This window comes from Campylobacter hyointestinalis subsp. lawsonii, from assembly GCF_013372165.1.
Taxonomy (GTDB): domain Bacteria; phylum Campylobacterota; class Campylobacteria; order Campylobacterales; family Campylobacteraceae; genus Campylobacter; species Campylobacter lawsonii.
On record NZ_CP053828.1, the window covers coordinates 344877 to 402547 of the forward strand.

44 protein-coding genes, 1 tRNA gene, 3 rRNA genes and 4 pseudogenes (2 of these 52 cut by a window edge) are annotated in these 57671 nt (G+C 34.2%); 25 read left to right on the plus strand and 27 right to left on the minus strand.

Annotated elements, in window-relative coordinates; translation table 11 throughout:
• The 3 genes and pseudogenes from CHLWT_RS01860 to CHLWT_RS01865 all read left to right on the plus strand — a co-directional run.
• A protein-coding gene (locus CHLWT_RS01860; protein WP_151062170.1) for a tetratricopeptide repeat protein crosses the window boundary here: on the plus strand, positions 1–347 show its 3' portion. 181 nt of this gene lie to the left of the window's left edge; only the last 347 of its 528 coding nucleotides appear in the window; the start codon falls outside the window, past its left edge; it ends in the stop codon at positions 345–347.
• Between the two features lie 111 nt (positions 348–458).
• Positions 459–539, plus strand: a pseudogene (locus tag CHLWT_RS09655) (hypothetical protein); the annotation flags it as partial.
• A gap of 67 nt (positions 540–606) precedes the next feature.
• Positions 607–1458 carry a cache domain-containing protein gene (locus CHLWT_RS01865; protein ID WP_170253219.1) on the plus strand — a complete coding sequence of 284 codons (852 nt, stop codon included), beginning with the start codon at positions 607–609 and terminating at the stop codon, positions 1456–1458.
• On the opposite strand, the gene CHLWT_RS09375 is transcribed toward CHLWT_RS01865, so the two are convergent.
• The 5 genes from CHLWT_RS09375 to phsA form a co-directional block, all read right to left on the minus strand.
• Complete coding sequence (locus CHLWT_RS09375) at positions 1433–2581, minus strand: sensor histidine kinase (protein ID WP_244948784.1); 1149 nt, start codon at positions 2579–2581, stop codon at positions 1433–1435. The genes CHLWT_RS01865 and CHLWT_RS09375 overlap by 26 nt on opposite strands.
• A complete protein-coding gene (locus CHLWT_RS01875; RefSeq protein ID WP_059432046.1) occupies positions 2574–3233 on the minus strand; it encodes a response regulator transcription factor in 660 nt (219 codons plus the stop codon). Before CHLWT_RS01875 ends, CHLWT_RS09375 begins: the two co-directional genes overlap by 8 nt.
• A 62-nt stretch (positions 3234–3295) precedes the next feature.
• On the minus strand, positions 3296–4255 hold the full coding sequence (nrfD, locus tag CHLWT_RS01880) for an NrfD/PsrC family molybdoenzyme membrane anchor subunit (RefSeq protein ID WP_063998653.1): 960 nt from the start codon (positions 4253–4255) through the stop codon (positions 3296–3298).
• Complete coding sequence (locus CHLWT_RS01885) at positions 4248–4814, minus strand: 4Fe-4S dicluster domain-containing protein (protein ID WP_059427473.1); 567 nt, start codon at positions 4812–4814, stop codon at positions 4248–4250. Before CHLWT_RS01885 ends, nrfD begins: the two co-directional genes overlap by 8 nt.
• A gap of 9 nt (positions 4815–4823) precedes the next feature.
• On the minus strand, positions 4824–7100 hold the full coding sequence (phsA, locus tag CHLWT_RS01890; RefSeq protein WP_112000589.1) for a thiosulfate reductase PhsA: 2277 nt from the start codon (positions 7098–7100) through the stop codon (positions 4824–4826).
• A gap of 320 nt (positions 7101–7420) precedes the next feature.
• Here phsA and yedE point away from each other — a divergent pair, with 320 nt between their 5' ends.
• Together yedE and yedF are read left to right on the plus strand one after the other, a co-directional pair.
• Entirely contained in the window at positions 7421–8638 is a 1218-nt protein-coding gene (gene yedE / locus CHLWT_RS01895; protein WP_112000588.1) for a selenium metabolism membrane protein YedE/FdhT, read from the plus strand.
• Positions 8638–8877: a sulfurtransferase-like selenium metabolism protein YedF gene (gene yedF / locus CHLWT_RS01900; protein ID WP_111970814.1), complete on the plus strand. Its 240-nt coding sequence runs from the start codon at positions 8638–8640 to the stop codon at positions 8875–8877. Before yedE ends, yedF begins: the two co-directional genes overlap by 1 nt.
• Before the next feature lie 92 nt (positions 8878–8969).
• Here yedF and murI read toward each other — a convergent pair whose 3' ends face one another.
• Both murI and CHLWT_RS01910 read right to left on the minus strand, forming a co-directional pair.
• Positions 8970–9731 (minus strand): glutamate racemase, encoded by a 762-nt coding sequence (gene murI / locus CHLWT_RS01905; protein ID WP_112000587.1) that lies wholly within the window; start codon positions 9729–9731, stop codon positions 8970–8972.
• A gap of 3 nt (positions 9732–9734) precedes the next feature.
• Entirely contained in the window at positions 9735–11537 is a 1803-nt protein-coding gene (locus tag CHLWT_RS01910) for a menaquinone biosynthesis decarboxylase (RefSeq protein ID WP_112000586.1), read from the minus strand.
• Positions 11538–12259: 722 nt separating this feature from the next.
• On the opposite strand from CHLWT_RS01910, the gene CHLWT_RS01915 reads away from it, so the two are divergent.
• From CHLWT_RS01915 to rrf, 4 genes are all read left to right on the plus strand, one after another.
• Positions 12260–13998 (plus strand): 16S ribosomal RNA (locus CHLWT_RS01915).
• Between the two features lie 221 nt (positions 13999–14219).
• Positions 14220–14295 (plus strand) — tRNA-Ala (locus CHLWT_RS01920).
• A gap of 600 nt (positions 14296–14895) precedes the next feature.
• Positions 14896–17804 (plus strand): 23S ribosomal RNA (locus tag CHLWT_RS01925).
• Positions 17805–17955: 151 nt separating this feature from the next.
• Positions 17956–18073 (plus strand): 5S ribosomal RNA (gene rrf / locus CHLWT_RS01930).
• Together the 16S, 23S and 5S rRNA genes with 1 tRNA gene alongside form the textbook arrangement of a ribosomal RNA operon.
• Before the next feature lie 806 nt (positions 18074–18879).
• On the opposite strand, the gene CHLWT_RS01935 is transcribed toward rrf, so the two are convergent.
• On the minus strand, positions 18880–19074 hold the full coding sequence (locus CHLWT_RS01935) for a hypothetical protein (RefSeq protein WP_111971399.1): 195 nt from the start codon (positions 19072–19074) through the stop codon (positions 18880–18882).
• Between the two features lie 1066 nt (positions 19075–20140).
• On the opposite strand from CHLWT_RS01935, the gene CHLWT_RS01940 reads away from it, so the two are divergent.
• Positions 20141–21388, plus strand: coding sequence for a type II toxin-antitoxin system HipA family toxin (locus CHLWT_RS01940; protein ID WP_112000476.1), 1248 nt, complete (start codon positions 20141–20143; stop codon positions 21386–21388).
• Positions 21389–21493: 105 nt separating this feature from the next.
• Here the strand turns inward: CHLWT_RS01940 and CHLWT_RS09380 are convergent, their stop codons facing one another.
• Positions 21494–23926, minus strand: a complete 2433-nt coding sequence (locus CHLWT_RS09380) for an autotransporter outer membrane beta-barrel domain-containing protein (RefSeq protein ID WP_244948785.1) — start codon at positions 23924–23926, stop codon at positions 21494–21496.
• Positions 23927–24043: 117 nt separating this feature from the next.
• Between CHLWT_RS09380 and CHLWT_RS01950 the strand changes: the two genes are divergently transcribed.
• Complete coding sequence (locus CHLWT_RS01950) at positions 24044–26656, plus strand: autotransporter domain-containing protein (protein ID WP_170253224.1); 2613 nt, start codon at positions 24044–24046, stop codon at positions 26654–26656.
• A gap of 232 nt (positions 26657–26888) precedes the next feature.
• Here CHLWT_RS01950 and CHLWT_RS01955 read toward each other — a convergent pair whose 3' ends face one another.
• From CHLWT_RS01955 to CHLWT_RS02010, 12 genes are all read right to left on the minus strand, one after another.
• On the minus strand, positions 26889–28181 hold the full coding sequence (locus CHLWT_RS01955) for an MFS transporter (protein WP_112000474.1): 1293 nt from the start codon (positions 28179–28181) through the stop codon (positions 26889–26891).
• A gap of 53 nt (positions 28182–28234) precedes the next feature.
• Complete coding sequence (locus tag CHLWT_RS01960; protein WP_170253223.1) at positions 28235–28678, minus strand: nucleotidyltransferase domain-containing protein; 444 nt, start codon at positions 28676–28678, stop codon at positions 28235–28237.
• Positions 28662–29429 (minus strand): phosphate ABC transporter ATP-binding protein PstB, encoded by a 768-nt coding sequence (pstB, locus tag CHLWT_RS01965; RefSeq protein WP_111996322.1) that lies wholly within the window; start codon positions 29427–29429, stop codon positions 28662–28664. Before pstB ends, CHLWT_RS01960 begins: the two co-directional genes overlap by 17 nt.
• A gap of 9 nt (positions 29430–29438) precedes the next feature.
• Positions 29439–30263, minus strand: coding sequence for a phosphate ABC transporter permease PstA (pstA, locus tag CHLWT_RS01970; RefSeq protein ID WP_111949201.1), 825 nt, complete (start codon positions 30261–30263; stop codon positions 29439–29441).
• A complete protein-coding gene (pstC, locus tag CHLWT_RS01975) occupies positions 30260–31135 on the minus strand; it encodes a phosphate ABC transporter permease subunit PstC (protein WP_112000473.1) in 876 nt (291 codons plus the stop codon). Before pstC ends, pstA begins: the two co-directional genes overlap by 4 nt.
• A 2-nt stretch (positions 31136–31137) precedes the next feature.
• Positions 31138–32148, minus strand: coding sequence for a phosphate ABC transporter substrate-binding protein PstS (pstS, locus tag CHLWT_RS01980; RefSeq protein ID WP_112000472.1), 1011 nt, complete (start codon positions 32146–32148; stop codon positions 31138–31140).
• A gap of 105 nt (positions 32149–32253) precedes the next feature.
• Positions 32254–33030, minus strand: coding sequence for a 3'(2'),5'-bisphosphate nucleotidase CysQ family protein (locus CHLWT_RS01985; RefSeq protein WP_112000471.1), 777 nt, complete (start codon positions 33028–33030; stop codon positions 32254–32256).
• Positions 33030–34304: a citrate synthase gene (locus tag CHLWT_RS01990; protein WP_111949193.1), complete on the minus strand. Its 1275-nt coding sequence runs from the start codon at positions 34302–34304 to the stop codon at positions 33030–33032. The genes CHLWT_RS01985 and CHLWT_RS01990 overlap by 1 nt, the downstream gene beginning before the upstream one ends.
• Positions 34305–34380: 76 nt before the next feature.
• Positions 34381–35550 carry a cation:proton antiporter gene (locus tag CHLWT_RS01995; protein ID WP_063998643.1) on the minus strand — a complete coding sequence of 390 codons (1170 nt, stop codon included), beginning with the start codon at positions 35548–35550 and terminating at the stop codon, positions 34381–34383.
• Complete coding sequence (locus CHLWT_RS02000) at positions 35531–36373, minus strand: biotin synthase (protein WP_244948786.1); 843 nt, start codon at positions 36371–36373, stop codon at positions 35531–35533. Before CHLWT_RS02000 ends, CHLWT_RS01995 begins: the two co-directional genes overlap by 20 nt.
• On the minus strand, positions 36366–38450 hold the full coding sequence (gene topA / locus CHLWT_RS02005; RefSeq protein ID WP_112000470.1) for a type I DNA topoisomerase: 2085 nt from the start codon (positions 38448–38450) through the stop codon (positions 36366–36368). Before topA ends, CHLWT_RS02000 begins: the two co-directional genes overlap by 8 nt.
• Positions 38451–38591: 141 nt before the next feature.
• Entirely contained in the window at positions 38592–39656 is a 1065-nt protein-coding gene (locus CHLWT_RS02010; RefSeq protein WP_112000469.1) for an NAD(P)-dependent alcohol dehydrogenase, read from the minus strand.
• A gap of 237 nt (positions 39657–39893) precedes the next feature.
• Between CHLWT_RS02010 and CHLWT_RS02015 the strand changes: the two genes are divergently transcribed.
• The 14 genes and pseudogenes from CHLWT_RS02015 (at position 39894) to CHLWT_RS02080 (ending at position 54536) form a co-directional block, all read left to right on the plus strand.
• Entirely contained in the window at positions 39894–41078 is a 1185-nt protein-coding gene (locus CHLWT_RS02015; RefSeq protein WP_112000468.1) for a molybdopterin molybdotransferase MoeA, read from the plus strand.
• 214 nt (positions 41079–41292) lie between these two features.
• A complete protein-coding gene (galE, locus tag CHLWT_RS02020) occupies positions 41293–42285 on the plus strand; it encodes a UDP-glucose 4-epimerase GalE (RefSeq protein ID WP_112000467.1) in 993 nt (330 codons plus the stop codon).
• Positions 42286–42335: 50 nt separating this feature from the next.
• Positions 42336–43859 carry an oligosaccharide flippase family protein gene (locus tag CHLWT_RS02025; protein WP_112000466.1) on the plus strand — a complete coding sequence of 508 codons (1524 nt, stop codon included), beginning with the start codon at positions 42336–42338 and terminating at the stop codon, positions 43857–43859.
• Positions 43856–44899: a glycosyltransferase gene (locus CHLWT_RS02030; RefSeq protein ID WP_112000465.1), complete on the plus strand. Its 1044-nt coding sequence runs from the start codon at positions 43856–43858 to the stop codon at positions 44897–44899. The genes CHLWT_RS02025 and CHLWT_RS02030 overlap by 4 nt, the downstream gene beginning before the upstream one ends.
• The gene (locus CHLWT_RS02035; protein ID WP_112000464.1) at positions 44896–45939 is read left to right on the plus strand and encodes a glycosyltransferase; all 1044 of its coding nucleotides are present in this window, start codon (positions 44896–44898) and stop codon (positions 45937–45939) included. Before CHLWT_RS02030 ends, CHLWT_RS02035 begins: the two co-directional genes overlap by 4 nt.
• Positions 45936–47057 (plus strand): N-acetylgalactosamine-N,N'-diacetylbacillosaminyl-diphospho-undecaprenol 4-alpha-N-acetylgalactosaminyltransferase, encoded by a 1122-nt coding sequence (pglJ, locus tag CHLWT_RS02040; protein ID WP_112000463.1) that lies wholly within the window; start codon positions 45936–45938, stop codon positions 47055–47057. The genes CHLWT_RS02035 and pglJ overlap by 4 nt, the downstream gene beginning before the upstream one ends.
• A complete protein-coding gene (locus CHLWT_RS02045; protein WP_112000462.1) occupies positions 47041–49320 on the plus strand; it encodes an STT3 domain-containing protein in 2280 nt (759 codons plus the stop codon). The genes pglJ and CHLWT_RS02045 overlap by 17 nt, the downstream gene beginning before the upstream one ends.
• Before the next feature lie 191 nt (positions 49321–49511).
• Positions 49512–50627 (plus strand): N,N'-diacetylbacillosaminyl-diphospho-undecaprenol alpha-1,3-N-acetylgalactosaminyltransferase, encoded by a 1116-nt coding sequence (gene pglA, locus CHLWT_RS02050; RefSeq protein WP_112000461.1) that lies wholly within the window; start codon positions 49512–49514, stop codon positions 50625–50627.
• Positions 50620–51225, plus strand: a complete 606-nt coding sequence (pglC, locus tag CHLWT_RS02055; RefSeq protein WP_063998624.1) for an undecaprenyl phosphate N,N'-diacetylbacillosamine 1-phosphate transferase — start codon at positions 50620–50622, stop codon at positions 51223–51225. The genes pglA and pglC overlap by 8 nt, the downstream gene beginning before the upstream one ends.
• Positions 51225–51800 (plus strand): UDP-N-acetylbacillosamine N-acetyltransferase, encoded by a 576-nt coding sequence (pglD, locus tag CHLWT_RS02060; RefSeq protein ID WP_112000460.1) that lies wholly within the window; start codon positions 51225–51227, stop codon positions 51798–51800. Before pglC ends, pglD begins: the two co-directional genes overlap by 1 nt.
• Positions 51801–51849: 49 nt before the next feature.
• Positions 51850–52680, plus strand: coding sequence for a UTP--glucose-1-phosphate uridylyltransferase GalU (gene galU / locus CHLWT_RS02065; protein WP_112000459.1), 831 nt, complete (start codon positions 51850–51852; stop codon positions 52678–52680).
• Positions 52667–53878 carry a glucose-6-phosphate isomerase gene (locus CHLWT_RS02070; protein WP_112000458.1) on the plus strand — a complete coding sequence of 404 codons (1212 nt, stop codon included), beginning with the start codon at positions 52667–52669 and terminating at the stop codon, positions 53876–53878. The genes galU and CHLWT_RS02070 overlap by 14 nt, the downstream gene beginning before the upstream one ends.
• A 27-nt stretch (positions 53879–53905) precedes the next feature.
• A pseudogene (locus tag CHLWT_RS02075) lies at positions 53906–54044 on the plus strand (transposase); the annotation flags it as partial.
• Positions 54045–54095: 51 nt separating this feature from the next.
• Positions 54096–54536, plus strand: a complete 441-nt coding sequence (locus CHLWT_RS02080) for a DUF411 domain-containing protein (protein ID WP_111969341.1) — start codon at positions 54096–54098, stop codon at positions 54534–54536.
• Positions 54537–54693: 157 nt separating this feature from the next.
• Here CHLWT_RS02080 and CHLWT_RS02085 read toward each other — a convergent pair.
• The 6 genes and pseudogenes from CHLWT_RS02085 to CHLWT_RS09660 all read right to left on the minus strand — a co-directional run.
• A pseudogene (locus CHLWT_RS02085) lies at positions 54694–54810 on the minus strand (flagellin); the annotation flags it as partial.
• 359 nt (positions 54811–55169) lie between these two features.
• On the minus strand, positions 55170–55469 hold the full coding sequence (locus CHLWT_RS09385) for a DUF3800 domain-containing protein (RefSeq protein ID WP_342354105.1): 300 nt from the start codon (positions 55467–55469) through the stop codon (positions 55170–55172).
• A complete protein-coding gene (locus tag CHLWT_RS09390; protein WP_244948788.1) occupies positions 55438–55728 on the minus strand; it encodes a hypothetical protein in 291 nt (96 codons plus the stop codon). The genes CHLWT_RS09385 and CHLWT_RS09390 overlap by 32 nt, the downstream gene beginning before the upstream one ends.
• A gap of 61 nt (positions 55729–55789) precedes the next feature.
• Positions 55790–55906 carry a DUF3800 domain-containing protein gene (locus CHLWT_RS09395; protein ID WP_244948789.1) on the minus strand — a complete coding sequence of 39 codons (117 nt, stop codon included), beginning with the start codon at positions 55904–55906 and terminating at the stop codon, positions 55790–55792.
• Between the two features lie 41 nt (positions 55907–55947).
• On the minus strand, positions 55948–57198 hold the full coding sequence (locus tag CHLWT_RS02095) for an HAD family hydrolase (protein WP_111971518.1): 1251 nt from the start codon (positions 57196–57198) through the stop codon (positions 55948–55950).
• 312 nt (positions 57199–57510) lie between these two features.
• Positions 57511–57671, minus strand: a pseudogene (locus tag CHLWT_RS09660) (flagellin); its annotated part runs 136 nt beyond the window's last position; the annotation flags it as partial.

Consider the following 57671-nt stretch of genomic DNA (forward strand, 5'->3'; position numbering starts at 1 on the left):
TTGGCCTCTTATACGCAGAAGGCATAGGCGTCGAACAAAACGACCAAAAAGCTGCCGAGCTATTTACAAAAGCTTGTGATGGTGGAGATCTACAAGGTTGCAGATTTCTTGGCGCCTCATACGCAGATGGCACAGGCGTAAAACAAAACTACCAAAAAGCAGCTGAGCTATCTAAAAAATCTTGTGATGGTGGGTATCCAGGTGGTTGCTTAATGCTTGGCATCTTATACGCACAAGGCAAAGGTCTAAGACAAGATTACGCTATGGCTAAGGAGTATTATGGCAAGGCGTGTGATTTTGGCTTACAAGCTGGTTGTGATGGATATAAAAGATTAAATAATAGATAGCTTATAATGATCTAAGTATATATCCCACGGCTTATCTACTTAGATCTTTCTCATCAAGCCTTGAGAGAAATGGGGTGATTAAATTTATATCATTTGCTTTTATATCAAATTTTTGCTTTGGAAATTTTAGTACGTTTAGGAAATGACGTAGATATGCCAAGAAACCTTGCAAAGAGCGTTACTGTTGAGTAATAAATCGTGTTTAGGCTTTTTAAATTTAGTAAAATAGTGATAGTATCTAAAAATTTGGAAGATGAATTTGAATAAAGTTTTTAAACTTTTCTTGCTTTTTATATTTGTCTGCTTACTCATCTTATGCGGATTTTATTATAAATATCTGCAAACTCAAAAAGATCAAAATATCAAAAAATATTTTGATCTAAATGCTGAGCTTATGATAAACGCACTTGAGAATGAGCGTTTAAACGCACTTGCTATATCTATACTTCTTTCTAAAAACAGTGATATAAGAACCTGTTATGAGAGCGGAGATCATAATTATTGTATGAATAGCGCAAAGGAATTTGCTAGTATCTTAAGTCAAGTTCCTAACTATAAAAATATCCGTATCCATATGCACGATGCTAATACAAAAAGCCTTGCAAGGAGCTTTGACGAGACTAAATTTGGTGATAATCTAAGTGGGTTTAGATATATGCTAAATGACGTCAAAAAAAATATGCAGCCCATAGCCGGTATCGAAGTTGGAAGATGCGGTATGTTTATACGCGGAATTTCTCCTGTATTTTTAGATAATAAATTTGTTGGAAGTATCGAAGTATTGTTGGATTTTTCCCGTCTTGAAAATATAGCTTGGTCGCAAGGACTAAATATATTCATCCTTTTAAATAAAAGCTTTGATAGTGATTGTATAACAAATATAGATAAGAGCTTGCTAAAGAAATACTACATACTAAATCAAAATATCGCAAATATAAATTTACTTCCGAATTTACGTAGGTTTGATTTTGAAAATTTAAATTTTATGAAATCCGGACAAGATTATTTTTACTCAAAGCCTATTGTTGATATATTAAATAATAAAGTCGGTTACGTAGTGCTACACTATAGCGATAATGCCGCTTCTAGACTAGGTTTGACTGAGTATTGAGTTTGTCTATGAGCTTTTCTTTAAAAGCTGGGATTTTGTATGTAAAAGTGCTACCTTTACCAAGCACTGAGCTTACGTTATAAATGATATTATATTTATTGCATATATTAGCGACGATGTTAAGTCCTAGTCCAAATCCGCCTACAGATAGATCTTCTCTAGCATATCTTTGCCAGATCGCTTTTGTATCTTTTATCCCTTTACCATAATCCTTTACGCTAAAAACTACAAAACCGTCTTCTTTTGTCAAATATATCTCTATATCGTTACCACTTTTTGAGTATTTTATAGCGTTTGATATGTTGTTATCACTTAGTCTAGTAAGCTCTATTTCGCTCATAAATATCTCTAAATTTGGCTCTATTTTGGATATTATTTTTATATCTTTTGAGTTTGCTATAGTTGTTAAAAACCTTACTCTTTGCTCTAAAAAATATGAAAAATTTATCGGCTTTTTCGGGAAATTTTCATAAGAATGTTTTATGAAGAACTCGACATCTTCGTAAGTCATTTTTATCTGTTTTAAAGCTGATTTGATGCGATGAGTGTTTTTATTGCGAATTTCAAGCATATCTAAATTTAAGGTTGCTACGCCAAGTGGAGTTTTTAACTCGTGCATAGCGTCGTTGAAAAACGAATTCATCATCTTTTTTTGTCTTTGATGAATTTTAAGCGTGCTTTGATATATGAAATAAATCGATATAAAAACAAGTATTATAGTGCCTATAAAAATAAGTGTACTGATAAGCCCTATCTTGTACCAATTTTGCTGTTTAGCTACTACTAAAAAGTATGTTTTTTGATCTTGCAATATAGCTGTTTTATAGTATATAAAGCCATTTTGTACTAAAACTTGAAAGTTTAAGTTCGGTGGATTTTTGCTGAGTTTTGACGTGATGATGTTCTCGTTGCTATCATAAAGTGCAAATTCATATATCAAGCTATTTTGATTGTCTAAATTTGACAAATTTTTGCTTAAAACCGCGCTCTTTTTTGCAAGCATCGCTATGTCTTTGTTTTGTTCACTTTTTATGTTTAATTTGATAGTCCAAAAACCTTGCGCTATAAAAAGAAGCATCAAGATCACAGTGGCTAGAAGCGGTATTTTTACTTGATCAAACATTTATTTTATAACCAAGCCCTCTATGTGATACTATAAAATCATCGCTTGTTTTATAGCGAATATTTCGTATATGTACTCTTATACCTGCGTCATCTATATCTTTATCGTCCCAAATTTCGTATTTTATCTCGTCAATAGTTGAAAATGATCCTACTTTGCTAAGCAAAAAATCTATCAAATTTATCTCTTTTTGGCTTAAATTTATAATCGCATCGTCTTTTTTTAGCTGTTTTAATGCCGTATCGTAGTCAAATTTAGTCGCTACTTTGATGATATTTTTATCATTTTTTGCGTAATATTTTCTCATAAGCTCATTTACGCGAAATTTAAGCTCTGCTAGATTAAACGGTTTTTTTAGATACTCGTTACAGCCGAGTTCGTAACCAGTAGTGATATCTTCTATATTTGTCAAAGACGTCATTATCATTATGGGGGTTTGTAAATTTAGACTTTTTGCATATTTTATAACATCAAATCCGGAAATTTCCGGAACTTTGATGTCTAATATCAGCAAATGATATCTGTTTGCGGCTATTTTATCGCATGCTTCTACGCCATCATTTGCTGCGTCTACCACGTATCCTAAGCTTTGTAGATACTCTTTTATGCTTATTTGGTACTCAAAATCATCTTCTAAAAGTAAAATCTTCAAAGTAGTCTCCAATTTGGCGAATTAAAATATATTCGCCAAATTTTACTGAAAAATACTAAATCTCACATAAGTGCTTGTCCAGCATACACTATATAATACCTTAGCACCACGACTCCTATCAAAACTACTACTGAGTTTATGATGATATAAAGCGGCTTATAAGCATGGTTTTTAAGAGCAGTTGCGGCTATAATGACTGGGATAAAAAGCCCGATACTTACGACTCCTATCCAAAATATCTTACCGTATAGAGCGTCACTGAGTGCCATATTTGCAAACTCTGCTGATCCACCTAGATATAATCCTAAAAATAGTATTATAAGAAGCGGTATTTCAAATAAAATAGCTCTTAGATCAAGCACTAGAAGATATTTTATACTATCTTTATTTAGTGAGCCTTTGAAAAACATCATTCCGATAAGTATATTTGCTGCGATTCCACTAGAAAAACCAGATACTAAAAAGAGTATCGGCAAAATAGGAGTGTTCCATAGCGGAATTTTTTCTATAGCGCCAAGCAAAAATCCAGTATACATAGCAACGCATATAGCTAAGAAAAAAAGTATATATTCGATATTTTTTGATATTTTTGCAAAAGAACGGATAAATTTAGTAAGAGGTCTTAGAAAAGCTAAAAACTTCCATTCGTTTATCTCTTTTTCAAATATCATCATTGTAAATAAAAATGCAAACGGAGTATAAAGTAAAAGACAGATAACACCTATACTCATCACTGATTTTATATTGTAAGCTATCAAAAGCCAGTAAAAGCTTAGCGGTTTGCCAAGATCGATTATCAAAAGTCCGAGTCCAAGGCATATCGCGATAGGTCCTATTAAGGCTCCTGCTTTTACCATTGCGTCCCAGATAGAGTTTGTATTGTCTTCGTGTTTATTCCATTTGACAAGCAAGGAAACTATGATGCTTCCAGCACTTAGTCCAGCTAAAAAAAGATAAACCGCGATCGGCCACGGCCAGTAGATCGTCTCGTATTGCGCGATGCTTCCCCACATATTATTCATAGCGTCCTCCTTTTGTGTTTTTTATAAATCCAAGGCTAGGTTTTGTATTTAAATGAGCTTTTGGATACTGGACATTTTTTCTAGCTATGAGTTTGCTAACTTCACTTTCTTCGTCTCTTGCATCTCCAAATACAAGTGCGTCTGTTGGACAGACGGTTACACAGGCTGGCTTTTTGCCCTCCATTAGTCTGTTTTCATAGCAAAACGTACATTTGCCTATGGCTTTTGTGATAGGATCTACAAATCTTGCGTCATAAGGACAGGCTAAAATGCAGTATTTACAGCTAACACAAAGTCGCTCATCTATGAGTGTTATGCCATTTTCTGTTTTAAAACTAGCTCCTGTAGGACATACGCTCACGCACGGGCTATCTTCGCACATCACACAGCTTTGTCTTACAAAGTCTGTTTTGAGTTTTGGAAAAACGCCGCTCATATTTGCTCTAACTTGAAGTCTAAAAACGCCGCTAGGGACGTTATTTTCATTTCTGCATGCAACTGAGCAAGCCTGGCAGCCTATACATAAATTTTCGTCATGAACCATTACGAATTTTTTCATTTTTTACTCCTAAGCTTTGATTATATCTACGCCGACGTTTGTGACCATGGTCCCGCATATAACGCCATCATCTGGATTTAAGATAACGCTTTGGTTAGTTCCTACGCCGTTTATATTATCTAAATCTGGCGTTGCGTGACCAAATCCGTGATAGATAAACAGTGTGTCTTCTCTAATGCCCTCAGTTACCATCAAAACTGCTTTTACTTCCGCAAATTTGTTTTTCAAAATGACGTTATCACCATTTTTTAAGCCTTTGCTCCCTGCTGTTTTTGGATTTATCCATACAGGAGAATAACTCATCAGATCATTTAGTATAGGCAGACTTTGAGTATGTCCGTTTGTATGGATAGGTGTTTTTCCGCTCATCAAACAGAGCTCGTGCCCGCCATATACGTCCATATTATTTGCATTTAGGCAACCTTCTCCTGGAAATTTAGCTTCGATATTGGGTAAAAATAGTTCTATCTTGCTGCTTGGAGTTTTAAATTTGACTTGTGAGCTCATAAGCCCATCTTCATCAACAAATTTAGCGGCGTTAGGATAAGCTTCTACAAATTTTTTGACGAATTTAGCTTCTCTATAATATACTTGTGGAACTTTCCAGCTAACGTATCCGTTTTTTATGAGATCTGCTACTAATTTGTCGTTTCCTTTTGCTTGAGCCATTCTGTATTCGCTTATGTTGTTCCAAGTATAGTCTTTGTCTATTTTCATAATGCGAGCCAACTCTCTAAATATCTCGTAGCCGCTTTTTGTACCTGCTATTGGCTCTACTGCTTTATTTCTCATATAATATCCAGGAGCTGTGCCGGATTTATTTTGTATGCTCTCATCTCTTTCTAGATACGTAGCTTCAGGCAAAACGACGTCTGCTAAATTTGAAAAATCGTTTAGATATATATCTATAGAAACGACAAAATCTAGCTCATTTATAGCTTTTATCGTTTCGTTTGTACCAGCTACGTTTATGAGATGATTAAATCTCGTATTTACCCAACCTTTTACCGGATATGGTTTTTGAGATAAGATCGCAGGAGTTATGTCCATCAAAACACCGTGTTTTCGTGAGATAAACTCGTGCTTATGACCTTCCTCGCCACAACCATCTATCCTTTGTCCTTTTGGTATTTTAAATCCAGCATCTGGATTTGCTAATGTAGGAAATAGCTCTTCTCCGCAGAGTTTATTAAATGTTTTTGCGTCTTTTGAGAAGTAAATTCCGCCACGTTTTTCGAAATTTCCCATTAGTGCGTTTGCTATAGCAATGGCTCTTGTTCTTTGGTATTCGGCTCTTGTAGTCGTGGTTTTGTGTCCCCAGTCGATTATGACTTGTGGTGCTTTTTGCCAAATTTCATCGGCTATTCTTTCGACGTCTTTTGCTTTTATACCAGTTATATTTTCTTGCCATTTAGGAGAAGTTTGCTTGACTGATTTTGCTACTTCTTCAAAGCCTATTGTGTATTTATCTATAAAATCTTTATCGTATTTAGAGTCTCTTATCCATACGTGGATGAGCGCCATTAAGAATGCTAGATCGGTTCCTGGTTTTACTGGTAACCATTCGTCCGCTTTAGAAGCCATCACGCTAAATCTAGGCTCCAAAACTAGTAGTTTAGTATCTTCTCTATTTGCAAATTTTGCGACTTTTTTCGTGTCTGAGATCACTAAACCCTCAAAAAGATTATGCCCGAAATTTACTATGTATTTTGAATTTGCAAAGTCTCTACTAAGTCCGCTTCCATAAGTATGGCTTAAGACCATATTGTATGTTATCGGGCAGCAAGACCAGTGAGAAAATATATTTGGACTGCCATAAGCACAGGCGAAATTCATCATTTGAGTATGACTTTCTCCTGATTTAGAAGTAAATACTACGCTTTGGGGACCGTATTTATCTTTTATCTCGCCAAGCTTTTTAGCGCATAAGTTCAAAGCTTCGTCCCATGACGCTTCTCTCCATCTGTTTTCACCTCTTTTACCGACTCTAATGAGAGGTTTTACTATACGTTTTGGGTCATAAAGTTGATTTACTCCAGCTCCGCCACGCGCGCAAACAGATGTCTTGTTGGCGCCAAATTTTGGATTGCCTTGAATGAATCTGCATTTATCATTTACTACTTCTGCTTCAATAGGACAGCGAGTAGAGCACATCTCGCATACGCTTGGAACAAATTTAGAGTTTGATTTTGAAAATGTCAAATTCGCACCTAAATTCGCCTCAAACGCTGCTAACGTTCCAACGGCGGCACTCGTTTTTAAAAATGATCTTCTAGAAATTGCCATCGCCTCTCCTTTGCTTAAAATATTATGTAATTGTAGAATTCGTGCGTAAAATTAACGTAAAACTATGATAAATTTGATATTTTGTTCATCATAGCTTTCATCTATGATGACACTTTAATCATAATAATAAGCAGATATGCGGATAAAATAAACTCGATAGTGAGATAAAAATATAGAAATTTAGTCCAAACTAAGGCTAAATTTACATCCTTTGCTTTCATATCAAATTTAATTATTTAAGTAATATTAAATTTATTTTTTATTACAATTACAACCTTAAAGTTGTCAGTTTGGCAAATAACAAATTTAAAGGTTAATCGATGATTTCTGCGTTAAATCAATTCAAACAAAAATATCTTGTGTATTTTTGGGACACTGCAAAGTCTATGATAGCACTTGGCATCATAGCTTCTATTTACTTTGGGTTTTTTGGTACTGGTTGGCAAGTAACTGGTGAGATGACGCGCTGGGGCGGCGAGTTTTTGGAGCTTTTTGGGCTTGATACTAGCAAATACAGCTATTATAAAATGACAAATCTCTCGGGCAGTCCGCTTACTCGCTATGAAGGGCTTGTGCTTATAGGTATGTTTATTGGCGCGTTGGTGGCGGCTCTTTTTGCAAATAAGGTTAAATTCCGCCTGCCAGCTAGCCGCATACGCATCTTTCAAGCTATAGTTGGAGGTCTTCTTTCAGGTTTTGGTGCTAGACTTGCTTTTGGTTGTAATTTGCTTGATTTTTTCACCGGACTTCCGTATTTTTCTTTGCATACTTGGGAATTTGCTGTGTTTATGGTGCTTGGTATTTGGTGTGCCACAAAGGTCGGTAAGCTAAAAATTTTTATGCCAAAAGCTACTCTTGAAAAGTGTGGTATAAATGGTAAAGGCATCGAGCATGACAAAGGACGCGCAAAACGCCATTTTAGATATGGCGTGGTGGTTTTGATTGCCACGCTTGTTTGGCTTGTTTATCTTTTTATCGTTACAGAGCCGTTTAAATTAGGCGTAAAATCTAGCTTTTTGCCGCTTGGGCTTATTTTTGGGCTTATTTTTGGTTTTGTTATATCGCGTGGTCAAGTATGCTTTACATCATGCTTTCGCGATTTGTTTTTGTTTGGTCGTGATAATGCCGCAAAGGGAGCATTTTATGGCATGCTTATTGCGACATTTATAATTTTTGTGCTTATGCTAAATGGCTACTCGGCTTTTGTTAGGAGTTTCTCTGTCGCTGTGGCTTTGGGTGCGTTTTTATTTGGTTTTGGTATCGTGTTTGCAGGAGGTTGCGAATGCGGATGGACTTATAGGGCAGCTGAGGGACAGATGCATTTTATGATAGTTGGCGTATCAAATTTCGCCGGAACTGCTATTTTAGCGATTATTTACGACCAAATTCCAGATTGGATCAAATCTGGTCCGAAGATTCAATTTTTAAATGAGTTTGGTGCTTTGCCAGGACTTACATTAAATGTTGGACTTTTATTGCTTTGCGTTGCGCTGATTTTTGCTTATAAAAAACGATTTTTTGCCAAAGGAGGCTACTAATGAAAGCTAATTATGAAATAACTTATAGCCTTGATATCCAAGGCGAGGCTTGTCCTATGCCAGCCATTGCTACCTTAGAGGCATTGCCACAGCTAAAAAAGGGCGAGGTTTTAGAGGTGCTTTGTGATTGCCCTCAAGCGATAAACTCTATCCCCGTTGATGCAAAAAACCGCGGTTTTGAGGTTTTAGCCATAGAACAAGATGGCCCAACTCTTAGATTTATCATAAGAAAACCATAAATCAATATGAATAAATTTGGGTTAGTTTTAGCCCAAATTTTTAAATTTATAAGTGTAGTTTTTTGCTATTTTTGCATATTTGTAATGCAAATTTAGTTTATTTCTCTCATTATATCAAGTCTTTTTAGATAAGGTTCTATCTCTTTTATGTCTAAATTTTTCGTTGAAGATATGTATCTTATAGAGTTTTTATCGCCAAATTTGCTAATTCCTCCTAGTCTGCGTATCATTTGATTTATCGTACCATTTATGCCGTCTATTATGCCGATTTTATCTGGTAAAATAGCTCTAAAACTATCTTTAAAATAGTTAAAATGAGTGCATCCAAGCACTAGTAAATCTATGTTTGATAAATCAAATTTGTATATTTCATCTTTTAAATATTTCAAAATCTCTTCACTATTAAATTCCATATTTTGGGCAAATTCTACGAGTTTTGGCAAGGCTAAGAGATGCGTTTTGCTTTCTAAATTTACTTTATGGATTAGGTCTGATAATTTATTTCCGTTTATGGTAGCGGGCGTAGCTACTACAAGTATGTCACCACCGGCGTTTGCTCCTAGTTTTATAGCAGGTTCCATTCCTATTATAGGCACTGAAAAACTACTTCTAAGCTCAGTTATAGCAGCACTTGTAGCTGTATTGCAAGCTATGACTATCATATCTATATTAAATTTAGTCAAAAACATAGTGCAGTTTAAACAAAGGCGGATTATCTCATCTTTGCTTTTTGTGCCATAAGGTGCATTTTCGTTATCGGCAAAATATATAAATTCTACGCCACTAAAGCGCTTCAAAGCTTCATTTAAAAGGCTAAGACCACCAAAGCCCGAGTCAAAAATCGCTATTTTCATCATCTATCCAAATATCTCAAATTTTTCAAACAGCTCTTCATCGCGTTCTAAAACGCCTTTTTTGATAAGATTTTCTATGACTTCTCTTGAACAGTTCGTCTCTTTTGGCCATTCGCGAGTGTATCCATCAAGCTCAAATTTGCTAGTAGCTTCTATGCAAACAAGCTCGTTTCGTATGAAAATATCGCGCTTTGCATCTATATTGTTTGTTATTCTCCAAACAAGCATATATAGATTTTCAAGCCTTGAGCTAATATCTACAAAAATCAGTATTTTAAAGTGTTCATCAAATGGTTTAAGCTCATCAAATACCTGTTTTACTAGCCTATCTTTATCAAATTTAATAAAACAAATAGGGTTTTTCGTATCTAAAAAATACTGCTTTAACTCTAAAATATTTTTATTTATACTTTTAAATTTAACTAGCAACTCATCATCGCTTATTAAATTTGGTGCGCTTGATGAGTTATCATTACTTGCGTCGATACCTAGTTTGCCACCAAAACAAGCATTTGAACTAGCGTGGTCAAGCTGGTCGCAAATACCACTAGTTATCAGCATACTTTGTGGTGAAAAACGGTTTAAAATATATTTAGTAAGATTTTCGTAGTCATCAAGACGAGGCGCGTTTGATGGCACAAAAATGGCGTGTTTTACAAAACTCATCTGTCCAACTCCCCAAAACGCGTGCATAAGCTGCGTAGCGTGAGCTGGATAAAGCGCATTAAATTTAGCTAAAATCAGATTATGAAAAACCCCATTTTCAGGCATTTTATAATCGATCAAATCAGGCACACTAGTCTGTAAAAGTGGCAAAAATATCCGCTCAGTTGCATATCCCATAAATTTATCTTCAAGTGGCGGTTTTCCGACGACTGTTGCGTGAAAGATAGGATTTTTCTTATGAGTTATTTTTGTAACTTCCATAACCGGAAATGGTTCTACTGGCGTGTAAAATCCTGTATGGTCGCCAAATTTTCCTTCGTCTTTTAGTCTATTTGTATCTACAAATCCCTCTATAACATAGTCTGCGTCATATGGAATAAAAATATCGTTTGTGAGAGATTTAACTAGTTTTGCCGGAGTTTTTCTGATGAATCCATAAAGCATCAGCTCAAAAATATTTTTTGGAAGTGGAGCTTGACCACACCATATATATAGCGGATCGCCCCCAATCGCTACGCTTACTGGCATTTTAATACCCGCTTTTTTATATTTATGAAAGAAATGAGCAGCGTCTTTGTGAATTTGCCAGTGCATTCCAAGCTCGTTTTTGCTATGGACTTGCAAGCGGTACATACCTAAATTTTGCGTATTTGAGTCTAGATCTTTTGTATAAACTTGACCCATCGTGACAAACGCTCCGCCATCTTCTTCCCAAGTTTTAAGTATCGGCAGATCATATAAATTTGGCTCTTTAAATTCGCACTCTTGAGAAACGCCTTTAGTTTTTAAACGTTTTGGAAATACCGATCTTAAGCTTAAAAGATAGGTGAAAAAATCTATTTTTTCTTTAAATGTAGAAGGTTTCGTCGGTTTTAGTAGTTTTTCTATCTCTTTTGCTATTTCGTTGCTATCTTTTTTAAGTATTAAATTTAAAGCTTTAAAGCTTCCAAAAGTATTTGTTAAAACAGGGGCAAATTTTTTTCCGTTTTTATCAGTAGGATTTGTGAAAAGTAGAGCTTTTGAGTTATTTTTTTTAACTTCTACATAGCTTAGATGAGCTATCTCAAGATCTATATCGCAAGGCTTGTCTATTATCTTTAAAAGACCATTTTTATCTAATAAATCAATATATTTTTGCATATTTTTTCCAAAATTTTATTTTGGATAATATCAAAAAAGAAATTTGAACTAGTTTAAATCGAGATCTAAACTCATCTCATTCGGTATTAAATTTGGCAGAGTCGTATTTTTAGTGCTATACGACTCTTGCAAAACAAAATACCGCAAAAGTTACTTTGTTTTTATACCTATCCATTTATTAAAATCTCTCACAAAACATCCTTTATTTGAAAATAATTTTCAAATAGTAACCAAATTTGACTTAAATTTATATTATAAAATGATATCTATTATCATAAAAGATAAAAGAAAGTATAGCCTTGTATTAATACTTTATATTAATAAATATTTAAATTTGATATCCCCCCCCACCACAAAAAACAAAAAACTTCTCAATTGTTAAGCATATTTAATCTATATTTAAGCTTAACTCTTATATAATTCCAACTCACGAAATGAGAAACACCTTTTAACTCTTCTAGTTAGAAATCATTTTTTTTATTTTCGATGTTTTTTAAATTTATAAATGTTAAACTATCTTTTATAGTCAATCTTTGAAATCTAAACAAGTGATCGATTGAGCCAAGCAATTTTAATTATTAATTGCTAATTTAATAGTTACAAATAATTAAGTTTTTAGATTAAAACTTCAACATAAAATCCTTAATTTAGATTGCGTAAGCAATCTTTGTCTTTAGGGATTGGTTCTTAGCGGCAGCTTTGCTGACGCGTTAAAGAACATAAAAATGGAGAGTTTGATCCTGGCTCAGAGTGAACGCTGGCGGCGTGCCTAATACATGCAAGTCGAACGGACAAGTAAGAGCTTGCTCTTATGAGTTAGTGGCGCACGGGTGAGTAATGTATAGTTAATCTGCCCTATGCTGGAGGACAACAGTTAGAAATGACTGCTAATACTCCATACTCCTTCTTAACACAAGTTAAGTCGGGAAAGTAGCTCTTAATAATGCATATAAAATGGATTTTAAAACAAAAAGCTAAAAAGATAACAATGAGCTTTTTTGAAGCTTTACATAAGTAAGGCAAGAAAAAGTGAAGCAGTTAGCTTTTAAAGATTTTTGTAAAAATTCTAAATTATAAAATAGTTTTTAAATTAAAAATATTTTCTTTAAAAGAGATTAATAAAAGTAATTTTAAAACTTTTTTATATGTATTATTAAGAGCTCTCGGCATAGGATGAGACTATATTGTATCAGCTAGTTGGTGAGGTAATGGCTCACCAAGGCTATGACGCATAACTGGTCTGAGAGGATGATCAGTCACACTGGAACTGAGACACGGTCCAGACTCCTACGGGAGGCAGCAGTAGGGAATATTGCTCAATGGGGGAAACCCTGAAGCAGCAACGCCGCGTGGAGGATGACACTTTTCGGAGCGTAAACTCCTTTTGTTAGGGAAGAATAATGACGGTACCTAACGAATAAGCACCGGCTAACTCCGTGCCAGCAGCCGCGGTAATACGGAGGGTGCAAGCGTTACTCGGAATCACTGGGCGTAAAGGACGCGTAGGCGGATTATCAAGTCTTTTGTGAAATCTAATGGCTTAACCATTAAACTGCTTGAGAAACTGATAATCTAGAGTGAGGGAGAGGCAGATGGAACTGGTGGTGTAGGGGTAAAATCCGTAGAGATCACCAAGAATACCCATTGCGAAGGCGATCTGCTAGAACTCAACTGACGCTAATGCGTGAAAGCGTGGGGAGCAAACAGGATTAGATACCCTGGTAGTCCACGCCCTAAACGATGTATACTCGTTGTTGCTCTGCTAGTCAGGGCAGTAATTCAGCTAACGCATTAAGTATACCGCCTGGGGAGTACGGTCGCAAGATTAAAACTCAAAGGAATAGACGGGGACCCGCACAAGCGGTGGAGCATGTGGTTTAATTCGAGGATACGCGAAGAACCTTACCTGGGCTTGATATCCTAAGAACCTCTTAGAGATAAGAGGGTGCTAGCTTGCTAGAACTTAGAGACAGGTGCTGCACGGCTGTCGTCAGCTCGTGTCGTGAGATGTTCGGTTAAGTCCGGCAACGAGCGCAACCCACGTATTTAGTTGCTAACAGTTTGGCTGAGCACTCTAAATATACTGCCTTCGTAAGGAGGAGGAAGGTGTGGACGACGTCAAGTCATCATGGCCCTTATGCCCAGGGCGACACACGTGCTACAATGGCATATACAATGAGACGCAATATCGCGAGGTGGAGCAAATCTATAAAATATGTCCCAGTTCGGATTGTTCTCTGCAACTCGAGAGCATGAAGCCGGAATCGCTAGTAATCGTAGATCAGCCATGCTACGGTGAATACGTTCCCGGGTCTTGTACTCACCGCCCGTCACACCATGGGAGTTGATTTCACTCGAAGCCCAAATACCAAACTGGTTATGGTCCACAGTGGAATCAGCGACTGGGGTGAAGTCGTAACAAGGTAACCGTAGGAGAACCTGCGGTTGGATCACCTCCTTTCTAGAGTACAATACTAGTAAGTCTCACAACTACTAGTAAAAGAAATATAGCTCAATCAAGCTTGTTTAGGTTTGAGGGATTGACAAGTTGCAAATACCTTAGTTTATGATTTATGAAAAAGCAAAGCTTTTGAATAAATCTTTGTAACTTTAGGTGGGTGCAGGGAGCGTAGCTCCCGCTCGCAAAGACTAGCTTTGCTGGTCTGCGAAGTAAAAAAAGATGGGGAATTAGCTCAGCTGGGAGAGCGCCTGCTTTGCACGCAGGAGGTCAGCGGTTCGATCCCGCTATTCTCCACCATAGTTTAAATTTAAAAGATAGCAATAATATAAATTTATTAATCAAAGTCTAATCAGAGAGTTTATTTTAAACTTTCTGATTAGACTTTAGTCTAAAGTTATTTAAAATACCATTGTTAAAAATCACAATCAAGTTTTAATATTTAAAACAATTTTACAGGACTTGTTAGAGCTTTGAATTTAGTTTAATTTCAAATATTCTATATCAAACAGTGTTATCCCAATAATATAAAAGATATAGTTTATAAATATTAACTTCACAAGCTATTAAGCTTTAAAACTTACTTAATAGTAGTTAATACTTTCCGTCTTATTAAATTTAAATTTAAATACTATAAATCTAATAGCCATATCTTTAATAAAAGAAAAGAGTAGTAAAAATCTTTTTTATTTTATAGATTAGCTATCTATTTTTATCTTTAACAAGGAAGTGATGCAAATTAGAATAATAATCTAAACAAAAATATAAAATTCGTAACGATAGTTTTTAATTAGTTTAATAGCAATCATATAGTAACCCTACTTGTAGGGACTTTAGTTTGTTTAAACTTTTTTAAAATTTGTCGTAAATCTGAGTAAAGCTCAGATACGAACTAAAAAAAGGTAAGCTACTAAGAGCAAATGGTGGATGCCTTGGCTAGTAGAGGCGATGAAAGACGTGCTAGGCTGCGATAAGTCTCGGGGAGCCGTCAAGGGGCTTTGATCCGGGAATTTCTGAATGGGGCAACCCAGTATATAGTGATATATACTACCGCAATGCGGAGCGAACGTTGGGAATTGAAACATCTTAGTACCAACAGGAAAAGAAATCAAACGAGATTACGCTAGTAGCGGCGAGCGAAAGCGTAAGAGGGCAAACCACTAGCTTGCTAGTGGGGTTGTAGGACTGCAATATAGACTTAAACAATCTAATAGAATAAGCTGGAAAGCTTAAGCATAGAGGGTGATACTCCCGTATATGAAAGTGCGTTTATACTTAGCAGTATCCTGAGTAGGGCGGGACACGTGTAATCCTGTCTGAAGCTGGGTAGACCACTATCCAACCCTAAATACTACTACTAGACCGATAGTGCACAAGTACCGTGAGGGAAAGGTGAAAAGAACTGAGGTGATCAGAGTGAAATAGAACCTGAAACCATTTGCTTACAATCATTCAGAGCCCTATGATTTATCAGGGTGATGGACTGCCTTTTGCATAATGAGCCTGCGAGTTGTGGTGTCTGGCAAGGTTAAGGAAACCCGGAGCCGTAGCGAAAGCGAGTCTTAATAGGGCGTATAGTCAGATGCTGCAGACCCGAAACGATGTGATCTATCCATGAGCAGGTTGAAACCGGTGTAAGAGCCGGTGGAGGACCGAACAGACGGCCGTTGAAAAGGCTCCTGATGACTTGTGGATAGGGGTGAAAGGCCAATCAAACATCGTGATAGCTGGTTCTCTCCGAAATATATTTAGGTATAGCGTTGTGTAGTAACTTTGTGAGGTAGAGCACTGAATGGGCTAGGGCATACACCAATGTACCAAACCCTATCAAACTCCGAATGCGCAAAGTGTAATCACAGCAGTCAGGCGGCGAGTGATAAAATCCGTCGTCAAGAGGGGAACAACCCAGACTAACAGCTAAGGTCCCTAAATCTCATTTAAGTGGAAAACGATGTGAAGTTACTTTAACAACCAGGAGGTTGGCTTAGAAGCAGCCATCCTTTAAAGAAAGCGTAATAGCTCACTGGTCTAGTGATTTCGCGCGGAAAATATAACGGGGCTAAAATGAGTACCGAAGCTTTAGACTTAGTTTTTAACTAAGTGGTAGGAGAGCGTTCTATTCAGCGTTGAAGGTATACCGGTAAGGAGTGCTGGAGCGGATAGAAGTGAGCATGCAGGCATGAGTAGCGATAAAAGGGGTGAGAATCCCCTTCGCCGTAAACCCAAGGTTTCCTACGCGATGCTCGTCATCGTAGGGTTAGTCGGGTCCTAAGCAAAGTCCAAAAGGGGTATGCGATGGAAAATCGGTTAATATTCCGATACCAATATTAGTGTGCGATGGAAGGACGCTTAAAGTTAGTGGAGCTAGCGGATGGAAGTGCTAGTCTAAGGATGTAGATTAAGTGGTAGGCAAATCCGCCACTTTTTATTCGAGATCTTAAAGGCTCTCCAAAGTCTTCGGATAGCGGGGAGAATCCATAATACTATCGAGCCAAGAAAAGTTTCTAAGTTTAGCTAATATTGCCCGTACCGTAAACCGACACAGGTGGGTGGGATGAGTATTCTAAGGCGCGTGGAAGAACTCTCTTTAAGGAACTCTGCAAAATAGCACCGTATCTTCGGTATAAGGTGTGCCTAACTTTGTATTAAGATTCACTCCCAAAGCAAAGAAGGTTACAACAAAGAGTCCCTCCCGACTGTTTACCATAAACACAGCACTCTGCTAACACGTAAGTGGATGTATAGGGTGTGACGCCTGCCCGGTGCTCGAAGGTTAATTGATGGGGTTAGCATTAGCGAAGCTCTTGATCGAAGCCCGAGTAAACGGCGGCCGTAACTATAACGGTCCTAAGGTAGCGAAATTCCTTGTCGGTTAAATACCGACCTGCATGAATGGCGTAACGAGATGGGAGCTGTCTCAAAGAGGGATCCAGTGAAATTGTAGTGGAGGTGAAAATTCCTCCTACCCGCGGCAAGACGGAAAGACCCCGTGGACCTTTACTACAGCTTGACACTGCTATTTGGATAAAGATGCGCAGGATAGGTGGGAGGCTTTGATCCATAGACTCCGGTTTATGGTGAGCCATTGTTGAGATACCACTCTTCTTTATTTGAGTAGCTAACTAGCTTGCGTTATCCGCAAGTAGGACAATGTCTGGTGGGTAGTTTGACTGGGGCGGTCGCCTCCCAAAATGTAACGGAGGCTTACAAAGGTTGGCTCAGAACGGTTGGAAATCGTTCGTAGAGTATAAAGGCATAAGCCAGCTTAACTGCAAGACATACACGTCAAGCAGAGACGAAAGTCGGTCTTAGTGATCCGGTGGTTCTGTGTGGAAGGGCCATCGCTCAAAGGATAAAAGGTACCCCGGGGATAACAGGCTGATCTCCCCCAAGAGCTCACATCGACGGGGAGGTTTGGCACCTCGATGTCGGCTCATCGCATCCTGGGGCTGGAGCAGGTCCCAAGGGTATGGCTGTTCGCCATTTAAAGCGGTACGCGAGCTGGGTTCAGAACGTCGTGAGACAGTTCGGTCCCTATCTGCCGTGGGCGTAAGAAGATTGAGGAGAGTTGACCCTAGTACGAGAGGACCGGGTTGAACCAGCCACTGGTGTATCAGTTGTTCTGCCAAGAGCATCGCTGAGTAGCTAAGCTGGGATGTGATAAGAGCTGAAAGCATCTAAGCTCGAAGCCAACTCCAAGATGAATCTTCTTTTAAGAGCTCTAGTAGACTACTAGTTTGATAGGCTGGGTGTGTAAGTGATGAGAGTCATTTAGCTGACCAGTACTAATAGCTCGTTTGCTTATCTTTATAAGCATCACTTCCTTGTTAAGGATAAAATATAATCCTTTTAGGTTTTTAAAATATTTTTAGATATTAAATTTAGTGATTTTTAACTTTAATACCTTAGCAGTGTTAAATAAGATATTACTCTTATTTAGATAATGTTTTATTTAACACTGCCCGTGGCTATACAGATGAGGAAACGCCTTGCTCCATCTCGAACCAAGAAGCTAAGCTCATCATGGCTGATGATACTCTCTCTTACTGAGATGTGGAAAAGTAGGTCGCTGCGGGCTTTGTTAAAATATTTTTGAATATTCTTTTTTTATCTTAATCTTGTTTTACAGAATAATTTATAAATCAATCTTTTTTAAAACATTAAACAATTTATAATTATTGTAATTTTAAAAAGATTTTTTCATATTTATATTTATTTATATTTATTTATATTTATTTATATTTATTTATATTTATTTATATTTATTTATATTTATTTATATTTATTTATATTTATTTATATTTATTTATATTCCCAAATTTAATGTTTATATGCTTTTAAATTTATCTTTATTATCTTTATTATCTTTATTATCTTTATTATCTTTATTATCTTTATTATCTTTATTATCTTTATTATCTTTATTATCTTTATTATCTACCCCGGGCTTTTGAATTTTAACTTTATACTCTTTATAGGAGATTTGGTTATAAATAATTAGTGTGATGATATGATATGGTGATTAATATATCATTACGAAAATTTATAATGGCTCTATTGTTTGGGTATAGTTTTAGTAAAACAAATACTGTAGATAATTGAATAAACATAGCTTTACTATAGATATCTGCTATAAAACAAACTAACTCCATAAATAATACGTAAAATATGTAAATTTATATACTTTTTTAGCTTATTATAAATCAAACAGCTAGATTATAATTTAGCTGTAAATGCAATGGTATTAATCATTGTTTATATGTATTAATATTGTTCTAAGCGTTGTTTCCATAAGCTCTTCTTTAGTAGCAGTATTTAAATTTAGCGTAAGTCAAACTAGCAAGTAAGGCTATTAAACCAAATGATCTCATCTAAGATATCGCTTTAATAATGCTTATAATTTGGCTCTTTAGCAAATTCACTCACAAAATCTAAACTATTTAAGCTTTGGTTTAAAGCTCTAAAATCCACTACTCCATTAACGCTATTTTTATCCATTAGATTTTTAGTTTCGCTTAGTGCTTTTGTGGCTAAATTTATGTTACATTTACGACACAATGTAAATTGTGCAATACTCAATAAAGGCGTTTTTAACGTTTATGTTGATAAAAAAAGATTTATTTATCAGCTTATGATACAATTTCATAAAACAAGAGGGATTTGGTGGTGCTTAAAGCAAATGATAGACTAGCATTTAGCTTTTGTAGCTTTTTGATTTGGATTTTGGATTATTAGTTTCAAACTCTTGATTTAATTTATTTTAGATTTATGTAGTAAGAGTATCAAGCTGTATATATCATATTTAGATGACATTTATTTTTAGATCGCTATCATATAATCTGCTATATTACATTAAAAAGGGATTAAGATGATTAATAGCCCTAAATTTAAATACTGCTACTAAAGAAGAGATTAGCATAGTATCATAGAGTATAGATTAAATTTAACAGCATAGAAGAAAAAGGCAGATATGAAGCTATAAAAGCTGATCTTAGCGATATCAAATTTAAAAACAAAATCAAATAATAAAACAAAAGAACTCAGATAGAGCCTAAGAACAATAAAAATAAAGAGATGAATAAAGCAAAGTTAAAATTATGTTTAAGTAGCTTTAAAAATACATCATAAACCAAACTATGTAAATTCAAATTTATAACCTTGAATTTTTTAATTAAAAATTTAGAATTCAATGCAAATTTAAATTACAAAGGATTTATGTATTGCTTAGCAAACTCTTAAAACTCATATAAGGGTTTTACCAGAATTAATTATACCTAATAAAATACATATTTCACTATATCTATGGATTATTCACTTTAATAGTAACTTAATATAATATATAATTAGCTGTTTATTATATTTTAAAATTAGGTTAATTTTCATAAGACCTTTCTTATAAAAAAGAAAAATGAAAATGGGTGAGTAATCTGCTACCATTAGAAAGCAAAATATTGCTAATTTTATGATACAATTACTTATAAACCAGAAAACAAAAATCTAAATTTTGCGATAGCTATATATATATAAATTTAACGCATTTATAGCCATTATTATTTTGTGTATATTTATCGTTTGGGCATTTAAAACAGAGATAAAACACTTTATATTATTTAATCTTTTTTGCTAAAACAAAATGAAAGGTAAGATGAAAGATTTATTTGAAATTTATGATAATGAAACCAAAATTGGCGAAATGAAAGTATATGCAGTAGGTAAAAACGAAACATATTATTTTTCATATGACAAACAATGGTTAAAAAATGGATTTGAAATAGACCCAAATTTACCTTTAAAGGATATGGAATTTATCTCAAAAGATCTTTGGGGTATCTTTTGCGATATTAGTCCTGATAGATGGGGAAGGCTCATCCAAAAAAGAAAAGCAAGAAGCGAACTTACAAGTAGCGAATATTTGATTTGGGTTAGTGATTATTTTAGAGTAGGGTCTATTAGAATCAAAAGAGATGGAGAATTTGTATCTTCAAAAACTGATATTCCAAAATTAACAAATATAAATGAACTTTGCCAATCAGCTAGTAGAGTAGAAGAAGGCGAAAGTTTAGATAGCGATATAAAAAATTTATTAGCTCCAAGCGGGAGTCTAGGTGGAGCTAGACCAAAGGCTAGCATTATTAAAGATAACAAACTTTATATCGCCAAATTTCCATCAATCAAAGATGAATATAAGCAAATTTCAAAATGCGAACAAACTATGTTAGAAGTGGCAAAAATAGCAAAAATCAATGTTTGTAAAACACAACTTTATGAAACGATAAAAGGAACTGCTTTATTAGTTGAAAGATTTGATAGGATAGGAAATGAGAGAATACCATATAAATCAGCAATGACACTTTTAGGGGTTAAAGAGAGTGAAACAAGTGATGAAAAAAGCTATGTTGATTTGGCTTTTATATTAGATAGTAAAAATAAAAAAGAGCTATTTCGTAGAATGGTTTTTAATGGTTTATTTGGTAATACAGATGATCATTTAAAAAATCACGGCGTTTTATATGACAGAGAGACAAAAAGTTGGAATTTAAGTCCAGCATTTGACATTACGCCTGATATGATAATATACTCAAAGCAAAGCCACGCTTTAAATTTTATTGATTTTGCAAATTTGCCTTCTATTGAATTATTTAATGGGATAAAAGAATTTTTTGAGATAAATGAAAGTGAATTTAAAGAAATTTTATCTGATATGTTGATCGCAAGAGATGAATTTGAAAAAATAGCTAAGAAAAACGGAATAAATAGCGATAACTTAAAAATGTTAAAAAATAATTACGAACACGAAGATTTTGAAAAAATTAGAAATTTATATAGAAATAAAGTTTATGAAAATACTAATGATAAAGGACCAGTAAAAAATACTAGCGAATTTAGCTTATGATAAATAAACTTTTTGTCAAGCAAATCAAAAGCATAATAAAATAAGCTTTTGGTTGCTATGACAAAAAGTCAATCCTTTTTTGCGATAGAGTAGAAATTATAATAATTAAAATTTATATTTAACCTCTATATTTCCGTTTAAATAGGTTTCATTTTTAGAATCTACTTTGCCGGCTAAAATTTGTTTAGCTCCAACTCCAGCGTCCAAACTTAGTCTATCATTTAAGGCGATATTTCCACCTATGATTAGTTGCCCATAAGTCTTTTTCTTATCACTTCCTTTAATAGAAAATGCAGCATTTGAGCCGATAAAGCTTGCTGTATAGTCATCTCCATCGTTGATTATATATTGCTCTATTTTTGGTGAGATGAATAAGTATGAGTTTTCACTGAAGTATTTTCTACTCTCTAAGCCAAGCTCTAAGCTAACTGAATTGTTGGTATTAGATCTTACCTTTCTTGATAAAGCACCTGTCTCTGTGTAATTAGGCGTATAGCTATAGTAGTAATTCGCCCCTACAAAAGGTTTTAAAAATAGATCGCTACTTACGCTAAAGACCTTGCCAATATTTGAGCTAAATCCAACAAATTTTCTATTAAAATTTGCACTATTTACATTTCCAGCTAGGCTTATATCTTGTTTTGTATCACCTATTTGTCCGTAAATTTTAGAGTTTATCTCATAAGAGTCAAATCTATAAGAGCTATAAAGACCTATTTGGTAGTTATTTACTTTTTGCTCGTTTAGCTTATCTTTGATATTTGAGTTTGCATAAGTTGCATAGACGCCAACTAGCAAATTATCGTTAAATTCTCTATCGATACCAACGCTAATACCATATAGCCCGCCACTATTTCCATCTATGATATTTACACCGCCAAATGTATTTGCCCACACGCTATTATCGTAGTTACTTATACCATAGTAGTCATAGATAGCGTCACTTGCTATATTTGTGCTGTTTGCCAAAAGGCTAGATTTAAGCACATTAGCAAATCTTACTTCGCTATAAGGGTTATTTATACTTGCTACTCTCTTGCTTATACTCATATCATTTGATATATTAATAGCACTATTTATACTACTTCCATTATTTAAGATATTTATGCTGTCTCTAGAGCTATCTCTGACATCTTTAAAGAACTTGCTATGTGTGATTGCTTTTATGCCGACTGAAGGGTCGATATCTGAAGCAATTAAGCTATTAAATATATTTTGCGATTCATTTATATTTCCTGATGCTTGCATAGAATCGGCTGCTTTATTTAGTCTTGTTGCCCCATCAAGTGTATTTGCGCCGTTGCCAAGAAGTAGATTATAGGTGTTTGAGTGCTTGGTTTTTAGGCTAGATGCTTTTTCAAATATAAATTTAGAAGTTGGAGTGAGCTCAATTCCTAACGCATCCATTTTCTCTTTTGTGCTTAGTTTGCTCTCATCGCCACCATTTTCATCTATCTTAGCAATAATATCGTTTTTATTCTCAATTTGCTCTTTTATGTCTTCTAAGCCATCTTTAATAGCTTGATTTAATGCAGCATTAAAATCTAAATCGTAGAATTTAACTACATTTTCTAGATACTCTTTTTCAATTTCAAGTATGGCTTTTATGCTATTGACTTTGTCAGTAACACCGCCACTGATGATAAGATACTCTTTATTTCCATTTTTTTCTACGCTTAATTTATAATCTACTAGGTCTTTTAAATCCATAGGTGGAAGGTAGCTACCGTTTGTCATTGATGAGAGTTTATCTGCTGTATCTTTCTTAAAAACTTGATCAATTCTCTTAAAAAGGCTAGCTCCGGCTGTGTTTTTGGTAGCTATATCTTTATTAAAACTTTCTGCGCTCATAAATACAAATCTATTTAGTGTTAGATTATCAACATTTAACCGATGGTTGCCTAAATCTTTATTTAACACAAAAAATTTAGAATCTGTGATATTTACATTTTTACCAACATTAAAATTTAAATTTCCACTAGTAGAAGCACCATAAAATTTAGTATTACTAGCATTTAAATTCCCTGTTATATTTAAGCTGGCATTATAGTTGTCATTTTGCAAACTGTTTATAATCATAACTGAAGAGTTTAAGGAATTTGGTTGCGACTCATCGCTATTGCTTATACGCACATTTGCATTTACCCGATTTGCATTTTTGTAATACTCTAAATTCATATCTTTTAAACTAACTTCAGAAGCAGTTAGATTAGCATTATACATTCTAGACTCTGTATCTGTACGATCCTCATCTAGTATGTTTTCTATGGCTAGCTTTTGGCTGCCTGTATTGATATATAGAGATGTGTTCTCTTTGCTGATGTTATCTACGACAAAATCATTTACATTGCTACCTATGATTAAGTCTTTATTTTTATAAGTATCTTTGATAGTGATGGTTGCAGTGTTGCCATTTGTTTTTAGATCAAAGTACTCGTCCAAACCGCCTGAATTTGGAGTTATGTAATTTTTAGCACTGGCATTGCTTACTAATCCTAAACTGATTATCGTACTTGATGCAATTAGCGATAGTTTCATAAAATCTCCTAAAATAAATTTTTGCGCCAGAATTATTGCTAAATTTTATTTAATAATTAATTAAATTTTAATATGGGGGGGTATAATGGCTCAAATATTTTTTACAAGGAGAAAATGATGCAAATTTCGCGTGCGGTATGTGCTACATTATTTGGCGTTTCGCTTAGTGTTAGCTCTACTTTTGGTTACTCAGTCGATGAAAAGGTTGATGAGATAAATAAAAATTTAAGAGCTTACAACTATTTTTATTTACCATTTAAAGATAAGTCAGCTGATATAGCACAAAAACTAGGCAATATAAATGGCGATATAAAAAATGTTACCGCCGATCAGTTAAATACTAACGGTAAATATGAAGAGCTTGGCGATATTTTTAAATTTGCTCTAGGCGGCTCCACAGTAGCAGGGCTTGGAGTAGGGCCTGGAGTAAGGATTGGCGAATACAATGAAGACGACCTTGACTACGACCAAAACCTTAACTTTAACCTTTACGAAGGCCTAATAGATACCGGTGGCTGGGCAGAAAGAGTAGATGCGCTTACATTTACTACAGACAAAGGTAGAAATGTAAGTATAAGTCATGATAACAATAGTATTGAGATTAAGTTTGATAACGGCGAGAGGAATACAATTCGTTTAGATCAAGATGGAAATCTATATGCAACCTCTTCTGGTTCATCTGTTAACAACAACACAATCTTTCAAAGCGGTTTAAGCAAAAATGATTTAGCTACAATAGCAAAGTTAGTAGAAAGTAATGTAAAAAATAGTGTAGAGTTGTTTAAAACTACAACGTTTTTTGATGGTTTGGCAATGTTGATTATGGAAAAAGATGAGAGTGAGTATAAAGATAATGCGAACTTTAAAGCTATGTTTAATGAGATTAAAAAACTTGGCAACTCAAATGATGTCTTAAAATCTTTGGAATTATTTAATAAAGCAAATGCAAAAGATTTAGAGCTAATAAAAGATAGTATCTCTAGACTAGAAGAGATAAAAACAACTACATCAGGCGACAAGAGTGCAAAAATAAAAGAATTTAATGAATTTTTGGTAAAAAACAACTTCGAATTTGGGGTGGAAGAAGATGAAGGTTCATATCGCATAGACGGCTATGTATCTAAAATAAATGACAATATAAGCGATGATGATTTAAATAAATTCTTAAATATGCTAAAAGCAGAGCAAAAAAACTCAGAAAAGTCCATAAAAAATATAAATGACTATATGGCTAGTCATAACCTTAAAGCTATACTTGATAAAGTTTTTGAAAATAAAGCGATAGATAGTGCAAATGCGGAAAATAAAGCTACTGAAACCGAGGCGATAGCAAGCGCAAATCAAGCTACAACTAAGGTAAATGATATAAAAATCCAAGTGGCAAATACACAAAAAGAGCTAGAACAGGCAAAACTTAATGTGAATAAAATAAACGCAGACCCAAATGCAACACAAGAGCAAAAAGAACAAGCCCTAGCTGAGCAAACAGAGCTTGAAAATCTCATAAAAAATCAACAAGCAGAACTCAATCAAGCTAAACAAGATCGAAATAAAGCCATAGAAGCAAAGATAGAAGCTATCAAAAACAATCAAGCTAACAACCTAGGACAAACTGAAAAATCAGTCACCTCAGCATTAGCAAGTATAGTCGCAAGAGATGATATAGCAGATCTTTTATCAGGCGATAAAGATAGTATTATTAGTGCTGTAAAAGACGCTGTAAATTCTATAAACACAGCTTCTGAAACTATAAATAGCAAGGTAAATACTGATATTATAAAATTCTCAGCCGATATAGCTACAAATACGCGTCTAGCAAAACTATCAAACCCATTTAATGAAGACCTAGCACTAGCTTACGCAATAGCAAATTTAAAAGACGATGCGTTTGCTGATAATGGAGATAGTCTATCAAGCGTGGTTAGGGCATACACAGATAGATTTAACTACGACAATGGACTTTGGGCGACACTTGTCGGCTCAAAAAGTAGCGTAAAAAACGGCGTAGATAGCAAACTATACGGCTTTAACATAGGCTATGATAAGACTTTTGATAACACAATCATAGGCTCATATCTAACATATGCACAAACAAGGGCAAAAAATAGTATAATAAACAACGAGGCTGATAATTATCAGCTTGGAATTTATTCAAGAAGCTTTGTGCAAAATAGTGAGATAGACGCAAAATTATCATTTGGCGTTGGTAAAAATGAGCTAAAAAGGATTCAAAATCAAAGCGAACAATCAGGTAAATATGACACAAATTTCTTTGCAGCAGAAGCGACTTATGGCTATATCTTTGATTTAGGCAATGAATTTTATGCTAAACCGCTAACTGGTTTAACTTATAGCTATGTTTCAAGCAAGGCATTTGATGAGAGTGGTAAATTTGCGATAAATTGGGGCAAAACTACGCAAAAATCTCTAAGCCTTAAAGCAGGTGTAGAGTTAAGAAATTACATAGCTGATGGTAGCTATATCTATATCACACCAGCTTACGAGCAAGAAATTTATAAAAATAATAACGACCTTCGTCTAAATTATGTAGGCTCAAACTACGATATAATCATAGGCTCTGGCAAGAAAAAACATGGCTATGCTGTGGTGCAAACTGGTGCTGATTTTTCTATCACTCAAAATTTATCAACAAACATAAACTTTGGTGCAAAAGCAAGAAGTGGCGAAAAATACTACAACGGCACACTTGGACTTAGATACAAATTCTAATCATCTAAACCCCTACAAATCAGGGGTTTAGCCTCAGATTTTTTATTGTCGTCAAATTTAATAAATTTTTCTAAGTTGTTAAATATAAATTTATTCTTTTAAACGTAAAAAATTACTCTTTTTTACCGCTTTAATTTTTTTAATCCATATGTTTTTTGCAATGTTTAAAATGAATTTTTAATATTAGTTCATTTGAGAGACTGGCTCTAATTTATTTTTTATTGCATTAGGCTCATTTGTCTAAGATATCTAGCAGTTGTTTTTCGCTGATGATAGAAGAGTTGTATTTGACTACAAAGAAATTTTGATTTTTATATCGCTCTATCACGCCAGCAGTATTGTCAAGTTTGCTAAAATCAGCGCTCTCAAGATATAAATTCTTAAAGATTTTTGGGTCGCTAAGCAGACTTAAAAGCACTAACCAAAGTATGGATAAAATAGCGTAAAAAATCGCCAAAGTAGTTATATCAAATTTATGTAAAAAATATCCACCCAAAACTCCGCCTAAAAAACTACCAAAATATCCAAAAGCATTAAAAACGCCTAAAGCTGAGCCTTTTTGGCTACTTAGGGCAAATTTACTAGCACAGCTTTGCATAATGGGTTCGTGCAAGTTAAATCCGATAAAAAACAGAACAACACCAACTATAAAAAACGCACTATTTTTGCTAAAAGCAAACGCCAAATACGCGACTATAAACAAGACTACACCTATAAGCAAAAGCTTTTTACTATGACCTTTTGCATCGCCTAAAAATCCTGCCATTCCCATAGAAACAAAGCCAAATAAAGTAGCTAAAGCATAAACTATCCATAAATTTTTGCTATCAAAGCCCATTTCGCCAACTAAAACGATAGGGATAGCCACAAATGCGGCACTCATAAGCATTTTTTGCATTAAATTTGTGATATTCATAATAAAAAGATTTTTTTGTTTAAGAAGCTTTAAAAAGCCTATTTTAGGCTCAAAATGGACTACTTTTATCTCACTAGGCACAACTGCGTAGAGCAAAACTATACAAAAAACACAAAGCAAAGCTGAGAGATAAAATAGGCTAGAAAGCCCAAATTTAGAGCTTAAGATAGGGCTTAAAACCATAGATAGTCCAAAAGATATACCTATCATACCGCCCATTATCGCCATAGCGTGGCCTCTTTTCTCCTCGCTGACAAAGTCGCTTATCATAGCAGTCGCAACTGCGCCGATAGCTCCACTACCTTGGATAAGACGCCCTAAAAGCATAGTATAAATATCATCTGCACTAGCACAAACAAGCGATCCTATGATGAAAACAATAAGCCCAAAACTCATTGTAATTTTTCTGCCAAACTTATCGCTAAGAGCACCAAAAGGTACTTGCAAAATCATCTGAGTGATAGCATAAATGCCGACTAAAAGTCCGACTAAAAACTCATTTGCACCTTTTAAATTTAAAGCATAAAGACTAAGTACTGGCAATACTATAAAAAGCCCAAAAAATCTTGAAGCGGTTATAAAACTAAGCGGTAAAACTGTTTTTATCATATCTTTCCTTGCGTAAAAGTTATGATTTTAGCATAAATTTAATTTTTTTTAAATTAAATCGGGTAATTTTTCTCTATTAAAATGAGCCATTTTATAGAATTAAAAATCAAACTATCAAATTTATTTGTTTTTTTTAACCAAATATAGCGTTTGCCATTTTTGGTATAAATTTTCTGAGCGTTTCTAAAGACAGAGCTATAAAATTCATCATTATTTCTTAGCTTTTGCTTGATATTTGACTTCGTATCGACAAAAAGATCTATCTCGATGTTATGTTTTTTTTCAAATTCTCTAAGCTCACTTCTAAGCTTTACTAGCTCATCGCTAAAATTTGGTTTTAGTTTCTTTTTAACCAAAAATAGATCCATATCGCTAGATGCTGTTGGGTTGCCTTTGGCATAACTACCAAATAGCCAAACTTCCAAAGGCTTTAGCTGTTTGAACTTTTCTATTAGCTCTTTTTGCGTACTTGATGGGATATTAACCAAATTTGCCACCGACATACTCTTTTAAAAGTTGTTCTTTTGGAGCATTAAAAATTTGCTCAGTTTCGCCGTATTCTATCATATCGCCTAAATACATAAATGCGGTATAATCACTAACTCTAGTGGCTTGAGCCATATTGTGGGTGACTATAACAACTGTGTATCTATCTTTTAAACTATGTATTAGCTCTTCTATGGCTATAGTAGATATCGGATCAAGCGCACTTGTAGGCTCATCAAAAAGCAAAACTTCTGGACTTACTGCTATAGCTCTTGCTATACAAAGCCTTTGTCTTTGACCACCACTTAAAGAAGTGGCATCATCGCCTAGCCTATCTTTTACCTCATCCCAAATATTTGCACCTCTTAGAGACTCTTCGACTTTTTTTGCTAGTAGTTTTTTATCTTTTACGCCACTTAGTTTTAGCCCATAAGCTACATTGTCTTTTATACTCATAGGAAAAGCAGTTGGCTGCTGAAATATCATACCGACTTTAATCCTAAGATCTATAAGATCTATCTTTGGATCAAGTATATTTTTGCCCTCAAACATTATCTTACCTTCATAAGTATTTCCTGGATAAAGATCGTGTATGCGGTTAATAGAGCGTAAAAGCGTGGATTTTCCACATCCACTAGGTCCTATCAGAGCCGTAACTTTGTTTTTAACAACCGGTAAATTTATATTATTTAGGCTTGGTTTGCTCGATTTTGCATACCAAAATGAAAAATTTTTTATATCTATAGCCAAATTTTTACTCATTTTATTCCTTTATTTACGTATTAAAATGCGTCCTAAAATATTGACGCCTAAAACAAAAATAGCTAGTATCAAAGCTCCAGCCCACGCGACTGCATTTAAATTTTCATCAGGCATAGAACTAAAATCAAATATGCTAACGCTAAGAGAAGGAATGGCTTCATTCATATTAAAATTGAAAAAATCACTATTTGAACTTGTAAAAAGTAATGGAGCAGTCTCACCAGCGACTCTTGCGACAGATAAAATCACTCCGGTTAAAAGTCCGTTTTTTGCAGCTCTAAAAACTACACTCGTGATACATTTGTATTTTGAAGCACCAAGTGCAAAACTAGCCTCTCTTAATGCTTTTGGCACAAGACTAAGCATATCATCAGTAGTCTTTAATACAACAGGGATCATCATAATAGCAAGCGCAAAACTTCCAGCCCAGCCACTATATGAGTTTAAAGGCTTGACCAAAATAGCATAAGCAAAAGCACCTATAACTATACTTGGGGTGCTCATCATAATATCGCTGATATTTCTTACTAAATTTGATATATTTTTATTTAATCCATATTCACTTAGATAAACTCCTGCCATAATACCAAAAGGTACGCCAACAAGCGATGCTATAATAACTAGCTCAAGCTGTCCTAAAAGAGCATTTGCAAGTCCGCCAAATGAAGTAGGAATGGTAAATAAAGTCAGGCTAAAACCAGAAAAACCCTTATAGATAACAGTAAGAATAATCCAAAATAAAAATATAAGCCCAAATATCGCAAAAGCCGTGCTAAGATAGCAGATGAGCTTATCTATCAAAACTCTTTTAGCTATGTAATTTACAGATCTCATCTCTTGCCTCTTTTCAAAAATACAAATTTAGCCAAAGCAATACTTGCAAAACTGATTAAAAATAGTATCAATGCTAGATAAAAAAGACTACTTTCATAAAGCTCATTTTCCATTGCCTCACCAAACTGAGATGCTAAAGTCACCGGTATGGAAGTCGCTGGGCTAGCTAGATTATCTGGTATCTTTTGGATCGCACCTAAAAGATAGATAGCTGCCATAGTCTCACCAAAAGCTCTACCAAGAGCAAGTATGATAGAGCCTATAATTCCTAGCTTTGCATACGGAAATATCACATGCTTTATTACATCAAATTTAGTAGCACCTAAGGCGTAAGCCGACTCCTTTAAAATCTCTGGAGTCGTATTCATAGCGTCTCTTGAAACAGAGGCTATAAAAGGCAAAATCATCACGCCTAAAACTAGCCCGCCAGTAAGAAGTCCAAATCCGCTTCCTCCAAAAATCACCCGAACAAGCGGAACAAAATATATAAATCCCCACATTCCATAGACGATACTAGGAATCGCCGCTAATAACTCTATGCTCACACCAAAAAAACCTCTGATTTTATGAGGTGCGATCTGCGTAAGAAATATAGCCGTACCTATAGCTACTGGCGTGGCTAAAATCATAGCTATAAAAGTTGAAACCACACTTCCATAAATACTAGCAAGTCCGCCAAATTCATTTGTATTTACGTCCCATTTTAGGCTAAATATAAACCCAAATCCAAACTCCTTCATAGCAGGTATCGCCTTATAAAGGAGAGCCAAAAATAGCGAGACTAGCAAAATCATCACTATAATCACAGATGCTTTTGCACCGCTAGAAAATATGGCTTCAACGACTCTGTCTTTTATAGCTATCTTTTTCATATTTATTCTTTTATTTTATTAATTTTCCAATATTCTTTTATCATAGCCACAGTTTCATTTGGAAGTGGCTCATAGCCGAGTTTTTTCGCAGCAGCTTTGGCACTCTCATCACTAAATGCCCACTCAAAAAATTTAACTACCTTTTTATTGTTTTCAGTTTTATCATTAGGTAGTAAAATAAAAGTAGCTGCTACGATAGGATAGCTCCCTTTTCCAGCAGAATATGCCAAAATATCATAAAAGTTTTCTTTTATACTAAAGTTTGAATTTGCCGCTGCTTTTGCGAAATTTTCAGGAGTAGCTTTGGCCCAATCGCCGTCTTTTGTTTGTAAAGTAGCCACGTTTAGTCCGCTTGAAAGTTTATAAGCATACTCAATGTAGCCTATAGAATAAGGAATTTGCTTTATAGAGCTTGCAACAAGTGGATTGCCATTTGCCGGTACGACTTTAGCACCCCAATTTATAGTTTTATTAGCGCCGTATTTTGTTGCCCAGCTTTCATTTGCTTTTGAAAGATAGCTAGTAAAATTAAAAGTCGTTCCACTAGAATCACTTCTAACAACAGGCGTTATCGTTTCATTTGGAAGTTTTAAATTTGGATTGTCTTTTGCTATGATTTCGTCGTTCCATTTTGTTATCTCGCCTGAAAATATACCAGCAACAGCGGCGCTTGATAGCTTGAGTTCGCCATCTTTTATGCCTTCTATATTATAAGCTAAAACAACGCTACCGATGATAGCAGGGAATTGTAATAGACCTTTTTCTTTTAGCTCATCTGTTTTAAGCGGTGAATCACTTCCGCCAAAGTCACCATTTCTATCTGTTATCGCACTTATGCCTTTACCACTTCCACCACCATTATAAGTTACTTCGTTTTTTGTAGTTTTATAGTAAAGTTTGCTCCACTCTTTGTAGATAGGAAGTGGAAAAGTAGCACCTTGACCCATTAATTTATCGGCTGCACTTAGTCCTAAAGTACCAACCAAAACCGCACAAATTGCTTTTTTTAACATATTGTCTCCTTTGATTTGTAGTGCAATTTTAACTACACTTAGAAACAAAATGGAAACATAAATGGTTTTTGGTTTGAAGTTAAATGAATCTAAATTTAAAAAATCTTAACTAGTGATATTTTGGATAAATTTAAGGTAGGAATTTAAATTTGGCACAAGGTTTTTATTTACTGCTAAAAAATAACCATTTTTAAGATTTTCATTATCATATCTGAGCTCTTTATGGTTTTCTATAGAGACGACTTTGCCACCGCTTTGAGAAAGCAAAAAATCACCAGCTGCAATATCCCAGATAGATGAGTTGCAAAATCTTGGATAAATGCTAGCCTTGCCCTCTACTAAACGACAAAATTTCATAGCAGAACCGCATTTTACAATATCAAATTTAAACATATCGGCAAATGTCTGAGTATTTTGCGAATAACTATGACTTCCAGATATCAAAGAGTTATTTGGTATCAAATTTTCACCGATTAAAAAGCCGTTTTTATAGACTTTAGAGTTACCAGAGCTATAAAACATCTCGTTGCTAAAAGGTATATATATCACGCCTAAGACCGGTCTTCCAAATTCTATAAGAGCTATACAAACGCAAAATTCACCATTTTTGCTTATAAACTCTTTTGTGCCATCAAGTGGATCTATAAGCCAAAATTTCGAACTCTTATCCCTTTTTTCATACTCTAAAATTCGCTCTTCAGAGCAGATATCTATGCCTGTTTTTTCTAAATATGAAAATATAGCATCATTTGCAGCAAGATCAGCACTAGTAAGAGGCGATCTATCATTTTTAAAAGTTAAGTTGTAGTTGCCATAATGCTTTAAAATCGCATCTCCAGCCGCCTTAGCAGCTAGAAGTGCGATATCAGTAAGCTCTTTCATTAATCTTTAGGAGGGCAAGTAGGTCCAACGTAGAGTTGTCTTGGACGAACTATTTTTATACTATCTTGAGATTTTAGCTCCATCCATTGGCTAAGCCAGCCAGGAACTCTACCCATAACGAAGATAGCTGCGAACATCTCATTTGGAATTCCTAAAGCTTTTAAGATAAGTCCGCTATGGAAATCAACATTTGGATATAAATTTCTTGATACAAAATAATCATCATTTAACGCTATTTCTTCTATCCTACTTGCAACTTTTATAAGATTATTGTCTATTCCTATCTCATTTATAAGTTTATCTCTTAATCCTTTTAGCACTTTAGCACGTGGATCAAAGTTTTTATAAACTCTATGTCCAAAGCCCATTAGGCGGAATGGATCGTTTTTGTCTTTTGCTTTTTTAATAAACTCATCAACCCTATCTGGAGTTCCTATCATCTCAAGTTGTCTTATAACACCTTCATTCGCACCGCCATGAGCATGACCCCAAAGCGCACCTATACCAGCACTTATACAAGAATACGGATGAGCGTGAGTAGAGCCCACAGTTCTAACAGTAGTAGTAGAGGCATTTTGCTCATGGTCAGCATGCAGCATCAAAACAGTATCAAAAGCCTTTACTTCGATAGGTCTTAGATCGACTTTATTATGTGGAAACGCTCTTAACATATATAAGAAGTTCTCAGTAAATCCACGATCCAAATCCGGATAAATCACAGGAAAGCCACGAGTATAACGATAATGAAACGCTATAAAAGTAGGAATTTTAGCCACTAAACGCTTCGCAAGTTCCATATAGTCTTTCATATCATCAAAGTTCATATCTCTTTTATAGTAAGCACTCATAGTAGCGACGCTTGCTTGAAGAACTGCCATAGGATGTGCTTTATCAGGGAAACAATCAAAGAGCTTTAGCATTTTTTCATTTAAAAAGCTTCTTTCTTTTAGTTCGCGTCTAAATGACTCTAGCTCTTCTGGGCTTGGAAGATGTTTATTTAGCAAAAGATAAACAACATCAAGATAAAGTTTATTTTCTGCTAACCACGCTATATCATATCCGCGGTGCATCAATTCACCTTTTTCACCATCTATAAACGTGATAGCTGATCTACACATAGCAGTGCTAGTATAGCCCCTATCAAACGTAAACATACCAGTATCTTTATAAAGCGTAGAGATATCAATAACGCTAGGTCCTTTAGTTCCATCTAATATAGGAAACTCATAACTCTTGCCATTTCTATTATCAGTAAGTGTTACGGTATTGCTCATTTCAATCCTTTAACTTGAATTTTCGTTTAATTCTATCCAAATTTTATTTAAAGAAGCTCATTATCACACACTAAAGTTATCCTTTAAGCCTACTTTTAAGAAAGAATATAAATTTTATCATTGTCAAAGCTACTATCGCCTCAAATAAACTTGCCAAAATAAATGAAAAATACAGCTCTTGACTGATATTTCCAGCATTATATGCTATCGTTGCAGTGGCGATAAGAAGAGTGAGTGGCATAGATAAAGAAAGCCCAAAAAGCAAAGAATCAAAGCTTCCTAAACGTTTTAAAAATATCACACTAGAAGCAACTCTTATAATAGTCATAAATACAAGCATCAAAAATGCGTTGCTTAGAACACCGGGCATAAACAGAGATTTTAAATCCACAGTCGAGCCTATATAGACAAAAAACGTAGGCACTAAAAAACCAAAACCAAAGCTACCAAGCTTATGAGGAAGATCTTTTTTATGGTCAAAAAACGTCGCTATAAAGCTACCTGCGATGAATGCCCCAAAAGCTATTTCTAAATTTAAATAGATCATCGCAGCAACAGTCGCAAAGAAAAGCGCCATAGAAAGTCTTATGTCTTTTTCATCTTTATCATAATGAGGCATAAGTAGCACTTTTAAATTTGGATACCACCAAAAAAGCACTTCAAGCCCCTTAAATCCAAGCACACAAAGCACCATAAAAAGGATAAAATAATATATGCTATTATAAAATTGTGCGTTATCCCCAAACTCTACGTAAGCACCAACCATAGTTATTATAACTATGCTTATGACTTCGCCTATACTTCCTGTTATCATAGCTAAATTTAACCAAGGCTCGTTTTTGCCATACTCTTTAAAAAGAGTAGATAAAATCCCAACAGACATAAGCGGTACTACTATTACGACCAAAAATGCTGGAGATATCAATATACTAAGAAGTCCTGCTAAGATATAAAGTATAGCTATATAAGAAAGAACTAGCTTTATAACACTTTTTTCGATTTTAAAAAATGATTTTAAGTCTATCTCTGTTCCTGCTAAAAACATTAGATAAAAAAATCCCACCTCTGCTACTATTCGAAACAGTTCGCTTTGTGGGATAAAACCAAAAAAGCCAAAAAGAATTCCTAAAATGATCTCTATAGGAGCGATAGGTATTTTAGAGATTTTCGAAAAATATGGCGATATAAAGATTATAAACGCCAAAACCAGCAAAATAGAGAGTTCGTTAGTGGCACTGTGTTGCAAACTCAAAGCCTCGTTTTTTTAACTCTGCTATGTCTTTACTAGCAATCTCGCCACTAGTAGTAAGATAATCGCCCACGACAATGGCACTAGCTCCATTTTCTAATATCTCATATTGTCTATCGCCAAGGATTACCTCTCTACCGCCAGCTACCATTATGCGGGTATTTGGCAAGGCTTTGGCTGTATCTTTAAGCAGTCTTAGAGCTTCATCGGCACTAAGTTTTGGCTCTTTGATTTTCAAAGCGGGATTTGGGATAAAGAAATTTACCGGACTTGTAAAAGGATTTAGCTCTTTTAATGAGTTTCTAAAACTTATCCTATCTTCATTGCTCTCACCAAGACCATAAATCCCGCCACAGCAAAGCTCAAGCCCCGCTCTTTTGGCATTTAAATTTGTCTGAAATCTCTCATCCCAGCTATGAGTGGAGCAGATTTTAGGGAAGTATTCACGGCTTGTTTCAAGATTGTGATTATAGCTGAAAATTCCAGCATTTTTTAGCTCTTTTAAACTCTCATAACTAGCACTTCCATTACAAGCTATCAGCAGCAGTTCGGGTACCTCTTTTTGCAAAACTCTAGCCACTTCACATATAAACTCTAGCTTTTTATCATCAAGTCCCCTACCGCTAGTAACCAAGCAAAAGCCAAGAGCTTTATTAGCCTTAGCCATTTTGGCCTCTTTTAAAATTTGCTCTATGCTCTTTTGTTTATATCTATTTATATCAGCTTTTACATGAGCGCTTTGAGTACAATACGCGCAATCCTCAGGGCAGTTGCCACTACTAACATTACATATCGCACAGAGCATTACTACTTTATTCATCATCACTTACCTCTTTTTTAAATTTACACTGGGGACACTCTTTGAAATTGCCTTTTTTTAGCTCTTTTAAGACCATAGGCTTACCGCAGTTAGGGCAGTTTTCTCCAGTCGGTTTGTATCTGCTTATAAAGTTACATTTTGGGTAGTTTAAACAGCCATAGAATTTACCTTTTTTGCTAATTCTCTCGACCAATTCTCCGCCACAATCAGGGCATTGAACGCCGATTTTAGACGGCTCTTTTTTTTCAAATTTATTAGAGTTAGCTAGGTTTCTGCTATATTTACATTTTGGAAAATTCAAACAAGCTATAAACTCGCCAAATCTACCTTTTCTTTTGACTAGTTCTCCACCGCAATCAGGGCATTTCTCACCTATAGGCTCGGCTACTTTTTGGCTTTTTATATTTGTTTTTCCTTCATCGATCTGTTTGATAAAAGGGCGATAAAAGTTAGATAAAACCTCTTGCCAATCAGCTTTATTTTCGGCTATATCATCAAGTTTTTCTTCCATTTTAGAAGTAAATTCACTATCTACAATATCTTTAAAATTCTCTTCTAATACTGAAGTTATAGTAAATGCGATATCATTTGGGATTAATTGCTTTTTTTCTATTTTTACGTAATCACGGCTTGTCAAAAGCGAAATAGTAGGCGCATAAGTAGATGGTCTTCCTATACCTAAGCTCTCTAGTTTTTTTACAAGTCCGGCCTCAGAGTAGCGACTAGGTGGTTCGGTAAAATGACTTTGTGATTTTATATTTTGCAGCTCTAGCCTATCTGAAACATTTAAATTTGGCAAGATCTTATCTTTATCAAGATCGCCATAAACTTTATAAAATCCATCAAATATGACTTTTCTACCAGATATTTTATACACTGCACTTGCACTTTTAACAAATACGCTTTGAAGCATAGATACGCTAGGACTCATCTGAGACGATAAAAATCTATTATAAATGAGAGTATAAAGTTTTAGCAGATCTTTTTCCAAAAACTTAGCCGCAATCTCTGGAGTAAAGCTCAAATTTGTAGGGCGAATAGCCTCATGAGCTTCTTGCGCTCCTTTGCTTTTAGTAGCGTAAATTTGAGCTTTTGATGGTAAGTATTTATCTCCAAATTCGCTCTTTATGAGCTTTCTTGCAGACTCAACTGCTTCTTTGGCCAAATTTAAGCTATCTGTTCTCATATATGTGATAGCTCCCATAAATCCGTTATTTGTCTGCACGCCTTCATATAAAGTTTGTGCTAGCATCATAGTCTTTTTAGGACTAAAGCCCAAACGATTTGACGCGCTTTGTTGCAAAGTAGAAGTCATAAATGGCGGTTGTGGGCTAGTTTTTCTCTCTTTGCTTTCGATATTATCTACACTAAATTCTTCAAATTTAAGACGCTCTACTATAAAATTTGCACGCTCAGAGTTTGTAATAGTAAGTTTTTCTATCTTTTGATTTTCAAATTGTATAAGTTCAGCTTCAATGTCTTTTTTAAATTTAGTATCAATGCTAAAATACTCAATAGGTTTAAATTCTCTAATCTCACGCTCACGATCAACTAGGATTTTAAGAGCTGAGCTTTGGACGCGTCCTGCACTAAGACCACGCTGAATTTTTGCGTTTAAAAGCGGACTTAGCTTGTAGCCGACTATCCTATCTAAAAGCCTTCTAGCTTGTTGAGCATTTACGCTGTTCATATCAAGCGTTCTTGGGCTTTTAAGTGCATTTTGTATGGCTGATTTAGTTATCTCGTGAAAAACGATACGCGGCATCGACTCAGGCTTCTTTCCGATCGCCATAGCGATATGGTATGCTATGGCTTCACCTTCTCTATCCTCATCGGTCGCTAGATAGATGGTATCAGCACTCTTAGCAAGCTCTTTTATCTCTTTGACTATTGCAGAGTGGTCGCTACTAATCCTATACTCAGGAGAAAATTTATCATCTTCTATTTTGATACCAAAACTCGACTTTGGAAGGTCTCTTATGTGACCTTTACTAGCTATGACTTTATACTCATTGCCTAAAAAATTCTTTATAGTTTTTGCTTTTGCCGGGGATTCTACGATTATCAATTTGCTCATTTTAAACCCTAAATTTATTTGGCGTAATTCTATCAAAAAAATATTAAAAATGCCAAAAATCAACGTAGCAAATTCAAAAAACAACCGCACTAGGGCAATAGTCTAGTTTATATCAACACAGATGATTATAAATGCCATTTATCAAGCCTTCATATCGATCACATAGCGAAACTCTCCAGAGCCATTTGTAAGCCTCTCATAGACTTCATCGATTTGCGATGGCGATACTATTATAGTTTCAGGGTAAATTTCATTTTCAAGCGAAAAATCCATCATCTCTTGCGTCTCTTTAATCCCACCAATGAGTGAGCCATATACCTTTTTACCAGCTTTATGCACTAGCTCAGTAACGCTTATGCTAGGCGCTACCTCATAAGGCGGAAGTCCCACAATAGCTAATTCTCCGCCATATTTAAGCAGATCTATATAAGCTCCCACTTCATACTTAGTCGGTATAGTAGATATGATAAGATCAAATCTCTCATTAACCAAATTTTTATCATTTGTAGTATAGAAATTACTAACCCCAAGCTCTATAGCTTGAGATTTTTTCTTATCATTTCTAGCAAATACGCTAACACTAGCCCCCATCTTAACAGCATATTTCACAGCCATCATCCCAAGACCACCAAATCCAGCCACACCGACTTTATCACCGGCTTTTATCTTAGAAAATTTAAGTGGCGAATATGTAGTTATCCCAGCACACAAAAGTGGCGCTACCTTATCTAATGGCGCATTTTTCGCCACTTTGATAGCAAATTTCTCACTCACAACTATATTATTAGAGTATCCACCATATGTATTCTCACCACCATGAAAGCAATCGCTAGAATTATAAGTATATATAGTCTTACCACGCTCACAAAACTGCTCCATACTAGCCTTACACGCATCGCACTCTCCGCAGCTATTTACCATACATCCTACCCCAGCATAATCCCCAACTTTAAATTTACTCACATTTTTACCCACAGCGACCACTTGTCCGGCTATCTCATGACCAGGAACGCATGGATAAATAGTCCCGCCCCACTCATCTCTAGCCGTGTGAATATCGCTATGGCATATCCCGCTATACAAAATTTCAATCAAAATATCCCCATCACCCAAGCTATGGCGAGTGAATTCAAAAGAGCTAAATTTAGAATCCTTTGATAGCAACGCATATCCCTTAGCAGGGATTTTGTCTGTGAAAATACTCATCTTATATCCTTTAATTGATTTTGGTAAATTTTATCTAAATTTATTAATGTTTTAGTTAAACATTACAAAAAAATCTTAAATTTAATTATTTAATAAATATTAAAATTTATTCTGATTTAAAAATATTAAATTAATAGTTAAAACCTATCAAAAAATAGGTTTTAAAGAAGATAGGCAAAATTTGCTTTTTAACTTAGCTTGTGATACAATCCCAAAAAATGATACTTGGGAATAAAAATGAAAAGCTATGATGAAAGTTTAAATGATCTATTAACCACGGCAGTGGCGTGGGATAGGATCGAGCGTATTCCACTTAGCGCAGCTAGAGATAGAATAGCTTGTGAAGATATCGTTGCTAAGCGTGACTATCCGGAATTTCCTACATCGGCTATGGATGGATACGCTATCAAATTTGAAGATCTAAAATTAAAAAAACTAAAGATTTTAGGTTCGCTTCCAGCGGGCTCGCAAAGCAAAAATATAAATTTAAAAAATGGAGAATGTCTAAAAACATTCACAGGAGCTCTTCTTTGCGATGGTAGCGATACGATAATCCCGATCGAAAATGTAAATGTAGAAGGCGAAAATATAGAGATATTACAAGGCGTCACAAAAGGTTTTGCCGTGCGTCTAGTAGGAGAAAGCTACAAAAAAAATGATATTCTTATTAAAAAAGGCACAAAACTTGGCTACTCAGAGCTTGGGCTTTTAGCCGAACTTGGGATTAGCTACGTAAATGTATATCTGCGTCCAAAAGTTGCTGTTCTTAGTACCGGTAGTGAGATAGTAGATATCGGTGAGAGACCTAAAAATAGTGCTCAAATTCATAGCTCAAACCATATCGCCATCGCAAATATGGTAGCTTGTATGAATTGCGAAGTCATTACATTGCCTATTATAAAAGACGATCATGACTTGATAAAACAAGCCGTTATAAACACTTTAAAAAGTGTGGATTTCATCATCACGACAGGCGGAGTGAGTGTTGGGGATTTTGATTTTATGCGTGATATTGTAAAAGAATTTGAATTAGTAGTAAATAAGGCTACTATTAAGCCAGGTCGTCATATAAAAGTGGCAAAACTAGGCGAAAAATACATATTTGCACTTCCTGGATTTCCGTATTCGGCTATGGTTACTTGCGCTCTTTATTTCAGAGAGTTTATAGACAAACTGCTTGGAGTGAAAGAAAACTACAAATTTAAAGCGATTTTAGCAGAGGATTATCATAAAAAATCGCCTTTTGAAGAGTTTAGCGCAGCAAGTGTGACAAATGAAAACGGAGTTATAAAGATATCTACAAGGGCTAAAAAATCAGGCTCATCGGCGATAGTTACAAATTTAAACAACAAAGCCGTATTATTACGAGCTAAAACTAGCTTAAAAAAAGGCGAGGTAGTAGAATACATAACTATGGTTTAAATAGATAAAATTTGGACTAAATTTAAATATAGAAGAGCAGATATGGCAACAAATAGCGATTTTATAAATAAATTTATTATTGATTTTTGTAATTCTTGATAAGTATGGCAAAAACAGCAACAAAGCAAAATCTTAAAACGTGAATTATTTTAGGCTATTTAAGTCTAAACTAGCTATAATAACTGCTAAATTTAAAGAAAGACAAAGGATAAAAATGAATATCTTGATAACCGGAGGAGCTGGATATATCGGCTCTCACGTTTTAAAAGCTCTGTTAGAAGAGGGCGGGCATAATATAACTGTTATAGATAATTTTTACACAGGTAGCAAAGAGGCGTTAATAACGCTTGAAAAGGTTGGGAAATTTGAGTTTATAAAATGCGATTTAGCTGATACTTCTAGCCTTAGGGAGATTTTTAGAGAGCGTAATTTTGAAGCGATCATACATTTTGCAGCGTATATAGAAGTATTTGAAAGCACTCAAAAACCACTGAAATATTATCTAAATAACACGGCAAACGCCGCAAATTTAATAAATTTAGCTATTGAATATGGCGTGAGTAAATTTATATTTAGCTCGACTGCTGCTACTTATGGGGAGCCAAAAAATGGCGTAGTTGATGAACAAAGTGAGCAAAATCCGATAAATCCATATGGCAGAAGTAAGCTTATGACAGAGTGGATCTTAAAAGACGCTGCACTTGCAAATAGGGATTTTAAATTTGGTATTTTGCGTTATTTTAACGTAGCTGGAGCGAGTTCTGATGGGCTTATCGGTCAAAACTATCCAAATGCTACTCACTTAGTCAAGGTTGCTGTGCAAACTATTGTTGGAAAAAGAGAAAGTATGAGTATTTTTGGGAATGATTATGCTACAAAAGATGGAACTTGCATAAGGGATTATATCCATATAGAAGATCTTGCAAGTGCTCATTTGGCGGTACTTGAGTATCTAAAAACAAATGATAGTGATATATTTAATGTTGGCTATGGCAAAGGATTTAGCGTAAAAGAGGTCATTCAAACAGCTAAAAAAGTCAGCGGAGTGGATTTTAAAGTATTAAACGCCCCGCGCCGTGAGGGCGATCCGGCTATGCTTATATCAGACGCTAGTAAGCTTAGAAATAAAACTAGTTGGAAGCCAACTCGCGAGAATTTGGAGCTCATCATTAGCTCAGCTTTAGAGTGGGAGAAAAAACTTAAATAAGTTTTTCATAAAAATCGTTTGAGTTTATAAATTTAAAAATTAGGTTTGCAATGGCTTTAAATCTTATATCAAGTATCGTAGTTTTCAGTCTTCAGATGCTTATAAATTTCTTTTTAACTCCTTTTATCTTAAAGGTTTTAGGAGATGAAGCGTATGGATTTTTAGGTCTTGCAAACTCATTTGTAAATTACGGCTATATCTTAACTTTGATTATAAACTCAGTCGCAGGACGCTTTGTGGCGTATGAATACCACAGAGGAAACCTCTTACGAGCAAACAAATACTACTCATCTGTTCTTTCTGTAAATTTCATATTTTGTATTTTTATCTGCGTGGTTTGTTCTGCTTTTATACTAAATTTAAAAGAGTTTATAAACGTTTCAGAAGCCCTAGTAGATGATGTCAAGCTCACTATGGCGTTTTATTTTATAAATTTTTGTTTAGGACTTTTTAACGCGGTTTTAACTATAAGTGCTTTTGTGAAAAACAAGCTTTATATGATTTCGCTTAGAAATGCCATTTCGACTGCGATTTTCGCGTTTGTTTTGGTGGCGCTATTTTATATTTTTAAGCCGATGATCTACTACACTGCGGTTTCTGCACTGTTAGCGTCGATTTTTGTATTTATTAGCGCGATTTATATAACAAAAAAACTACAAACCGGGCTTAAGTTTAGGCTGAAGTATTTTAGGCTAAATTTGATTAAAAAGCTCATAAACTCAGGAGCTTGGAATAGCTTTAATATGCTAAGTCATACTTTGATAAATGGCATTGACTTGCTACTTTGCAATATCTTTATAAACGCATCTTCTATGGGAATTCTCTCTGTATCAAAAGCTGCTATTTTGATAGCTGAGTCATTTATAGGTACTGTTGGCGCGACTTTTATGCCTAAATTTATAGAGCTATACTCAAAACAAAGTATAAATGATCTCATAAACGAAGTGAAGTTTTGCTTAAAAACGTTGGCTTTTATAAGTATCTCTCCAGTAGCTGTATTTGTGGTGCTTGGAAGTGAATTTTATACCCTTTGGCTACCTTTTAAAACTGCTTATGAGATAAGTTTTATTTATAATCTTTCTCTCATCGCTTTAATACCTGTGATTTTTATAGCATCTATGCAGCCTCTTCTTAGTTTAAACACGGTTACAAATAGGCTTAAACGCCCTGCCATCGCAAATCTTATTATGTCTTTTAGTGTTGTTACTTTTCAGCTGATTTTTATAAAAGATTTCGGGCTTTATTCTATCGCGATTTGCGCAAGTAGTGGATATTTGGCTAGAATAATTTTATTTGATATACCAAATGCCGCAGTAAATTTAAATCAAAAAATAAGTCTATTTTATCCGGTATTTTTAAGAAATGTTTCTGTTTTTGGGCTTATTTTAGCTTGTTTATATGTGATGCATAGCTTTTTTGTGGTAACTACTTGGAGTAAATTTGTAATTTATGGATTTTTTATGCTTTTGGTCGGATATGCTTTGAGTCTGTTTTTTATATTTGACAAATTTGAGATGTCTGTTTTGATGAGAAAATTTAGCCTAGTACTTAACAAAAATAGGAGAAGCCTATGAAGGTTTTATTTGTCATCTCGACTCTTAGAGCAGGTGGCGCTGAGAGAGTCGCTAGCACTTTAGCTCATAAATTTAGTCAATGTTTTGACGTAACTCTTTTAAAATTTGATAACGACAAGCCGTTTTATGAGCTAGGAGATGAAGTAAAGCTAAAAGAGCCGGGTTTAAGCGTAAGCGACAAGGGAATTTGGGGAAATTTAAAAAAGAGATTTGGCAAGATATTTTGGATAAGAAAATTTATAAAAGATGAAAAATTTGATCTAGTTGTGTCGTTTATGGATAGTACGAATTTACTTGTGATACCAGCAAATTTGGGTTTAAAAAGCAGACTTATCATAACTGAGCATAGTTATCATAAATTTCTAAGCATAAAATGGCAGATATTAAAAAGAATTTTCTATCCGCTTGCAGATGCTCTTGTCGTTCTTACAAAAGAGGATTTAAGGCATTATGATTTTGTAAAATCAAAAGTAATCTATAATCCTATGTTTTTACAGGGTTTTGATGCCAAACTAGAAAAAGAAAATTTGATCTTGTTTGTAGGACGCCTTATAAAAGTAAAGGGTTGCGATATATTTTTACGCAGTTTAAATTTGATAAAAGATGATCTAAAAGAGTGGAAAATAGCTGTTTTGGGCGATGGAGAAGATAAAGAGAGCTTATGTAAATTAGCTTTAAATTTAGGGCTAAATGTAGAGTTCAAAGGAGCCGTAAATAATATATCTGATTACTATAAAAAAGCTAAAATTCTAATTCTTAGCTCAAGAAGCGAAGGGCTAGGAAATGCCTTTATAGAGGCGATTTTTTACGATGTCCTTAGGGTGGCGACTCCTACAAGCGGCGCAAAAGAGTTGATAAATGATGGATTTGATGGTCTTTTAAGCGAAGATTTTGAGCCACAAAGTTTAGCTAAAAAGATCAAAATAGCTTTAGGATATGATCTAAGGTTGGTTGAAAATGCAAGATCTAAAAGAGATAAATTTGAGCTAGAAACTATTTTTAAAGAGTGGGAAAATTTGATAAAAGAAGTCGTAAAATGAAAATACTTTTTTTTATATCAGCCATTAGAAATGGTGGAGCTGAGCGGGTTTTACAAGCTTTAAGTAACGCTTTTTTAGAGATAAATCATAGTTGTGAAATAGTGTATTTTGAAGAAGATCTTCATCTTTATGATTTTAAGTGTAAAAAGACACATTTAAATATATATCAAAATACAAGTCTTTTATCTAAATTTAGTAAATTTATAACTATAAGAAAATTCATAAAAAGTAAAAAACCAGACGTCATCATCTCGTTTATGGATCAAACAAATATAAATTTGATAATTTCAACTATGTTTATGAAAAGAAATTTGATTATAACAGAACACGTTAGCCACGACCTTTTGAAGTCTAGGATTTGGAGATTTATCAGGGATTTTAGCTATAGATTTGCTAGCGGACTTAGTGTGCTTAGTAAGGCTGATTTTGAGTATTATAAATTTGTCAAAAATAGAGCCATTATATACAATCCGATTTTTGAATTTAAAAATGGTGAAAATATACAAAAAGAAGATATTATATTAAGTGTTGGGCGGCTTGAGTTTGTTAAAGGCTATGATATTTATTTTGAAGCTTTAAGTTTGATAGATAAAAATTTACTTAAAAAATGGAAAATTTGCGTAGCAGGAAGTGGAAGCTTAGAAGCAGATCTTAAGAAAATGGCTCTAAATTTGGGCTTGCAAATAGACTTTTTAGGCTATAAAGAAGACATTGTTAAGCTTTATAAAAAAGCTAAAATTCTAAGTTTAAGTTCGAGAAGCGAAGGACTTGGAAATGTTTTAATAGAAAGCATATTTTACGGTTGTGCTAGAATTTCAACTCCTACAAATGGGGCAAAAGAGTTGATAAATGATGGCTTTGACGGATTTATAAGTGAAGATTTTAGTCCTAAGGCTTACGCCTTAAAGCTTGAAAAAATGCTAAAAAATAGCGATTTATTAAGCAAATTTAGTGCAAATGCGAATTTGAGAAAACCACAATTTAAGATAGAAAATATCATAGATCAGTGGCAAACATTTATAAAAGAGTGTGAAAAATGAAAAAGATGAGTGTATTTATATATTCTATGGCAGGAGGCGGTGCTGAAAGAGTAGTGAGCAACCTTTTAACAGAGCTTGTAAAAAAGTATGAAATCCATCTGATTTTGATGAATGATAGAATTTTTTATGAAATTCCAAGTAGTGTAAAGCTACACTTTTTAGAGCGTTCAAAGCCGTTTGAAAATGGGTTTTTGAAGCTTATAAAGCTTCCTTTTTTGGGTCTAAAATACAAAAAACTTTGTAAAAATTTGGGTATTGATTTACATTTTGTTTGGATGAATAGACCTTGTTATGTGGCTGGATTTGCTAGAGTATTTGGCGATAAAAAACTTCTTGTGATGAACGAGTGTTCGACTCCTAGCGTTCTTTATAAAGTGCCAAATTTCAAAAGTTGTATAAGCAAAACTCTGCTTAAATGGCTCTATCCAAAAGCTGATTTTATCTATCCAAATTCACAAGGAAATTTAGACGATTTACGTGATAATTTCGGTATAAATCCTACTAAAATGAGAGTTTTATACAACGCTTTAAATTTAGAAGAGATAAAAGAAAAAAGCAAAGATGAAATTTCTCAAACAAAGCCGTTTTTTTTGAGTGTTGGTAGGCTTGATAAAGGTAAAAATCACGAGCTTTTGATAAGAGCTTATGCAAATTTAAAAAACTGCGATAAGGATCTTTTGATACTAGGCGATGGTCTCTTAAAAGAGCATCTACAAAACGTTATAAATGAGCTAAATTTAAATGGCCGAGTAAAGCTTTTAGGGTTTGACAATAATCCATATAAATATATGTCAAAATGCTATGCTTTTGTTTTTGTAAGCCTTTTTGAAGGCTTCTCAAACGCTCTTATAGAAGCACTTGCTTGTTCTAAACTAGTCATTTCAAGCGAACATAAAAGTGGCGCAAAAGAGCTACTTGGAGATAACAAATGGGGCGTTTTAGTTCCTTTAAACGATGAAGTCGCCACTACTAAAGCTATGCAAAAAGCTTTAGATGATCCTCTTTGGGTGAAAATTTATGAAAAAAACGCTATCATAAGAGCAAAACTCTTTGATAAGAAAGAAATAGCCCAGCGGCTTACTATAGAATTAGAGGATATGTATGAAAAACTTGGTTAATTTTTTGTCTCTGTTTAGATCAAATACATTTATATTGATTATTTTAGCATATGCTTTTAGCGTGATTTGTAGATTTGAATGGACATATTGGGCCAGTAATTACGCTGAGTTTTTTTGGAACAACGAGCTTATGATAAGCACAAATGACGGATATGCGTTTGCAGAGGGCGCTAGGGACTATTTAGCTGGATTTCATCAGCCAAATGATCTTAGCTTTTATGATGCTCCGCTTTGCTTAGTAAGTGCTTTTTTGGTTAAAATAACTCCATTTTCTCTAGAAACCATACTTGTTTATTTAAGCGTTTTTTTAGCCGGACTTGTGGTTATACCTATAATTCTCATCGCAAGAGAGATCGGTGATATAAAAGCTGGGTTTATAGCCGCACTACTAGCAAGTATCGCAAATAGCTATTATAACCGCACTATGGCTGGGTATTATGATACTGATATGCTTATCATCGTAATGCCTGTTTTTATCTTTTGGGGGCTTATAAGACTTAGTATTAAAAAAGATAGCTTGTCATTTTTGATCACTTCGTTTTCTATGCTTATTTATAGCTGGTGGTATCCATCAAGCTTCTCTTTAAATGCGGCTATTACGCTATTTTTTGGACTTTATACTTTTATCTTTGATAGAAAAAATATTTTAAACTATCAAGCTATTTTGTTTATGATAGTCGCCATAACAAATATAGAGTATATCTATAGAGGCATTTTTATACTGGTGCTTTTTGTGATTTTTAGATTTAGGCCAAATTTAGTAAATTTAAAATTTATGCTCATTGTAGCTGTAGTCGTATTTGGGGCTTTTGTAGCTTTTGGCGGACTAAATCCTATCTGGTTTCAACTTAAATTTTATATATTTAGAAGTGTTAGCGATAGTGATGACGTGATGTTTAAGTATTTTAACGTAAATCAGACTATAATGGAGTCAGGCATCGTAGATACCATTCTTTTTGCACAGAGGATAAGTGGAAGCGTGGTTGTATTTTTGCTTTCATTAGCAGGATACATACTGCTTTGCTTTAAAAATAGACTATTTTTGATAACGCTTCCTATGGTTGCTCTTGGATTTTTGGCTTTAAAAGGCGGGCTTAGATTTACTATTTATGCTGTTCCTTTTATGGCTTTTGGGTTTGGATTTATACTATCTTACTTTTTAAATTTGATAAAAATAGACAAAAAGCAGCGTAAGATTATACTCTATTTAGTCGGAATTTTTAGTTTTTTGCCGTTTGTAATTTTAGCATTTTTGCAGTTTATAAATGGTGAGTTTTTAGATGAATTTAAACTTTTAGCGCCTATTTTTGTGATAGTTTATACTCTGTATTATTTTAAATTTAGAAAAGACGCTAAAATGATGATACTATTTCTAGCAGTATTTTTTGCGATCATTCCAAGTATGATACACATTTATGAGTATAAACCGCTTACTGTATTTATGAATAGCGAAGTAAAGGTTTTAGATAGGCTAAAAAACATCGCAGATAGAGAGGATTACACTATTGCATGGTGGGATTATGGATATGGGATTAGGTATTATAGCGATACAAAGACTTTGATAGATGGCGGAAAACATTTAGGGCGTGAAAACTTTGCCGTGAGTTTTGCTCTATCTAAGCCACAAGAATCTTCGGCAAATATGGCTAGACTTGAGGTAGAATATACAGAAAAAGCCTTTAGCGATAAAAATAAGAGCTCAAATTTAAATAGAATGTTAAAAGACTTTGGGATACCTAATGTAAATGAATTTCTGCTATCTTTAGGGGATCAAAATTTCACTACTCCTCCAAAAAGTCGCGATATTTACTATTATTTACCAGATCGTATGATCCAAATTTTCCCAGTTGTAACAAAGTTTTCAAGGCTTGATCTTATCAGCGGTAAGGAGTTTAGCGATCCATTTTTTATACCATCAACTTCATTTGTACAAGGCAAAGATGGTATTATTTTAAGTGAGGGCATCATAATCTCAAATGACGGAACTAACATATCATTTAACGGCAAAACGTTTAGAACAAATACATACATACAAACAAAATACGATGAGAACGGAACGCTTAAAAAAGATATTCATCATATAGATGATACTGGAATGTTTTATATCGTATATATGGCTGATTATGGTAGATTTTTGATAATGGATAAAGAGATGTTTAGCTCTACATATATAAAGCTTTTCGTGCTTGAAGATTATGACGCAAATATTTTTGAGCCAGTCATTTTAGACCCAAGCGCGAAAGTTTATAGGCTCAAAAAATAGGAGAAGTTTATTCGCACAGCAGTAAAAGTGTTAGTTTATGTGTGAAGTAAAAATAAAAAAGGTTAAAAACCTAAATTTAATCCGCGTTAGTCGGATAGATAACTTTAGGGGTTTTGAAAGGGCGTAGCCCTTCATCGCAAAGCTGGGCTTGGCTCAGCTGCGAAGTCAAAAATAAAAAAAGGTTTTAAGCTATGGCAAGAATTGGTTTTTTATCGCACTCTGATATGAGCGTCTATTACTTTAGAAGTCCTATAATGAGAGCTTTAAAAGCACGTGGGCATGATGTTTTTGCGATCATTCCAGATGGCGTTTATACTAGCAAAGTGCAGAGTGAATTTAAAACAGCCGTGTATGATATAGATAAAGCTAGTCTAAATCCTATGCGGGTTTATAAAGACACAAATGACCTTGCAAAAGTTTTAAAATCATTAAATTTAGATATGCTTCAAACAGGAGCTCATAAATCAAATGTGTTTGGCTCATGGGCAGCAAAAAAAGTAGGTATAAAAACTATCATAAATTTAGTTGAAGGACTTGGAAGCTTTTATATCCACAATGATATCAAAACTTTAATTGTTAGAAAAATTATAGAGTTGCTTTATAAAAGAGCATTTAAGATAAGCGATGCTTGTATTTTTGTAAATGACAGCGATCCTGATTATATGATAAAAAAAGGTCTTATAGATAAATCAAAAGTAAGGCGTATAAAAAGTGTCGGTGTAAATGCTTCTGAATTTGATCCAAATTTAGTAGAGCCTTTTTGGCTTAGTGATAAAAAAGTCGTACTTATGGTAGGCAGAGCACTTTGGGATAAAGGCATAAGGGAGTTTTATGAGGCAGCTGGTATTTTAAGCCACAGAAAAGACTGCGAGTTTGTCTTTGTAGGTGATGGATACGCAGGAAATCCAAGTAGTGCAGATGAGCAGTTTTTGAAAAATAAAAACGTAAAATGGCTAAAATGGAGCGACAATATAAAAGAGATCTTAAAAGGCTCATATGTTTATGTTTTACCTAGCTATAAAGAGGGTTTTCCACGTACTGTTTTAGAGGCTATGAGTATGGGTCTGCCTTCAGTGGTGAGTAACTGCTCTGGAAATATCGAAGCGGTGAGTAACGGCATAAATGGGCTTGTTTGTAACACTAAAGATTCTCATTCTCTTGCTAAAAATATAGAAATTTTACTAGATGATGAAGAGCTTGCTAGTCGTATGGGTAAAAGTGCGCGTGAGTTAGTTTTAAGGCAATATGACGAACATATAATAGCAGAAAAATATTTGGAAGTTTATAAGGAATTTATAGATGTATAGGCTATTTTTTAAACGTTTTTTTGATTTTCTAGGTGCTTTGGTGCTTATCGTTTTAACAAGTCCTGTGATGATAATAGCTTTCTTTGCTATAAAAAGACGCTTAGGAAGTCCTGTTATTTTTACGCAAAGTCGCCCTGGACTAAATGAGAAGATATTTAAGATATATAAATTTAGAACTATGAGCGATGAAAGAGATGCTAATGGTGAGCTTTTGAGTGACGAGATAAGGCTAGGTGAGTTTGGGGCTAGGCTTAGAAGTCTTAGTATCGACGAGCTTCCTCAGCTTTTTAACGTGCTAAAAGGAGATATGAGCTTCATAGGGCCGCGTCCGCTTTTAGTAGAATATTTACCTTTATACAGCGATGCTCAGCGTCTTCGTCATAGTGTGCGTCCTGGCATCACAGGACTTGCACAAGTAAATGGTAGAAATGCCATAAGCTGGAGTAAAAAATTCGAATATGACAGCTTCTATGCTAGCAATCTAAGCTTTATGCTTGATCTTAAAATAGCACTTTTAACTATAAAAAAAGTTATAAAAAAAGAAGGTGTTAATCGTGAAGGTATGGCAACTACGCAAAAATTTAATGGACACAACTAATGAAACAAATTTATATTTATGGATTTAGCGGACATGGAATGGTTTCTGCGGACGTGGCTAAAGCAAATGGCTATGATGATGTGATATTTTTAGATGATGCTAGTGAGTTTAAATTTAGCCCTGATCTTCCAAAATATGATATTTTTATAGCTATAGGTAACTGTGCTATAAGGCAAAAGCTTCAAAAAAGAGTTTTGGAGTGTGGTTTTAATGTAGTAAATTTGATTCATCCAAGTGCGATTATTAGCCCAAGTGCTAAATTTGGTAAAGGTGTTTTGGTTATGCCTGGTGCTATTATCAATGCAAATGCGCTTATATATGATGGGGCTATCATAAACTCAGGAGCAGTGGTCGAGCATGATTGCGTCATAGGAGAGTTTGCGCATATCTGCCCTAGAGTTGCGTTAGCAGGAAACGTAAAAGTTGGAAAAAGAACGTGGATAGGGATAGGTAGCGTCGCTATCCAAAATGTGAGTATAAAAGACGATATTTTTATAGGCGCTGCAAGCGTGATACTAAAAGATATCTTAAATGGACAGCTTGCTTATGGAACGCCTTGTAGGGTTGTTTCTTAAGATTAAATTTAAAGAAGTTAGATAAAATTTAGAAAAAACGGAGATAAAAATGATACAAACCTGCCTTTTTCCGGTTGCTGGATATGGAACTAGATTTTTACCGGCGACTAAAAGCCTACCAAAAGAGATGCTTCCTATCCTTACAAAACCTCTCATTCATTATGGTGTAGATGAGGCCAGAGAGGCTGGTATGAGTAATATGGCATTTGTCACAGGGCGTGGAAAAAGGGCTTTGGAGGATTATTTTGATATAAGCTATGAGCTTGAGCATCAGATCGCAGGAACAAATAAAGAATATATGCTAAGCGAGATCAGAGAGCTTATGAGCTCATGCACATTTAGTTTTACGCGCCAACAAGAGATGAGAGGATTAGGGAATGCGATATACTCGGGAAAAACCCTAGTCGGAGATGAGGCTTTTGGGGTTATTTTGGCCGATGATTTATGCGTGAATGAAGACGGGGTTAATGTCTTAGCTCAAATGAGTGAAATCTATGAGAAATACCGTTGTAGTATAGTCGCAGTCATGGAAGTACCTAAAGAAAATGTAAGTAGCTATGGCATTGTAGATGGTAAATTTATCGAAGATGATCTAATAATGGTAAATGATATGATAGAAAAGCCAGATCCAAGCGATGCTCCTACAAATTTAGCTATAATCGGTAGATATATTTTAACTCCGGATATTTTTGAGATCATAGAAACTACAAAACCTGGTAAAAACGGCGAAATACAAATCACTGATGCGCTTTTAAAACAAGCTAAAAATAGTATGGTTTTGGCGTATAAATTTAAAGGACGTCGCTTTGACTGCGGAAGTGTGACTGGATTTGTAGAAGCTACAAATTTCTTTTATGAGAGCGAAAATGGTAATAAATGAGCTTAAATTTTCAAGATCAGATATGCAAAATATCAGTTCATACCAAAGACGTATGAATGATGAGCTAAAAGATGGTGAGATAGGTTACTATCATCTTCCTGATTTTGGATATGAGATCTTAAATGAAATTTCTAAATTTAAAAATAGAACCAAATTTAAAAAAGTAGTCTTGATAGGAGTAGGGGGAAGCTCTCTTGGTGTCAAGGCGATTTATGAGATGCTAGGTCCTAAAATTCCTTTGGTTTTTTTAGACAACTTAGATCCGTTTGATATAGAAAATAAGCTAAAAGATATTAAATTTAACGAAACTCTTTTTATTCTCTCTAGTAAATCAGGAACAACTATAGAACCTATAAGTATTTACAAATATATTTTGGACTTATATAAACCTAAAACTTTTGAAAATTTCATAGTTATTACAGATGTTGATAGCAAACTAGAAGCTTATGCCAAACCAAATATCGCAGTTTTTAATATACCAAAAAATGTCGGAGGTCGCTTTAGCGTACTTTCTGCTATCGGACTTGTACCGCTTGAGCTTTGTGGTGTAGATACCAAAAAAATGCTTGATGGTGCATTGTCTTGTAAAAAGCAGTTTTTAGAAGAGGGCGATGATACGATATTGCAAAAAGCGTATCATTATGCAACGCATAAAAATGCAAAAATAAATGTTTTGTTTAGTTATAGCACAAGACTAAAAAGTTTTAACGACTGGTATGTGCAACTTTGGGCGGAGAGTTTAGGAAAAAAACGTGGCTATAAAAGAGTGGGACTTACTCCAGTCGGACTCATAGGAAGCAAGGACCAGCACTCTTTTTTACAGCTTATAATGGAGGGTGTAAAAGACAAAACGGTTACTTTTATAACACTAAAAGATCATTCTAGTGCTATTTTGGTACCAAATTTAAGTCTAAAGAATTTAGAAAGTTGTGATTTTGCAAATTCGCTTTATATGGGCGATATCATTAATGCCCAAGCAAAATCTACTATGCAAGCATTACTTGGGGAAAATATCAGTATTGATACCATAAGTCTAGATGTTTTAGATGAGTGGCATGTCGGATTTTTAGTGTATTATTATGAGCTACTTACAAGCGCAGTTGGGCTTATGCTAGGTATAAATACGTATGATCAACTAGGAGTTGAAGTAGGCAAAAGGATACTTAAAAATTTACTTTATGAAAGAGATAAAATATAAGTCAATGTCTATTTTTGTAAATATCACATTATTTGGTGCCTTAAATATAGGCGTAATGTTTTAGCAAGAAGCTAGATTAAAGGAAATTATATTGCAAACAGCTAGTAAAATGAGTGTAGAAATCGATAAAGACTATATTCATATTTTAGCTGATATTGACCATAGCATTTATGCGTAAAGCATTATTCTAAAGATATCAAAATTTAAAAGGAAAACGATGAAAAAATATATTTTTGTTTTTGCTTTAGCTCTACCTTTGTTCGCTCAAGATAGACTAATTCATGTTTATAAGTCGCCAACATGTGGTTGTTGTGGGCTTTGGGAAAGCTACATGCAAAAAAATGGTTATAAAATCAGCTCTCATGCTAGTGAGGATTTTATAAAAATCAAAGAAAAATTAAATATCAAAGAAGAGTATCAAAGCTGCCACACAGGCGTTATTGGTGGTTACGCTATCGAAGGACATGTTCCTAGTAGTGCTGTAGCATGGCTTTTAGAAAATAAACCTACTGACGTGATAGGAATTTCTGCCCCTGGTATGCCTATGGGAAGTCCTGGAATGGAGCAAGGGATAGATGAGACATATCCTGTAATCTTGATGAAAAAAGATGGCTCAAGCGAAATTTTTGGTTATTATAAAGGCGATAAAAAGATTTGATTTATTTTGCAAGACTTTGGCTTTGCAAGAATTGCATTAATTTTATAAGCAAATTTAGAATTTAAAAAGCTGGAGAAAACTCCAGCTTTGAAGTGATACATAAGATCGCACTATTGAAGCAATCTTAATACGTTTTCACAGAAACAACCTTAGATTACTAATCTAAGAACGTTTTCACAGAAACGCTTGAAACTACTCTCAAGACGTTTTGTTGCACGGTGTTAGCTTGACTCATTGCGTAGCTACCACTTTGAGCAAGGATGTTAAATTTATAGAAGTTTGTAGCCTAGGTCAACAAAGTGAAAGATATTTAAAATTATCTGCTATTTAAGTAAATTTACTACAAGCTCTATGATGATATCATTTTGACTTGGTTTGCTTTTAGCAGTCATACGACATTTGATTTAGGTAACACAAATCATTTTAAAACCATGAACTAGACTTTATAATTATCAAGAAAGTAAGACAGTAAATTTTAATAATTTATATGTTAGTTACTTCCTGAAGTTTTTATTTTTATATTAGCTGCTATTTAAGCAAAATATAAAAAATTACTGATATAATACAAATATTGGATTGCAGATTGGCGATCGGCTTTAAGCCCTAAGAGGATTTCTCTGGGGCTTTTGCTATTTATGGAAATATTTTTAATCCGCTACCTTCTATTTGTTTATTCCCATTTTGATAAAATTTATTTTTTAATATCTCAAATGCTCTATTTTCTTGTTTTTCCTTAAATATTTTTAAACCTATTGGCCTAGCTATTAGATCAGCTAACTGAAGCCCAGCGGAATTACTTTTTTTATTCGATAATACAATCTCAAATGGCAATCTAATATCTAAAAAATTGCTGCCACTACATACTTTCATAAATTCAAGCTCTAAATCTTTATCTTCTTTTTCACCTCTTTGTTCTACTATAATATGTGTTATTCTTTTTACTTCGTTTTTTTGATTTCAAAAAATGGCATAATCTTTCTAAGCAAAATTTTAAAGCTATGTTGTAAGGATTTTTTGGTCTATTGTATTTATTTATAAGTTTTTGTTTATTTATTACTGTCGAAATAATAGTGAATTCTTCTTCAATAATTTTAGTTAGCTCAAATATAAAAGCTTCTTTTCTCTCTTTTGTGTTCAAAATAGCAAAATCACCTTTATCTCTCCTTATCTCATTTTCGTGTAATACTATCATATCATGTCCGAAATGTTTAAATTTAAATTTTTTTAATTTTAAAACAGTGTCATTTACATAACTATCTTTTTTTAAATATACAAAAAGCTAAAACAAATACTGGAAAATCTTTATTAATATTTGTTAAAGAATGATCGCCGCTTTCATCTACGTAAACTATATGATTACTAAAATACATTTATATGTATCTTAAAAAATTAATATAAAATTTATTAAAGTTTATTTAATAACAAGTAATTCATCTCTTTTTAAAGATCTTAAAACTATATCTTCTGAATCAAATTTATCATTGTCAGTTATATCTTTTAATAAAATCTTTAAAGCATTTTTTTCTTTTTCTAAAATAGTATCTTCTTTAAAATAAATCTTAGAGAAGAAATCATTTGGTAATTCTTTAAAAAAATTATCAGGAAGTAAATCATATGTATGTATGTTTTTATCTTGATTAATTTTTGCAATTTTTACCATACCATAAAAAACATCATCTTTCCATAAATAAAATGTAGTTTTATATCCATAATCATTCCAATCTGTTTTTTTAAGATACATATTATTTTTTTTATTACTATCAATAGTTGTAAAACCTTTGATATCTAAAATTTTCAAGCATTCATCTATCGTAAAATGCTTACTATCGGATTCAGCATCTACATTTTCAACATTAACATGGCCATACTTATGTTCAATATATATAGAGTCTATAATTGATTTAAGTATTTTATCTATATCGCTATCTTTTGTATAATCTGCTTTAGCGATATAATTTACTCTATTTTGTTCTATGAGTTTTTTGGCTATATCTTCTTTTTCTTTATCAAATATAGCTATAGATTTTCCACCATTTGCTTTTACTAACTTCATAGCCGGTATATCAGTTTCTCCATCTCCTAAATATATAATATGTTTAAATTTAATTGCTCTTTCATTTTCTGGTATAAATTGATTAATTAATTTATTGTCATATGCATTATGTATGCCTTTATTTATCCTATAAAGATATTGAGTTTTTGTAGTATAATTAATAGCCAGTGCAGGCCAAATAGGTCTCCCATAATCATCATAATAGAATGAAGATGCATAAATAATATCAAATTCTTTTGCTATAGTTGTTCCTTCTATCATCTCTTTAGTGCCAGACGAAATAATATAATGTTTTATTTCTATATCAAGTTTATTCGCATACTTATTGATTCTTTTAAAATATTCTTCAACTCCATCAAAATATTTAACATTTTTACCATGACTTTTTAGGCTATCTTTATCTATCGTTATCTCTTTTCCTTCTGCCCTTTTTATCATTAAATACATATAAGCTAATATTTCGTCCATATTATTTTCTTCGCTTAAATGTTTTACTTGTGACCAAAATTCTTCTTTAGTAATACCAACAGAAGGGATAAATGAATTTTCTTGTATATTTCCTTTTGCTAGAGTTCCATCAAAGTCATAAGCTATGGCTATTTGTAACATAATATTCCTTTTATTTATTTTATATATTAATTTAGAAATCCGATTTTAGCACAGTTAAGTAACCAAGTAGCAAATGAAATAAAGCTATATAATATAAAATTAACATCAATAACATGAGTTTTAAATAATTACTTTATTGTTTATTATTAAAATAGAATTTGAAAGAATTTAAAAGCTGGAGTTTTCTCCAGCTTTGAAGCAGTCTTAATGAATTTTCACAGAAATGTTTGAAACTATTCTCAAGACATTTGCACAGAAACAACCTTAGATTACTGAAGTAATCTAAGAACGTTTTCACAGAAACGCTTGAAACTATTGTAATAGTCTCAAGACGTTTTGTTGCACGGTGTTAGCTTGACTCATTGCGTAGCTACCACTTTGAGCAAGGATGTTAAATTTAGAGAAGTTTGCACTCTCTTCAGCAAAATCGACATCACGGATTTGGCTTTCTGCTGATGCAACATTTACTCTAG

Coding starts and splice junctions, on each gene's coding strand:
- CHLWT_RS09375 (WP_244948784.1), bottom strand. CDS start 2,581: ATGTTTGATCAAGTAAAAATACCGCTTCTAGCCACTGTGATCTTGATG.
- nrfD (WP_063998653.1), bottom strand. CDS start 4,255: ATGAATAATATGTGGGGAAGCATCGCGCAATACGAGACGATCTACTGG.
- CHLWT_RS01885 (WP_059427473.1), bottom strand. CDS start 4,814: ATGAAAAAATTCGTAATGGTTCATGACGAAAATTTATGTATAGGCTGC.
- phsA (WP_112000589.1), bottom strand. CDS start 7,100: ATGGCAATTTCTAGAAGATCATTTTTAAAAACGAGTGCCGCCGTTGGA.
- yedE (WP_112000588.1), top strand. CDS start 7,421: ATGATTTCTGCGTTAAATCAATTCAAACAAAAATATCTTGTGTATTTT.
- yedF (WP_111970814.1), top strand. CDS start 8,638: ATGAAAGCTAATTATGAAATAACTTATAGCCTTGATATCCAAGGCGAG.
- murI (WP_112000587.1), bottom strand. CDS start 9,731: ATGAAAATAGCGATTTTTGACTCGGGCTTTGGTGGTCTTAGCCTTTTA.
- CHLWT_RS01910 (WP_112000586.1), bottom strand. CDS start 11,537: ATGCAAAAATATATTGATTTATTAGATAAAAATGGTCTTTTAAAGATA.
- CHLWT_RS01940 (WP_112000476.1), top strand. CDS start 20,141: ATGAAAGATTTATTTGAAATTTATGATAATGAAACCAAAATTGGCGAA.
- CHLWT_RS09380 (WP_244948785.1), bottom strand. CDS start 23,926: ATGAAACTATCGCTAATTGCATCAAGTACGATAATCAGTTTAGGATTA.
- CHLWT_RS01950 (WP_170253224.1), top strand. CDS start 24,044: ATGCAAATTTCGCGTGCGGTATGTGCTACATTATTTGGCGTTTCGCTT.
- CHLWT_RS01955 (WP_112000474.1), bottom strand. CDS start 28,181: ATGATAAAAACAGTTTTACCGCTTAGTTTTATAACCGCTTCAAGATTT.
- pstB (WP_111996322.1), bottom strand. CDS start 29,429: ATGAGTAAAAATTTGGCTATAGATATAAAAAATTTTTCATTTTGGTAT.
- pstA (WP_111949201.1), bottom strand. CDS start 30,263: ATGAGATCTGTAAATTACATAGCTAAAAGAGTTTTGATAGATAAGCTC.
- pstC (WP_112000473.1), bottom strand. CDS start 31,135: ATGAAAAAGATAGCTATAAAAGACAGAGTCGTTGAAGCCATATTTTCT.
- pstS (WP_112000472.1), bottom strand. CDS start 32,148: ATGTTAAAAAAAGCAATTTGTGCGGTTTTGGTTGGTACTTTAGGACTA.
- CHLWT_RS01985 (WP_112000471.1), bottom strand. CDS start 33,030: ATGAAAGAGCTTACTGATATCGCACTTCTAGCTGCTAAGGCGGCTGGA.
- CHLWT_RS01990 (WP_111949193.1), bottom strand. CDS start 34,304: ATGAGCAATACCGTAACACTTACTGATAATAGAAATGGCAAGAGTTAT.
- CHLWT_RS02000 (WP_244948786.1), bottom strand. CDS start 36,373: ATGAATAAAGTAGTAATGCTCTGTGCGATATGTAATGTTAGTAGTGGC.
- topA (WP_112000470.1), bottom strand. CDS start 38,450: ATGAGCAAATTGATAATCGTAGAATCCCCGGCAAAAGCAAAAACTATA.
- CHLWT_RS02010 (WP_112000469.1), bottom strand. CDS start 39,656: ATGAGTATTTTCACAGACAAAATCCCTGCTAAGGGATATGCGTTGCTA.
- CHLWT_RS02015 (WP_112000468.1), top strand. CDS start 39,894: ATGAAAAGCTATGATGAAAGTTTAAATGATCTATTAACCACGGCAGTG.
- galE (WP_112000467.1), top strand. CDS start 41,293: ATGAATATCTTGATAACCGGAGGAGCTGGATATATCGGCTCTCACGTT.
- CHLWT_RS02025 (WP_112000466.1), top strand. CDS start 42,336: ATGGCTTTAAATCTTATATCAAGTATCGTAGTTTTCAGTCTTCAGATG.
- CHLWT_RS02030 (WP_112000465.1), top strand. CDS start 43,856: ATGAAGGTTTTATTTGTCATCTCGACTCTTAGAGCAGGTGGCGCTGAG.
- CHLWT_RS02035 (WP_112000464.1), top strand. CDS start 44,896: ATGAAAATACTTTTTTTTATATCAGCCATTAGAAATGGTGGAGCTGAG.
- pglJ (WP_112000463.1), top strand. CDS start 45,936: ATGAAAAAGATGAGTGTATTTATATATTCTATGGCAGGAGGCGGTGCT.
- CHLWT_RS02045 (WP_112000462.1), top strand. CDS start 47,041: ATGAAAAACTTGGTTAATTTTTTGTCTCTGTTTAGATCAAATACATTT.
- pglA (WP_112000461.1), top strand. CDS start 49,512: ATGGCAAGAATTGGTTTTTTATCGCACTCTGATATGAGCGTCTATTAC.
- pglC (WP_063998624.1), top strand. CDS start 50,620: ATGTATAGGCTATTTTTTAAACGTTTTTTTGATTTTCTAGGTGCTTTG.
- pglD (WP_112000460.1), top strand. CDS start 51,225: ATGAAACAAATTTATATTTATGGATTTAGCGGACATGGAATGGTTTCT.
- galU (WP_112000459.1), top strand. CDS start 51,850: ATGATACAAACCTGCCTTTTTCCGGTTGCTGGATATGGAACTAGATTT.
- CHLWT_RS02070 (WP_112000458.1), top strand. CDS start 52,667: ATGGTAATAAATGAGCTTAAATTTTCAAGATCAGATATGCAAAATATC.
- CHLWT_RS02080 (WP_111969341.1), top strand. CDS start 54,096: ATGAAAAAATATATTTTTGTTTTTGCTTTAGCTCTACCTTTGTTCGCT.
- CHLWT_RS09390 (WP_244948788.1), bottom strand. CDS start 55,728: ATGATAGTATTACACGAAAATGAGATAAGGAGAGATAAAGGTGATTTT.
- CHLWT_RS09395 (WP_244948789.1), bottom strand. CDS start 55,906: ATGTATTTTAGTAATCATATAGTTTACGTAGATGAAAGCGGCGATCAT.
- CHLWT_RS02095 (WP_111971518.1), bottom strand. CDS start 57,198: ATGTTACAAATAGCCATAGCTTATGACTTTGATGGAACTCTAGCAAAA.